Here is a 42,780-nt window from a genome sequence, read left to right as displayed (position 1 = left end):
ATAAAGTAGTGATAAAAGCATTGAACATACCCGGCACAAAGTGCAGGCAGCTCACCTGATGACGCGCAATCAACGCACGTAAACGTTCCGGTGCACCGATATCATCTTTATGGCACAACACCATACGTACACCCCAGCATAGCGGCAGGAATAATTCCCATACCGATACATCAAAGGTGAAGGTGGTCTTCTGCAGGATGATGTCTGCTGCACTGAATTGATAGTGCTGCCACATCCACTCCAATCTGTTTACCACGCCACGATGCTCCAGCATACAGCCTTTCGGCCGGCCAGTGGAGCCAGAAGTATAGATCACATAAGCCAGATCACGGGGTTGGCTGATGATAACAGGGGCTGTTATATCATAAGATGATTGTACTGATGCAAAGCGTAACAGTTCCGCTTCATCGATCAGTACTTTGCAGGCACTATCGGCTACAATGTAATCGATACGGTCCTGTGGAAAATCAGGATCAATGGGAACATAAGCCCCACCTGATTTCAGCACCGCCAGTAACGCGATGATCATCCGTTCGCTTCTTTCCAGTTGTACGCCTATTACATCATCTGCTTTAATATCGTACTGACTGCGCAGGTAATGCGCCAGCTGGCTGGAATGTTCATCCAGCTGCTGATAGGTAAAAACATTTTCTTCAAAAAGCAGTGCTATGGCGTCAGGTGCTTTGGCCACCTGTTCTGCAAACAGATGCACCAGCGTTTTATCTTCCGGATAAGGAGCTGCTGTGTTATTGAAACCATGCAACAATTGTGTTTTTTCTGCTGCACTTAAATAATCCAGTTGGTTCAGTGATCCATCGGGGCTTTCAACGATCGCATGCAGCAACTGTTCGAAGTGTTGCAGCAAGGCGTTAGCAGTTACAGCGGTGTAGATATCACTGTTGTAAATAATACTAAGCTGTAACTGCGTACCCGCTGTTACAAACTCAAAAGAGAGGTCAAACTTGCTGACAGGATCAATAGCTTCCTCATAAGGCTTTATTTGCAGCGTTCCGCTGCTTTGTGCGATGAGCGCATTAATATCTGTTTCCTGCAATACTACCATCACATCAAACAGCGGGCTGCGGCTCATGTCGCGTTTGAGCGGCAAGGCATCTACCAGCTCATCAAAAGGATAAGATTGATGTTCGTAGGCAGACATCGTTACCTGTCGTACCTGTTCCAGCAGTTGCAGATAACTATTGCTACCACTGAAGCGCGTTCTCAGCGCCAGTGTGTTTACATAGAATCCTATTTGTCCTTCCAGGTCGGCATGTTCCCTGCCGGCTACCGGGCTGCCGAGGATGATATCTTCCTGGCCACTGTAGCGGTAAAGCAAGGCATTCACGGCTGCCACTAATCCCATAAACAGTGTGCTGCCTGTGGACTGTAACAGTGACTGAAGACCAGTGAGTGCTAGCTGCTTTTGCACCAGGCCGCCGTGGTAAGTCTTTACCGCCGGACGGGGCTTATCTGCCGGCAGTTCCAGCACCGGTAGCTCGCCGCTGAACTGTTCCAGCCAGTAGGCCTGGGACAGGACGTCTGAGCCGGATTGCTGCCATACAGCGTAATCCTTGTACTGCAGCGGTAATACAGGTAGCGGACTGTTATCATGGTAGATATGCAACAGTTCTTTGATCAACACGCCCATCGACCAGCCATCACTGATGATGTGGTGCATCACATACACAAACACCCACTCTCCTGCTGAGACCTCCCCAACAGCGGCACGCAGCAAGGGCCCCGCACTCAGGTCAAAAGGTGTGTAACAAAATGTAGATATATCTGTGAGTGCTGCTATCTTAAAATCAATCGAAGTAAGGATATATTGCCGGACACCGGATTCCTCTTCCTTAAAGACGGTCCGTAGTATTTCATGTCTTGCGATCAGTGTATTAAAGGCCGCTTCCAGTCTGGCGATGTCCAAGGCGCCGGTCAAAGTATAGACTCCTGGCATATTGTAGGCCACACTTCCTTCTTCAAACTGGCTCAACACCCATAGACGGCGCTGGGAAGACGACAACGGATATGATGCCAGCTGCGGCGCCGCTGCGATCTGCGAAAAGATCGTCTTCCGCGACGCAGCGATCAATAACCCCTGTTGTTCCAGGATGCTGTTGGAGAATAGTTCCTTTAGCGGCAGCTTCACATCGAAAGTCTTATGGATCAGACTTCCCAGCCGGGTAGCTTTCAGGCTGTGGCCTCCCAGGTCAAAGAAATTATCTTTGACACCGATCGGCGTCCTGCCTAATACCTGTTCCCAGATCGCTATTAACTGCGCTTCTATGTTATTACGGGCAGGTATATACGTAGTTCCGCTATTTAATCCAAAGTCTTCCGGAGCGGGTAGCTGCCGGCGATCAATCTTACCGCTGGCATTCAACGGGAAGCTATCCAGCTGCACGAAGTAAGCCGGGATCATATAAGCAGGCAGGCTGCTTCCCAGCCACTGCCGCAGTTCTGCAAGTGCGATAGGTTTCTTACCAATAAAATACCCCACCAGGTTCAGCGTGCCTGTATGATCAGCTTTCGCTATCACCACCGCGGCATCAATATCAGGATGGCTATGCAGCACTGTTGCTATCTCGCCGAGTTCTATGCGATAGCCACGGATCTTCACCTGGTCATCTATACGACCGAGGTATTCAATATTACCATCCGGCAACCAGCGACCGATATCACCGGTACGATAGATACGCCGACCTTCTTCAAAAGGGTGCGCAACAAACTTCTCCGCAGTCAGTGCCGGTTTGTTCAGGTAGCCACGGGCAAGCCCGTCGCCGCCGATGCAGATCTCACCGGTTACGCCGATCGGCTGTACGGTGTTATCTGCGCCGAGTATATACAGTTGTGTATTCCAGATAGGGCGGCCAATCGGGATGCGCTGATCCCCCGGCCGGGTTGCATAGTATGTCACATCCACTGAGGCCTCCGTAGGGCCGTACAGGTTATGAACAGGTGTGGTCATGCGCTCATACCAGCTGCGCACCGTTTCTGCTGATAGTGCTTCACCGCTGGTAACTACCAATCGCAGACTACCCAGTGCAGTGGTGATATGTTCTTCTTCAAATAAAGTAGTGATAAAAGCATTGAACATACCCGGCACAAAGTGCAGGCAGCTCACCTGATGACGCTCAATCAACGCACGTAAACGTTCCGGTGCACCGATATCATCTTTATGGCACAACACCATACGCGCGCCCCAGCACAGCGGCAGGAACAATTCCCATACCGATACATCAAAGGTGAAGGTGGTCTTCTGTAAGATGATGTCTGCTGCACTAAACTGATAGTGCTGCCACATCCACTCCAATCTGTTTACCACGCCACGATGCTCCAGCATACAGCCTTTCGGCCGGCCAGTAGAACCAGAAGTATAGATCACATAAGCCAGATCACGGGGTTGGCTGATGATAACAGGGGCTGTTATCTCATAAGATGATTGTACTGATGTAAAACGTAACAGTTCCGCTTCATCGATCAGTACTTTGCAGGCACTATCGGCTACAATGTAATCGATACGGTCCTGTGGAAAATCAGGATCAATGGGAACATAAGCCCCGCCTGATTTCAGCACCGCCAGCAACGCGATGATCATCCGTTCGCTTCTTTCCAGTTGTACACCTATTACATCATCTGCTTTAATATCGTACTGACTGCGCAGGTAATGCGCCAGCTGGCTGGAATGCTCATCCAGCTGCTGATAGGTAAAAACATTTTCTTCAAAAAGCAGTGCTATGGCGTCAGGTGCTTTGGCCACCTGTTCTGCAAACAGATGCACCAGCGTTTTATCTTCCGGATATGCAGCCACTGTATGATTGAAATCATACAATACCTGTTGTCTCTCCCTCTCAGCAGCCACTTCTATTGCCGACAAACTCATATCCGCCGCCTCCATTACCTGTGTCACCACATACTTCCATGCCTGATAAAAACCGGCAATACGTGCCTGCGAAAAAAGTGACGAAGCATATTCTATCTCCAGGTAAAAACGATTACCCGGATCATTACCAAACGTGAAAGCCAGGTCAGTCTTGGCAAAAACATCCTCCCGCGCAATCATTCCTCCTGTTTGCAGATAGCTATCGAGCATCTCCAACTGAAAATCCGGGAAATGGCTATCGCCAGTACTAGTGTCCAACAAAGTCACCATCACATCAAACAGCGGGTTCCTTCCACTTTCACGTGGCACCTGTAAGTCGTCTATAATGCGGTCCAACGGGTAATCCTGGTGTGCCATGATCTGAAACCACTGCGCCGTTAACTGCTTTAAAAATTCCCGGAACGACTGCTTCCGGTCAAAATGCATTCGGAATGGAAGCGTATTCACATACAGGCCCACCTGTTGCTCCAGCCCCGGATGATGGCGCCCCGCCACCGGAACACCGATCGTAATATCATGCTGACCAGAAAATTTATGTAAGAGAATTCCAATAGTGGCATTAAAAAAGTTAAATGGCGTTACCTGCAACTGCTGACAAAATCGCTGCACGCTGGCATAAAAATCATTATCCAGGTAATATTTGCAAACCGCCCCTTCAAAAGATTGCACTTCCGGCCGGGGAAGTTCATAAGGCAACTCCAGCGGATCAGCGAAACCGGATAATTGCTGCTTCCAGAAATCCGCCGCAACCGCGCCTTTGTGGCCATTCACCTGCGCATCCTGCCATTGCACAAATTCCTTGTATTGTAACACCAATGGCATCACTTCCGGCTGCTTGCCCTGTGTAAGTGCCACGTAATCTGTAATCACTTCTTTCATCAGCAACGCTACCGACCATCCATCACTCACGATATGATGAATAGTAACTATCAGTGCGTATTCCTCCATCGCCACCAGGTATAACTTTACGCTTAACAACGGCCCCTGCTCCAGATCGAACTGTTGCCGGCAACGCGCCGCTGCCGCCGCTTTCAACACCGTCACAGGATCGGCCACCGAGGAAATATCCTCCTGCTCCAGCACGAAGCAGATATCTTCCAATATCCGCTGTTCTGGCACACCATCAGTATTTGTGAATACCGTTCGCAAACTTTCATGCCTGCGGATACACCGGCGGAAAGCCTCTTCCAGCAAACCAGGCACCATCGCCCCTTTCAGGTAAAACCGCGCCGTAATATTATATGCTTCCAGGCCGCCCTCAAACTGGCTAAGCACCCACAACCTGCGCTGGGCATGGGATACAGGATAACGATCCTGTGCCGGCACCGGCGCTAAAAAGGGAGCAGCATCCTGCACCTGCCTGAGCAGGGCCACCAGTGCTGGTTTCGCCATCCTCACCTGTTCCAGCAGTGCTCCGGGCAATGTATCTGTTTCTCCCACCAGTTTAAGCTGATCTCCATCCAGCCTTGGAACAACATTATGTTGTTTCAGTGCGGCAATGATTGCTGATGTATTCATATTGTGATTTCCTTCCCGGAAGTTTTTTCATTTTTTAACCAAAGCAAGTTTTCTATCGCGCCCACCAGCTGCTGCAAGCTGTTCTCCTGGAGCACCAGCGCAACATCCAGCTGGATGTGCAGCTCACGGCACAACACATTCATCATCTCCATCGCTCTTAAAGAATCAAGTCCCACGCTGGTCAGCTCCACCATTTCATCAGTTGCAGCCACGTGCTGACCCAACCTGTTGGCTACCAGGTCCAGTACATACCGCTTAATATTGTCCTTGTCGGGGTGCTGGAATACTGCTTCCAGCAGCAGCGGATCCCTTTCAATGGCAACAACCACTGGTGTTTCCCGGACCGATGCCAGCACATTGAAAAGTTGTTGCTGATAATACTCCCTGCATTTAAGACGTTGCAGCTTACCACTGGTAGTGCGTGGAATACCCAATGGGGTTGTGAGGACAATATCGTACAAAGTCAAACCCGTCATACCTGTAATAGTATTACGGATAGAAGCCAGCACCAGCGGCACATCCAGCGCACGGGCACTGCTTCTTTTTATTTCAGCCACTACGATCATCTCCTCTGATCCTTCTTCCCTACTGAAAAGTGCTACACCATTATTTTCTATAGCAACGGTATTCTCAGCGATGGCCTTTTCCAAATCATAAGGATAGATGTTACGTCCACGCACAATGAGCATTTCTTTAGCCCTTCCGCTGATATACAAGGTATCTTCGAAGAGGAAGCCCAGGTCACCTGTTCTCAGGTAAGACACACCATCTACCTGGTAAAAAATATCTGAGTTATCCTGGTTCCAGTATCCAGCTGTAACGCTTTTTCCGTGAATGCATATTTCTCCCTCCTGTAGCGTAGAGCAAGGCTGTCCACCCTCATCCATAATCTGCACATGCATGCCTTCAGGTATTCTGCCGGCGCCCACTACCGGACTGGCTGCTGTGTCCTGCTGTTCTGCCAGATGGATCCTGTCCTGTTCTTTTTTGATGAAGATGACCTGCCTCTCCGGTGCAGGTGGTACGCCAGCCACGAGTAACGTGGCTTCGGCAAGGCCATAACAAGGGTGAAAGGCTTCTGCGCGGAAATTCGCCGCGCTGAAATAGGTGGTGAAACGTTGCATGGTATCAAATCTTACTGGTTCCGAACCGTTAAAGGCGGATTTCCAGCAGGAAAGATCCAGCTGCTGCATTCTTTCCGGGGCTACCTTGCTCACGCATAGGTCAAAGGCAAAATTAGGGCCGCCGCTATGTGTGGCCTTATGCCTGGAAACCCCTTCTATCCAGCGTTCCGGCGATTGCATAAAATCAAAAGGCGACATCAGCACTGCGGTACACCCAGTATAGATCGTATGCAGAATATTGCCGATCAGTCCCATATCATGATGAAAAGGAAGCCATGAAAAAATAATAGAGGTAGTATCACAGCCAAAAGCCGCAGTGATCAGCTGTTGGTTATGCAGCAGGTTTTCATGAGAAACAATCACCCCCTTCGGTTGTCCTGTAGAACCGGAAGTATATTGTATGAAGGCAACCGGATGAATGACCTGCGCTGCAGGATTCCCCGGCGTACCTACTGGTGGCTCATATTCAGTGACGACCACATTAATTTGACTCGCAGCAAGAAAGCTTCCCATCTCTTTTTCCAGGTGACTGGAAATAGCCATGGTACAAAGCACCACCGCCGCATCCGCATCGGCCGCAATGGACTTCAGCCGGCTATACTGTCTGGATCCCTTACCATAAGACACCGGCACCGGGATCACACCCGCATACTGGCAGGCAAGGAAGGAAACAATAAAAGAAGCAATATCCTGGAATACAAGCAAAGCCCGCTTGCCATACAGCTGCCGTTCGGAAAGCTGCCTGGCAAGCGTTTCCACACTTGCATAAAGATCACAATAAGAAATTTGCCGGGTAATATCCAGCCCGTTGCGGGTAAATGAAAAGACAGTTTTGTCTGGACATGAACGGGCATGAAAGATCAAATGATCAATAATACTTTTCTTTGAAATATGCATAAGAAATGCGGATTTGCATTAGAAGGCCGGAATAAAAAGAATAGGAATACCAGATCGCCACCCGATATTCTTCAGGCAGCGAAAGCAGGATTCATCGTTTCAACAACTGAATGTGGACCAAAAGTTTTTGTTTGTCTTCCAGCTCTACCAACTCTCCCAAAACCATGACAACGCGCCTTACCGGATCACGGGGCGCCTTACTGGTTGAAAATAAAGAAGTAGGAAAGAAATACGCGTGTGTATACCAGCTACCATCCAGCTTTGAAATTCTTCATGGGCTTCCATGTCAGGAATTAAAGTGTGGCTAGGCTTGTGCTTTACTTAACACCAGTCGTTGTTTAGCTGAAAATTTTTCTGGATCGTTTCGGTGGTTAGTACATTAATTTGAGTTCGTCGTAGTGATGATTTGTTTTGATGAGTACATGAGTATTATTTTGAACAGACTTTAAATATTTTACTCACGACAAGGCATAGCTATCGCTACTGCAAATCACACACAATAATTTAAAAAGAGAAAAATGTTCAGGTTTACTGTTGGCAGCAATATGAAATTTAATATTGCTTATTGGTTAACTAATGATAATTGCCCACAAAGAAAATACACGCTTGGCTGATCGGATAACCAAATAACAATGGCTTGGACTAACTATCTCGCTAAAGGTAAATTAAAAAAATAAAATTGACAATAGTACAACTACGCAACTTTATTTCAGGTTTTAAAAAAACAGGTAAAACATGAAATCTCTATTGACAAAGACCCATGTGTTATCAAATTATAAACAACACAATACTTACCTGGTACTCCCCCACCTCAGTCATCTTTTTCCTGTATCATCTTCAATGATGTCAATCAAAACTGGACGGCTACAATAACCGCTATGGCAAAGGAAAGTAATGACTGTCGCAGCCTGCCGATTTTCATCTGTTGCTGCCGTTAAAACCCTATAAAATAATCACCAGGTATTTCATTAAACTACAAGGTAAAGTTCTTATTCTTTTACACAAATTCAGAAAATATTCAGATTCTAAAGAATACATTTCCTTAACACGAATTCAGAAAATCTACAGATTTCACAGACTACATTTCATCAACACAAATTCAGAAAATATTCAGATTCTAAAGACAACATTCCCTTAACACGAATTCAGAAAATCTACAGATTTCACAGGCTACATTTTTTTAACACAAATTCAGATTTTGTATTAATAGAATTATGGCCGCAGCAATATTTCTTAATTTGCTCAGGTTAGTAATCAATATAGTCCCCAAATAGCTGTAGCAATTCCATTAACACTGTAGGTTTATGCAGGGATAGCCAGTTTCCGTATGCGATTTTCAATATCTCTAACGGTCATCCCATGCGTGTACAGAGATAATACATTGTCTTCAATTTCTGCCATCACACGACTTCGCTTAGGCTTTGTGCAAACATTAGCATTCAATTTTTAGCTTAAGGTCATAACTCACACGACATATTTCAAATGGGCATTTGTACCGGACAGAACGTTCAATAAATTTCTGCCTTCGCAAATACCCGAATGTTGTGCGAAACCCATTGGCGACACCAAGATAATTCACTTTTGCAAAATGAATTCACAATTCAATTTCAAACAATAAAATCAAAAAAATATGCTAACAAATTCAACTTCAGAGCCAATTGTCAGAACGATGGACGATGGAAACGTGGCTTCAATTGTAAATTACAATGTTCCAGAACCAACTACTTATTTTGGCAACAAATACTTTGAGTTGAATCTCAAAGATAAAATGCAAAATGATGAAAGGTTCAAAGGGAAAGATTGGAGAGAAATTTTTACCGACTTCACTCAACTTCCATTTAAAGGGAAAAGTGAAGCAGTGGCTTTATTGAGTCAAATGAATTTTGACGATTTAGTCGGTGATGTGACACAAATACTCAATTATGGCTATAATCATTCTTCCAAACCAATTATTCCATCATCTGGTTCAATTTCGAACAGTAAAACAAGAGCGCGTGCTACAGTTGCCTTAGATCCTCGAATGCTCCCTTCATACAGTATTAATGAGCGCAGATATTTAATATCAAAACTCATTTATCTCCCAACAAATTTTGAAGGTCTTATTAAGATTAGAAACAATGCCGGAAATGAGTTATCACCTGGTTTTTCAAACAAGACTGAGTTTTCAAAAGTCCTTTCAAATCAAATTGTAAATCGCCTTATTGACTTTAAAAATGGTTTCATTCTTAAGCAGTACGAAAGACTATTTTCCATTGACAATTTCTCTCATATAGCACAGAGAATTCTAGAGGGTAATTTTTTATGCCTCTACCAAAAGTTCGCAGGTCATTTTGATTATAAATTTATCCCAATCCCTGAAGAGATCACACCGAAAATTGCTATAGTTGAGAAATATAAGCTTTCTAATTTTTTAGGCAATTACGGAGCAGGCAGGACAATAAAAACTTTTACCTTATTGCCGGGTGAGAAGACTAAGATCACTGTCAAAACGTATAAGAAAACCGAAATAGACAGTAAGCAATCAAGCAGCATTCTTGATTCATTTTCTTCTGAAAGTGCTAATGATTTTGAGAATACACTGAATAATGAAAGAAGTGATAAACATGCACATCAGGACAAACTGGATTGGCATGTAAATCTTAATGAAGACTTAGATTTTGGTTTTTCAGATACAAAACTGGATGCAGGTTTAAGCGGGGAAAGTTCGAACCAAAGAGAAAATATGACTAAACAAGTAAGTAATAGTGTTACAAAACACTCCGAAAAAGCTTCCTCAAAAAGAGATGTCAACATTGATACCAGCTATGAAAATAAAACAGAAACTGGCGAAGAAACTTCGATCGAGAGAGAAATTGAGAATATTAATGTAAGCAGGACACTGAATTTTGTATTTAGGCAAATGAATCAGGAGTTCTTAACGCTGTTTCATTTAATTGACGCAAAAATTTCGTACTCATCAGGGTTGCCCGGCGGATATGAGGAAATTGCTATTTCAAGTTTAGGGACGCCTGAAAATATTGGAGAATTTTTAAAAAGCAAACTTACCAATTCTAGTTTCGCCAGGGATATTTTGTCAGCTATAGTTAATCATTTATGCTTTGTTTCAGATTACAATGGAAACTTCCAATCATTTCTGACACGAGTTACCAAGACAATTGATAACCCGGTGATTCCTTCAGATAAACTCAAATTAGATTATATCGGAGCTGATAAAAAACTGTTCATTTCGCCAGATGAAATTGATTTAAATAATCCTCCACCTAATGTTTATGTAAGTCCCGATAAAAAACTTGTAAAAGTGGTCACAGGAATAATTGTTTCAGCACAAACAACTGTAATGCGAACAGAAGGAATTATGGTTGAAGCATTGTTGGGGCAAGGCGATGCACTCGATACTTACTCTCATGGATTACAAGATGAAAAAGTAAGAGAAAAGAAACTCAATAATGATAAAATTGAATTAGCAAACAATTTGATTAGTAATAATGAAACTGACAAAGGAAAGTTATTTGAGCAAGTTTATCCTTGTTGCCCAGATCTTGTTTGCGGATGTAATAATTCTAAAACAGAAACAAAATAATTTATTATGGACTTATTATCAGATGCAGCAGTGCTGAATGCTGAAAAAATAACTTCCGATGCCTCAACTGGTCAGGTAATCACTTTACCTGAAATTACTGTTGTTGCTGATGTGCCATTAAAAACGAAATATCCATCATTAGATGATGCTGCTTTTGGTGCATTGGCTCACATCATTGATAAATCCATTAAGGAAATGGTTGAATATGCCGGCTGGGTTTATAAAAATCCCAATGATTCCAATTTTTATTTTACTCCACCCAGGAAAGGAAAAGCCGATTATTCGTTTGCACCAAAATCCGATATACCTGTTACTGCCAATCTTTTAGCAATTGGCAGCTACGGTTGTTATCATACGCACGGAGGGAGACCAAAGGGAGTAGTAGTTCAAACTGATGAAGAATTTTCAATCGGAAATATATTTACTGGTGAAGGTGGTGACAAGGCGAAAGCGACTTATGGAAAATATTTCTGCTATTTAGGAACTCCTCAGGGACAAATAAAAAAATATACTCCTATTGACTTATTACCTGCTACACAACAAAGTCAAAATCCAACTGGCCTGGTTGAGACAATTGGTAATTTCTAAAAGAAATTTTGGGTGATTCGCACAACATTGCATTGGCGAATATAGCATGTAATGTGACTTTGAGAGGGATTGACTTCCTGCAAAAACAAAAAAGGCTCACTTTCGTGAGCCTTTTCAACAAGCGACTGGTAGTCTTGGTGCCCAGAACAGGAATCGAACCTGCACTCCGTTGCCGAAACAAGATTTTGAGTCTAGCGCGTCTACCAATTCCGCCATCTGGGCAATTGTTTTTCGCTTGTTTTGTAAGAACCTTTCCGCCGAAGCGGGATGCAAAAGTAGGTAAATAAATTTAATAAACAACAAATATTTAAAAAATATTTCTGTAAAGCGTTTTTTATCTCCTGTTATGCTTCAGAAAATTTCCGTAATTTAAAGAATGGAAACGACTGTAAACATAGGACTGATAAGGGAAGAGAAGCAACCGCACGACAACCGCGCCGCCTTCACCCCAAAGCAATGCCAGTGGATCATGCACCACTTTCCACAGGTAAAAATATTCGCGCAGCCAGCCACATACCGCTGCTTTAAAGACGCAGAATATCATAAAGCCGGCGTAACTATCACCGAAGATCTCACCCACTGCCAGTTCCTGCTGGGCATCAAAGAAGTACCCCCCGCCTTCCTCATCCCCAATAAAACCTACCTGTTCTTCAGCCATACCAAAAAGAAACAACCACATAACCAACACATGCTCCAGGCCATCCTGGAAAAAAATATTACACTCATCGACTACGAATGCCTCGTCCATCCCGACGGACAACGTATCCTAGGCTTCGGATTCTTCGCCGGCGTGGTAGGCGCACACAACGGACTCATGGCATACGGACATAAAACAAAATCGTTTCAGCTGAAACCCGTCCACGAATGCCACGATTTCCAGGAACTCATCTCCCACTACTTCGGCGTTAAACTACCTCCCCTCAAAATCGTTATCACCGGCTCCGGACGCGTAGCCGCAGGCACACTCGAAATCATGGGCCTCCTCGGTATCAAATACCTCCCGCCGGAAGAATACCTCATCAATACCTATAACTATCCCGTATATACGCAACTGAAAGCAGGGGAGCTATACCTCCGCAAAGATGACAGAACCTACAGCCGCGCCGACTTCCACGCACATCCCGATCAATACGACTGCCGGTTCCTGCCTTATGTAACTGTCAGCGATATTCTCATGAATGGTATCTACTGGGACCACAACATCCCACCACTATTCCAGCTGAAAGACATTCAGAAAGAAAATTTCCGCATACAGGTCATCGCTGATATCACCGACGATACACACGGCTCCGTCCCCATCAATCTTGGCGACAGCACCATCGATGATCCCGTGTATGGCGTTGATAAACAAACTTTTCAGCAAACCGCCCCCTATCTGCCCGACACCATCGACATGATGTGCGTCAGCAACCTGCCCAACGAACTACCCCGCGACGCCTCACAATACTTCGGCGACCAACTCATGAAATATGTTTTTGAAGAAATGCTGAAAGAAGAAAGTACCATGATAGAAAACGCAACCATTACCGCCAATGGCCGGCTCACACCACATTTCAGCTACCTGCAGGATTATGCAGACGGAAAAGAATAAACTATAACTTGAAATAATAATCTTTTAAAAGATCAATAAACGGTAACGTATATACGTTCTGCTCATCATAAATTACCAGGTCTTCCGGCAACACCGCTCCGGGTGTCCATTCAAAGATACCTACCGCCCTGAACCAGGCCGTATGCCTGGCACTCTGCCGTACACGCAACACACGACGCAGATGAAAACCCGCACGCTCTGCCAGCAGCTTAAACTGCTCAAACTCTACATATGGCAGCAATACAGAAAATGCACCCGCCCTGCTTAAATGCGCCGCTATCACCTCCAGCAATGCCGCATAACTCAGGTTGGTGGCATGCATCGCCTGATCCTTTTTGGCATCGCCACTCTTCAAGGCCGACTCATAAAACGGCGGATTCGTAATGATAAAATCAAACTGGTCCTCCGCCGGCAACGTACGGATATCCGCCTCCTTCAAATGCAAACGCTCCGCCCAGGGAGAGGATGCAAAATTCTCCCGCGACTGCAAAGCCGCACCAGGATCAAGTTCTACAGCCGTAATATCCGCAGCATGCTGCTGCGCTACCATCAGACTCAATAACCCCGTCCCCGCGCCAATGTCCAATACTCGTTTCACGGCATGACCATGCAAAGCCAGGTGCTGCGCCGTGAAAGCTCCCTGTATACAGGCGTCTGTACAGACTTTCATGGCGCAGTGCTCCTGGTGTATAATAAATTGCTTAAACTTAAAATATGTATTAGACATGCCCTATTTTGCCCGCAAAGATACGGAGAGATTAGGCATACGCATATTCCTGTGTGGAGAAACTGCCTTCGCATCACGGATAGTCAGGTGCTGTACCGCCGCACTGCCTTCCACCGGAATATCCAGCTCCTGTTCATACATCACCTGTGGCACGTCTGTATTGATCGCCCATTGCAACTGCTTCGCAAAACGGGTATATAAGCGCACTACAATCTGGTTCACGCCCTGCTTCAATGGCAGCAATAATACTTCCGACTCCGTAGCGCCCCTTTCCGGATTGTTATGAATGAGCTGCTGCGCTCCATTGACAAAAACCTGGATACCATCGCCGCTGCTAAAACCTACGAGATAATTACCGGCCTTCTTAGCGGTCACCTCCTGCAATACATAATATACGGTACTGCGGCCACCATCAAATGTTTGCACCCGGTCATCCTGCCATTCCGGATGTAAAACCCAGGAGCTGTCTGCCGCCCAATGTTTTGAAACATCCACCTGGTGCAGGTCTGCATGCACACCACCTATACCACCCCAATAAGGACCTACACTGTAGATTTTACCCCAGCTCAGATCCGCTGCACTCACTGGCAGCTTCACTTCCTTTCCCTGCAACGGCACATTGGTGACCACGCCATTCAGGTTAAGCGCCAGCTCCCTGCCCTGCTCTGCTGCACTATAGCGTAAGGTCATCCTTTGCGGTTTCGCTGTAGTGAAAGCCCAGGTTTTGCCTACTTCACTACGGTAATAGCTCTCATAGTCGACACCTGAAAAACTATACAGATAAGCGCCATTATTACGGTCCAGCATCTTCGGTTGTTTCAGCAAATGTAAAGGCAGGATGTCTGCATCACCCGCATACTCCACCACAATCACTGGTATTTCCCTGGAAGATACCAGCCCTGTAGGTACTGTCAGGACAACGTTTCCGCCTTTATTCATGGCGGCTTCATTTAAGGTTTTGTGATCGCCCAGTGTATACACACCCGTTATTTTATTTTTTAGTCCGGGTAAGATGATCGTGCTCTGGTCTGGCATCTGCAGTACATGGAGATATAGTTTGCCTGGTCTGGCAGTCACTTCTCCCCACGCAAAAGTAGTATCGAAGGGATTCGGAGCAGCACCGTAAATAGCCTCCCCATTGCGTTTCAGCCATTCGCCGTTACGTAGTAACACCTCTTTTTCAAAATCCACGACAGAACCATCACCGCGCGGGCCAATATTTAACAGGTAGTTACCACCTCTGCTCACTACTTTGATCAGTCCGCGTAATTTTTCATCTGCTTTGGCAGCGGCTTCGCCATGTTGCTGCCAGGAACGGTAGCCCCAGGTTTCATCATATACTGATGCCGGTGTTTGCCATGGGGATGCAATCTGATAATCAGGATAGGCATTATCTCCCATCACACAAAAATCTCCGGCATCATTACCCAAACGTCCACTCACCATACATCCCGGTTGCAGCTGATGTACCAGGTCTGCCAGTTCCCTGCTCTGTTGCGCTGTCAGTGATCCCATATCGAACCATATCTCTGACACCGGCCCGTAATTGGTCATCAGCTCCCTTACCTGGCGCAGGTTGAACTGATGATGCTCCGGCGTAATAGGATCACTGTTGCTACTGGATATCGGATAGGCTTGCGGATAATGCCAGTCTATCAGCGAAAAGTACATACCAAATTTCAACCCGTGACGCTTACAGGCATCTGCCAGTTCTTTCAGTACGTCGCGCTTAAATGGCGTAGCATCTACCACATTATAATCGGTATAGGCTGAATGGAACATACAAAATCCGTCGTGGTGCTTACTCGTCATCACTACGGATTTCATACCGGCGGCTTTTGCCAGCAGTACAACGGAGTCGGCGTTCCAGTAAGCCGGATTAAACCGTTTTGCTACATCACCATAAACATCGCTGTAGATGCCTGCGTGGGATTGTATCTGCTCACTATAGCCTCTGGTAACGGGTTTTCCCTCCCATACACCACCTAACGTACTGTAGATAGCTCCCCAGTGAATAAACATGGAATACTTCTGATCTTTCCACTCGGATAGAGCTGTTTGCTGCGCCTTTGCACCAGCCGAAGCCAGTAACATCATGGCCAGAAAAAGTTTTTTCATATGTTCCTTTTGTTGGCTTAATGCAAACAATATAATGCTAAATCGTTAAACTAAAGGCATTTACTGGATCAGTGGCAGAATGAAGGACGACATGTAAGCGAAGCGCTTGCAGCAGCACCAAAGGCTGGAATAAACGGCGGGATTTAACAGGCGATAGCGCAGCGCGCCTCTACTAAGCAGAGGGAACTACCCAGCCGATACCTTCGGTATCGGCTGCAAATCCAACAGAGACAAGGGAATTGTTGATGACAATCCCATATAGGCAAAAAAAGAAGTGCCCGTGGCACTTCTTTATAAAAAACATAAAAAAATATCAGTTAAAACGCTGCCCTCGCAGTAGGCACCGCATCCAGCCCTACAAAATCACCTTCCAGGTACTTGTAATAGGCAGTGATGGCAATCATCCCGGCATTATCCGTACAATATTCGAACTTAGGAATAAATGTACGCCAGCCATGTTTTTTACCATATTGTTCCAACGCAGCTCTGAGTCCGCTGTTGGCACTAACACCACCGGCAATGGCAATATCTTTCACGCCGGTTTCTGCTGCGGCCTTCACCACTTTATTCAGCAATATACTGATGATACGCTGCTGGATGGAAGCACAGATATCAGGCAGGTTCTGCTCAATAAACTGCGGATCGCGCTGCTGGTTCTCCTGCAGAAAATATAATATCGCCGTTTTTAATCCGCTGAAGCTGAAATTCAGCTCAGGGATACGCGGCTCCGGAAATTTAAAACGGTCAGGGTTGCCCTCTTTGGCATATTTATCGATCAGCGGGCCACCAGGATAAGGCAGACCAAGCAATTTGGCGCTTTTATCAAAAGCCTCTCCGGCTGCATCATCCAGCGTTTCACCGATCACACGCATCCTCAGCGGACTTTCACACAACACGATCTGTGTATGTCCACCGGATACTGTTAAGCAAAGAAATGGGAAATCAGGTTTGGGATCATCAATGAAATTGGCCAGTACATGCGCCTGCATATGGTGCACGCCTATCAGCGGTATATTCAGGGCCATCGCCATGGATTTGGCAAAACAACTGCCCACCAGCAGGGAACCTATCAGTCCGGGCGACTGTGTAAACGCAATCGCGCTCAGCTCTTCCTTCTTTACGCCGGCTTTCTGAAGGGCGATATCCACCACAGGAACAATGTTTTCCTGGTGTGCACGGGATGCCAGTTCCGGCACCACTCCACCATATTCTTCATGTACCCGCTGGCCTGCTATCTGGTTGGATAAGATCTTTCCATCTACCAATACTGCTGCTCCTGTATCATCGCAAGATGATTCTATCGCTAATATTTTCACTGACATAAGGCGCAAATTTACGAATTAATTGCTTCTTATCGCTACCACCGGGTCCAGCTTGCTGGCAAAATACGCCGGAATGAAGCCCGCAATCACACCAACACCGATAGATACACTTAATCCGAAAATGATATTACCCATCGACATATATAAATGGAATGTAGAAGCGGCCGAAATAAGCACGGCTATCAGAAATACCAGTAAAAGCCCCAACAGTCCACCTATCAGGCACAATACGATAGATTCTATCAGGAATTCCATCATGATGGTGCTTCTGCGCGCACCAATAGCCTTTTTCAAACCAATAATACCGGTGCGTTCCTTCACTGTCACAAACATGATATTTGCGATACCAAAACCACCTACCAATAAGGCAAATCCGGCAATCAACAACCCGCAGGCATTGATCATGGTAAACATCGAATTCAGACTTTCATTGGCAGAGCTGATCTCGTTCATGGCAAAATCATCTTCCACAGTAGGTTTTAGCCGGTGAGATGCCCGCATTACGCCCCTGATCTCATCTTTCAGCTGATCAAGAGAGATGCCTGACTTCGCTTTAACAAGAATATAGGGATCACCATTGCGGCGCTCATCTACCAACGTTCTGCCAAATTTATAAGGTACAATGATGGCATTATCAAAACTAGGCCCGCCGATCATACTCTCCCCTTTCCGCTTCAATACCCCGATCACCTTCACATCCCGGCCCATAATCTTCACCGTTTTGCCCAGCGTAGCAGCTGCACTGCCAAATAACCCATTCCAGAGCGTATACCCCAGGATGGCCACATTTGTACCGCTGTTACTCTCCGCATTGGCAAAATAACGGCCGTCTATAATATTCAACGCCTGGATCTGGTTATAATCATTGCTGACCGCCATCATAGTAGCGCCGTCCATATAATCATCCCCAAACTCCACCCGCTTGCTGCCAACATCAAAGTTGAATGAAACGAAACTCGCCCCATGTACCTTATCCTGCAACAGTTTCAGCTCCTTGTACTCCGGCACCGGACGGTTCATGTATTTCCACCAGGGATATTCCCCGTTTCCACCCCATGGCCATTTCTGTACATATATAACATCTTCGCCCAAATCGGCAAGGTCCGCACGGACATTGCGCTCCAGACTACTGGTAAGCGTAAATACAGATATAATACAAAAAATACCTATCGTAATGCCCAACAGCGAAAGAAACGTACGCAACTTATTGACACGCAGTTCCAGCAACGCCATTTTTAAACTATTCCATAATATTTTCAGGGTCGCGATCATATTTCAAATTTAATGGATTTATTTACAGTATGAACTCCGGTAAACACGGAATTTAGCCACATAAAAAAATTAGTTACCTTTGCAGCCATTTTTCGGACAAATTATATGAAGTACGCTAACGAGATCAATAAAAGAAAATCCTTTGCTATCATCGCTCACCCGGATGCCGGTAAAACGACCCTGACAGAGAAATTCCTCCTCTTCGGTGGTGCTATCCAGACAGCGGGAGCGGTAAAATCGAATAAAATCAAGAAACATACTACCTCCGACTTTATGGAGATAGAAAGGCAAAGAGGTATCTCCGTGGCCACTTCCGTGATGACATTCGAATACCACGATATACTCGTCAACCTCCTGGATACCCCTGGTCACAAGGACTTTGCGGAAGATACCTACCGTACCCTCACCGCAGTAGACAGCGTTGTGCTGGTAATCGACTGCGTAAAAGGGGTAGAAACCCAGACAGAAGCCCTGATGGAAGTTTGTCGCATGCGCGATACTCCCGTGATCATCTTCGTCAACAAAATGGACCGCGATGGTAAAAACCCCTTCGACCTCCTCGATGAACTCGAAGAAAAACTGAATATCAGAGTACGCCCGCTCAGCTGGCCGATCAATATGGGTAAAGATTTTAAAGGCGTTTACAATCTCTATGATAAAAGCCTGGTAAACTTCCTCCCGAATAAAAAAGCTACCGACGAAGACGTTGTTCCTCTCGCCGACCTGAGCTCCAGCTACATAGACGAGCATTTCAACGCCAAAGACGCCGCACAGCTCCGCAACGACGTAGAACTGATCGAAGGCGTTTATGATACCTTCGATACGGAAGCCTACCTCCAGGGTAAACTGGCACCGGTATTCTTCGGTAGTGCCGTAAACAACTTCGGCGTGAAAGACCTCCTGGATACCTTCGTAGAAATCGCACCTACTCCCCGCAACCGCCAGAGCAGCACCCGCGAAATCGATGTACACGAAGATAAATTCAGTGGCTTCATCTTTAAGATCCACGCCAACCTGGACCCACGCCACCGCGATCGTATCGCCTTCCTGCGCGTGTGTTCCGGCAAATTCGAAAGAAATAAATTCTATAAACACGTGCGCCTCGACAAAGACGTACGCTTCAGCAACCCCTACTCCTTCCTCGCCCGCGAAAAAAATATCGTAGACGATGCCTACCCTGGCGACGTAGTAGGTTTGTTCGATACCGGTAACTTCAAAATCGGTGATACCCTCACCGAAGGCGAAAAATTCTATATGACCGGTATCCCTAGCTTCTCTCCTGAACTGTTTAAGGAACTGGTGAATAAAGACCCAATGAAAACCAAACAGCTGGAAAAAGGTATCCGCCAGCTGACAGATGAAGGGGTGGCACAGCTCTTCACCCAACACGGCGGTAACCGCAAAATCATCGGTTGCGTGGGCGACCTCCAGTTCGAAGTTATCCAGTACCGCCTCCTCCAGGAATATGGCGCTGCATGTCAGTTCAATACACTGCCTTTCTATAAAGCCTGCTGGATCACCGGTCCTAAAGATAAAATCGAAGATTTCATCCGCTTCAAATCTTCCAATATCGTGGAAGATAAAGATGGACACCTGGTTTACCTGGCACAATCCGAATGGTACCTCAACACCGAAAGAACCAATAACCCGGATATCCAGTTCAACTTCACTTCAGAAATACACAAGTAATTATTTCATACCAACAAAAAAGCCCTTCGCTAAGCGAAGGGCTTTTTTGTTGGTATAATTCAACTTATTCTTTGTAAGTCCCTGATCTGATTTACCAATGTCTGATCTGCAACATTGGGATATTAAATAAAATGGTACAGGAATACAACACTACCGGTATATGCCGGTTTCGTTTCACCTTTGATCATCAATGTGGCTTCGATTATAACTTTGGTAACTCCTCTTAAGTTGGTGATGGTATTGAGTTTAGCTTTCAGCTGTACTTCACTGTCTACCAAAACCGGCTGACCAAATTTAAAACTCTCTATACCGTAGTTGATCTCCATTTTAATATTGCGTACATCTACAATCTGTTTCCACAGATATGGGATCAATGCTAATGTCAGATAACCGTGCGCGATGGTTGCTTTGAATGGACCTTCACTTTTGGCTCTTTCTACGTCGGTATGGATCCATTGGTGATCCAGTGTTGCGTCCGCAAACTTATTAATCTGTTCCTGGTCAATTGTATGCCAATCGGAAACACCTAATTCTTTCCCCAGATACGTGCTATATTCTTCGAAAGAATTAATTATCACCATTTGTCGATTTGCGATTGTGTCCATGTTGGCAATTTTTTTTGTTGTAAAAGTTAAAATATTGTAGGTTCTGTGTCTAATATTGAACAGGCGTGAAAGTATTCAAAAAATACTTAAAATAAGCGTTTTACCAAATTTAAAACTATTGTGCCATTGCTCCGGCTATCGCCCCTCAGGGGAGACGAAAAAACGGAAAGCTCAAAGTTTCCATGACGCTTCTATAGTACAAATCATTTACTATACTTAAAAATATATTCCTCCACAGTCCCGTCTCTCGTTCCCTGCACCCTTGCTTCCAGCATCTTCTCCGAAGAAAACCGGTAAGTAACTTTCTGTGGAAAATCATTCTTCAGGTCTTCCGCCACAAAACCAATAGCCTTGAGCACGCGCACACGTAATCTTATAGGTGCAAACGTTTCATGACCGGTATACGAAGGAATGAAATAGACGTCGGCGCCACGTCGTACCAGCTCTACGGATTGCTGCAAGGCGGTGTCGCCCGCCGCTACCCGCCAGGTTTTTCCTGTCCAGGTAGAATCGTTGCGCTTCACCCATGCTTCCATGACGGCGCCGTGTTTGGTGCGCATGGTCCAGGTACCTTCCAGTTTGTTCAGGTAACCGAAATCGCCGGCATTTGCCTGGGCCGATGCCTGAAGGCAGCAGCCCAGTATAATCAGGAGCAGACTACTGCTCCACAACAGCTTCTTCACCATATATCTGATGTTTGTATTTCAGTGAAGGTGACGCAAGGAACGGCCCCAGGTTGAGTTCATTCCATTTCGCATCTACTTTTTGAATGGTAGCATCATCTGCCACAATGATATTGGGCCAGTCGCGCTCAAAACCATCCAGCACCTTGTTTTTCAGGGTACCGTCCATTCCTATGCCGCCAATATATTTGCCTGGCTGCGCAGCTGGCTTGTTGATGATGAAGCTGTCGCGCTTAGGGTCCAGGTTATTGCAGAAACGCCATAATGCAGAAGGCAGGTCCATTACATCCACGGTATGTTCTACAAACAATACCATTTTGATACCTGCAAACGCAGGCAGGGTATATAATTGCTCGGTAAGCTCACGCACATGGAAAGGACGTGTTTTCTCAATACCTACGACAATGCAGGAAATATCCAGTGCCAGCAGTTTGGTATTGATCGCTTTTATTTCCGGGAACTGGTGCATGATGGCCGTAGTATCCAGGGATGCAGGCGCCGGTACCTGCAGGTAGGTATCGTCTGTTTCTTCTTCATATTTACGGGTACCATCGATACACATCTTACCACCGAAGCCCATTTTGGAGCAGGAGTGGTCCAGCACGTCCATCGGGCCCTGGCTCAGGTAAATATCGGTAGCCGGGTTCAGGTTACGGAAGATATACTGGGTGAGTTTCAGGTAGTCAGTGATTTTTTCGCCTTCATCTGCCACCACCAGGATCTTGTTAAACATCATCTGACCTGCGCCCCACATGGCATTCATCACCTTTTGTGCCTGTCCTGCGTAATCTTTTTTGATTTGTGAGATGACCAGGTTATGGAAAACACCTTCTACCGGCATTTCCATGTCGATGATCTCCGGCACCAGGGTCATTTTGATCGGCGCCAGGAAGATACGTTCCGTAGCCTTGCCTATCCAGGCATCTTCCTGAGGTGGAATACCTACGATGGTAGAAGGATACACGGCATCTTTACGATGAGTAATGGCGGTGACATGGAATTTCGGGTACCAGTCGGCCAGGGAATAGTAGCCGGTATGGTCACCGAAAGGCCCTTCCCAGATGAGATCTTCATTCGGGTCTACATATCCTTCGATCACAAAATCTGCATCGGCAGGTACTTCTATTTCAGGTTGAGAAATACATTTTACCAGTTCCACCTTCTTTTTACGAAGGAATCCTGCCAGCATGTATTCGTCCACATTTTCCGGGAGCGGAGCGGTGGCGGAATAGGTGTAGGCCGGGTCGCCGCCAAGGATAACGGCAACGGGCATACGTTTATTCAGTTTTTTATATTCCATGAAATGTTTGGCAGAAACTTTATGTTTATGCCAGTGCATTCCGGTCATATCTTTTTCGAAGATCTGCATACGGTACATGCCTACGTTGCGGCTACCGGTCAGCGGGTCTTTGGTGTGAATAACGGGCAGCGTAATGAAAGGGCCACCATCTTTAGGCCAGCATTTCAGTACGGGGAGCTTGCCCAGGTCAGGGTTGGTCATCACCACTTCCTGGCAGGCGCCCTTGCCACTCACTACTTTAGGCATCCAGGAGGCAAACTGCCCCAGCTTAGGTAATAAAGAGAGTTTATCAAGAATACTTTCCTTGGGTTTGGAAAGCATTTTAAACAGTGCTTCAATTTCATTGGCTACATCGTCCAGCTCCTGCACGCCCAGTGCCATGCACATGCGCTTATAGCTACCCATGGAGTTGATCAGTACCGGAAAGTCATAGCCGGTATTCTCAAATAACAGGGCTTTGCCTCCATCGGGAGATTTACTGATCCTGTCCGTAATTTCTGCTATTTCCAGCTCCGGGTTGACATAAGTCTTAATTCTTACTAATTCTCCTGCCTGTTCCAGCGTATCTATAAAATGTCTTAGATTTTTATAAGCCATAGTCCGATTAAATAGTATTCAGGCTGCTGAATAGCAGCAACCAGTGTACAAAAGTAACTATTGCCGGCAGGAATAAAAAATGCCTTCCGGTAATTATCGGAAGGCATTTCATTTCTTTTACAGTAATCAGTTTGAGATGGTTACTCCAGCGTGGAATACAGCTCTCGGACGTCCCGGAGGCACCGGTACCGGCACTGGCACTACAGGTACGTAAGCAGGACGGTAGTAGACTGGTCTTTCTTCGTATACCACTACTCTTCTGGGTCTGTGGCAATCATCCCAGCGGCGGTCATCGCAGCGTCTGCGCTCCCAGCGGTCATCGTCGCAGTGTTTGTAGTGTCCCCATCCATGGCCGCGGCCACGGTCATAGCCACGATCGTAGCCTCTCTGTGCGAAGGAACTTAAAACGGTACCGCCCATTAGTAGCGTCAGCAACATTAACTTTTTCATGTGATTCTCTGGTTTTTTAATTCAAGACAGGTTGGTATTCTTATTATTTGTGTGGAATGCTGGCATATGTCGGCGCTTCCTTTTTCCGATGCAGCGCTGGCCCTGCTAATGGACAATGCTACCGGCGGTAATAATGATGATTATAGTGATGATGATATGGATGATGATAATATCTCGGATGATGGTAATGATAATGCCTTGGATATGTCCTTACGAAATGCGGCGGCAACGGAGGGCGTGGCGGACGCGGAGGTAATGGAGGCCTTGGCGGTAATGGCGGTGCCGGAAGATGTCTTGGAACCGGTGGATGTGGCGGCATTGGTGGTGGTGGAAGCTGTGCATTGCTCTCCAGGATACCAACCGTCAGTAACACAGCAGCTAAAGTTATTATCTTTTTCATGGCACTTATCTTTGGTTATGAATACAGGTTGTTGCACACCAACTTAATAATAGTTCTGATGCTTAAACTCCTCTCCGCGATTCGTCTCACTTCCCACCTATTATAAGCTGGTGGCTGCATCATTACCTGTTTAAACAAACAATTCCAACATCTGTGCCAAAAAATAAATCTTGCTATCCCGCTACAGCATTCAGCTTCATAGGATTTAAAATTTAATCTTGTTCTAATTTTCCAGCGCATAAAAAAAGCTGTCTCAAATAATGAGACAGCTTTCCCTTTATGAATGTACTTTGTTGAGTACTTGAATATCAGCAAGTTATACTAAACATTGTGCCATTATAATATATATTTTTTTACCAGCGCGGACAACGGGTTGCTTTAACTTTACCCCATGGGTTACCATTGTTGCCCAGGCGATAGGTAATTGTAAAGCCGGAGAATCCGTACCAGTCTTTATATTTATCGGAACCTCTTTTGGTGCCATCCATAGGATAAGTACCCGGTGTTACATTTTTTCCGGTTACTTCATCCCCTCTGTAGGCCATATCCACAGAAGCCTGTCCACGATAGGCCAGCAAGGTATTCTGGTCTACATAGGTTTTGCTCACATCATCCAGGTAGTCGGTCGCTGTAGGGCGGAAACCAACTTCCAGGCCTAAAGTCCATCTGTCGCTCAGCAATACTTTAAAGCCGGCACCGAAAGGAAATGACCAGGTAAAGAGGTCATAAGGTAAGCGGTTCGGATATTGTGGAAGGCCCTGTCCTTCTGTACCCAGGCGGCGTAAACGCACCCAGTTGCCTGACTTGTCTTTGGCCATCGGATCAAATCCAAAACCAGCTACACCGGCAAATACATATGGGGTCCAGCCTTTTTCATCTATATCCAGGAAGTTCAGTTCACCAATCAATGCAAATTCAATAATACGGCTGCGGAAGCTCAGGTTACGCGCCTGCAAAGCTTTGCTGGCGTTGGTACTATCGGCGCCGGTTGCGGTACCATAGGTAATGGCGCCACGCAGAGAAAAATATCGGTTAAAGTCTTTTCTTAACAGAATCCCCAGCGCGGGTCGGGTGTATCTCATGTCTACCTTCTGCTGTACGAGATCTCCGCTATAATTGCTGATTCCCAGAAAAGCGCCCACATGCCAGTCCTGCGCTAAGCTGATAAAAGGAATTGCCAGAAATAACAATAGTATTCCGGTAGATTTTCTGATTTTCAAGGTGTCTGTTTTTAAGAGGTTAGTCCGGTATAACATCGAATTCATCTATTAACGTAATTCCGCTTGTTTTATTTGGTATAAAGCAGGCCAACGTGTATGTATGCACGTTATACCGTACAAATATTAATAATTAAAATGTAAAAATAAACTAATAAAACAATTCATCCATAAAGAATTACATTAACATTTAATGTATGCCCATCCTTCCAGTTGCCTTTCTATAAGATGAGCTACTGCCGAAGGAATAATGGTAGCATATTCCGGCAGATCGGTTTCCTTTAAATGGTGACTTTTCATGGTATTGTGGCAGATCAACCAACGCACAGACCGCGCGGCAAGGGTATTCACTGGCTCCAGTAACGGGTTTTCCTGCTGTAATAATAATCCATAGGCTTTTCCATGCACGGCTACTTCCACGACTACACGTTTATCGTTGGTATGACAATAATCCAGCAGATTATTGATCTGGCCTAGCATAGCTTTTTTAGCAGATAATTCCTCTGATGTAATCTGAAAAACGACTTGCATATTGTAAATATAACAATATCAGTCAAATATGAAAGTAAATTTCAGGCCTTTCCTCTGGCCATGCGTAACTCGTACTGGGTCTGGTGAAGCTCCTGCTCCAGTTTACGATACCGCTCCGTTGCTTCGTGTATACGTTGCATTAAGCTCATCTCCTTCATCTCTGATTGCAGCAAATGAACATTCGCTACCTGTAATTCGCGCCCTATCTTTCCCACTATCAGCCAGCCCATATAAATAACCAGCACCAAAGCCACAATAACTGCTCCCAGTACTATCATCCAGGGTACTGCAGTTATCGGACCTCCGGACGAAGATACCGTGGCTGCCATGGCATTGCGGCCGGTACAACCCCAATACAGGGCCGATAGGACCATTGTTTTGATGGAGATTCGAACTAACAAGGGATTAATAATTATACACGATGATAAAATGATGAATATTTCCGTCGGGAATAATTCCACATGACGAACGACAATCTATAACAGGTTAAAATCCGTTTTTCAACGCCCGCCGTAGGACCAATTACACGCAGGGTGGCTGTTGATTAAAATTATCACATCATTCTCATTCTGATTTGTCCATTTTAGCTTTTTTTGATTTTCCCGCCATTTTTATCTCCCGAAAATCAAATTCTATCTCCCCAGATTATTATAATATATTGGTTATCAAATCGATCGTAAGAATATTAAAATTATAATTATTGAAAAAAATATTTTATTTATATTGTAAGAATGTAAGCCGTAGGACCAAAATTGAGCTTCACTAAATCCCATGAAACAACCTAAATAGGTTATTATGTCTAAATCCTCCAGTCTCAACAGAGAACAGCTGGAAAACCTGGCATTACAGGGTATGTGCTTTGCCGACGACAACGTGGGTGAACCATTCGGCATCAAAGATGTATCCGAACGCCTGGGTATTTCCTATTCGTATTTCTATCACAATTTCGTAGCCGTCATGGGCGAACCCTTCTGGCACTACGTAAAAAGACATCGCCTCGAACTGGCAGCAGGATTGCTAAGACACAGCGGCTACAACATCAGCGAAATCGCAGAAATGTGCGGTTACGCCACCATCGCCGCCCTCAGCAAAGCCTTCAAACAACACTTTTCAGTTTCCCCCATGCAATTCAAAAAAATTGCCGTTCTCCCCAACGAAAAGAGAACCCTGGACATTACTGAAACAATTACCCACGTCACCGGCAACACGCCCCTCTCCAACTTCTTCACCTACGACAGATGTGAGAAAATCGTACTGCCGGAAACAATTCTCTACTATTCCCTGATTTCACGGGGCTCAGATCCCATCGGGGCCATGGTGGCCAGAATGACCCACTTTGTAAGTATCTTTCAAAAAACACGTACCCTCTACGACCTCCAGGACAGCCGCATCATCACAGGCACCCTGGATTCCATTCCGGTCACTGACTACGAAAAACTATCCATGTATGCCGGCCTGGCCATCCCTGCAAGCGCATTAAAGGCACATACACAGCTAAACACCACCTTCCCCGGTTTCCTTTACAAACGTATCCCCGGTGGTGCTTACCTGAAACTGCCGGTACCCATGGATTTCGCCACTGCAGGATTACCGATGTATGAATTTATTACCAGGTGTTGCATGGAAGGGATATTCAAAATGAGTGGCAATCACTTCTTTATATCCCTCTCCACGACAAACTATTGTGAGATCTACATCCCACTGCTACGAAAACATTACTGATCATTTAGGAAATACTGCCCGGAAACAATTCGACGCGGTATTATTGGTCGGCGGCTTCGTAGCGGCGGCACCGTTATTGTCTTTCCTGGCAATTCCGTAAAATTCGTCCAGGAAAGATCCCGCATCCGACCAAACCGTTTGCATCATCCCCTCAAAACGAGGCTTCATCTCTTTAGTAGCACTCTTACGGAAATCATACATATCCTGCAATTGAATTAATGCATTGTCCGGCATACGCCACGGACACGTAATTACATGTATTCCCTTCATCGCAAAATATACCGGCGTTTTATCCGGGCGCTCATAATGCCAGTCACAAACCATAATATCTTTTGGTACCAGGTCCACCGCCCTGGATGTATTATTCATACTGGCCTCCCAGGCACCAAGACCGGTTTCCTTACCATCAATTAACCTGTCGCCCCAGATCCATAACTGACGCCCCTTAGCAGCAAGATGGTTGCGAAGGGTCCATACTTCACCGGCGTATAATTCCGCCTTATCACGGCCTCCACAACGCGGACATTGCGCTTCTCCTATATAAAATACCTCATCCATCCCCGCATGAAAGGCATCGGTTTCAAAGGCGTCACAGATCTCATCTACCAGGTCAAAAACTATTTTATGTACCCCCGGATGCAATGGACAATAACTCTTGCAATAAAGTCCATCAGGATTTGGCCACTTGTAATCTGCCGGCATCTTTACCCACGGTGTTTCATCAAATTCCGGGTAAACACGGAGCAGGTTACCGATATGGCCAGCCCACGACTGATGCCCCAGCAGATTGATCTGCGGAATCAGCCGGATCTGGTGCTTTTTGCAAATAGCTACCAGCTGCTTTACCTGCGCCTGCGAAAGTGCATTGTTATCTGCCAGCTCCGGATGTGACTTAAACTGGTAATTATAGTCTATACGCAATATCAGGGTATTGATATTGCGTGGCGCCAGCTCTTCGCCGATAAATTTTATGAAGGCATCCAGCCGGTCCGTAGCAGGAGCGCCAATACAAAAGCCTCTTACAGGTAAGGTATCTGTCGGGGATTTTTTAACTTGTGCCATGCCTGCCAGACAAGCAAACAAGAGCAACAGGGTCATTAACTTTTTCATTTCTAAAGGGTTTTATTCAGATAGGTACAAAATATAAAACAAGGGGAAGGATCTGTTACCGTTCGCGGAATTACATAAATCTTAATGCAAAAGAAATTGATTTTTAATAAATTTGAATAAATACTATTCTGCATGAATGAATTAAAATTACCCTTTTATGCCAAACTGGCTTTAACGTTACTATCATTTTTCCTGATCGTAACCATTGCCAGAGGTGGAAGTGAAATCATTATCCCATTATTGTTTGCCTTTCTGATTTCCATTATGCTGCTACCGGTAGCAGTATTCCTGGAACGCCTGCGCTTCCCCAGAGGCCTGGCCGCACTTATCTCCCTGTTATTGTTCATCATCATACTGGCATCTATAATAACGTTACTGACAAGACAAATGCAGTCTTTCATAACTGATCTTCCTACACTGGAATCCAAACTGATGACCACCATCGACTCTCTGCAAAAGTGGATTAATAATGAATTCCATATCAACAGCACCACGCAGATGTCGTACCTGGAAAAGCTGGCAGTAAGCACGCTGGGTACCGCTACCAGTTTTATCAGCACTACCCTGCTGTCGGTATCTTCCCTATTCATATTCATTGTCTTCGTGATGCTATATACCTTCTTCATGTTGGTATATCGCCGGCTGCTGGTAAGGTTCCTCGTTTCACTGTTTGAGGAAAAACACAAGGAAACCCTGATGGACGTCGTAAACCGTACCCGACTGATCATCAAAAGCTATGTAGGTGGCCTGATGATTGAAATGGTGGTAGTAGCCATCGTCAATTGCAGCATGTTTGCCATCCTGGGTGTAAAGTATGCGTTACTGTTAGGTATGATGGCGGCCATTTTCAACCTGATCCCCTATTTCGGGATATTTATGGCCCTGCTGCTCTGTACCGTCGTTACACTGGCTACCTCCACGCCTATATCTGCCCTGCAGGTAGCTATCGGTTTATTCCTTGTACACCTGGTAGACAGTAACATCCTCTTCCCGAGCATCGTAGGTTCTAAAGTAAAAATCAATGCACTCGTAACGATTATGGGCGTGTTGCTGGGAAATATGTTATGGGGCGTACCCGGAATGTTCCTTGCCATTCCGGTAATCGCTATGATTAAAATTATCTGTGAGAGTATTGACGCGCTTCATCCATGGGCCATTTTACTGGGTACTGATGAGAAGAAAGTGAAAGTAGTAAAAGCTGCCCCCGACCAGCCAACAGAAAAATAATTTTATTTTTTCAGGTAGATACAAATAAGACAACAGCCCCTTCTCTTAAAAGGAGAAGGGGCTGTCTGGTTTTACCAGGCAACCCCTTCTATCTATTTAACACTAACAATTATGCTTTCTTTGTAACCATTCTTCTATATGACCAATAGAAAATGATCGGGAAGATGAACAGGTTGAAGAAGGTATCTGTGATCAGACCACCGATTACCACGCGGGCCAGCGGCCTCGCGGTTTCACTTCCTATTCCCATGCTGGTAGCTGCCGGCAGCAAGCCAATTGCCGCCATCATGGCTGTCATGACCACCGGACGGATACGGGCTTCCACCCCTTCATGTATCGCCAGTGCCAGGCCCTGATCTGTAGGGTCGGATAAAGTCCGGATATTGGTCTTGAATTTAGACAGCAATATCACCCCGTTCTGCACACATATACCAAATAAGGCAATGAAGCCGATACCTGCGGAGATACTGAAGTTGGTACCTGTCATCCACAGCGAGAAGATACCACCGATGATCGCGAATGGTACGTTCCCCAATACCAGCAGCGAGTCTTTTACCTTTCCGAAAAGTATGAACAGGATCAGGAAGATCAGCAATAAGCTGATAGGCACCACCTGGCTTAACCGTTTGGTAGCACGTTCCTGGTTTTCGAAGTCGCCCGCCCATTCCAGCGTATAGCCTTTAGGCAGCGAGATCTGCGCAGCTACTTTCTGCTGTGCTTCTGCGATGGTACTTCCAAGGTCCCTGTCACGCACAGAGAACTTGATGGCGCCATAACGCATATGCTTATCCCTGTAAATCATGCTTGGTCCTACAATATGCTGGATGTCGGCAATTTCTTTCAGTGGTATTTTATTACCGCGCAGCGTAGGTACGGTGAGGTTACCGATTGCGGTTTCATCTTCACGGAAGCTTTCCGGATAACGGATACGCAGATCGAAATATTTTTCCCCTTCGTAGATGCGGGTAGCGGCTTTACCACCAATAGCCATTTCAATAACCGAGTTGGCATCTTCTGTGGTAACACCATACAGGGCCATCTTCTGCTGGTTCAGATTAATTCTCAGCTCCGGCTGACCAAGGTTCCGGAGGATACCCAGATCTTCAATACCATGTACCGTTTTGAGGATTCTTTCAATCTGTTCTTCTTTATCTTCTACTATTTTAAAATCATCTCCAAACAACTTCACTACCAGCGAGCCTTTTACACCGGACACCGCTTCTTCCACGTTATCCATGATCGGCTGGGAGAAGTTGAGCGTGATACCCGGGAAGATGCCCAACCGCTGCTGCATCTTCTCGATGAGCTGTTCCTTGCTGAGATGGCTGGCCCACTCTTTCTGCGGGTAGATGTCTACGTGGAATTCTATATTATAGAAGCCGGTAGCATCGGTACCATCATTCGGACGGCCGGTTTGCGACATCACCTGTTTTACTTCAGGGAACTGCAGGATTTTACGGCGCATTTCATTGGCCAGTTTCACAGATTCATCCAGCGAAGTACTGAGCGGACCGGTAGCGCGGATATAAATGGCGCCTTCATTGAGCTGCGGCAGGAACTCTGTTCCCAGGAAACGGAAACAATAGAGCCCGGATATCAATATCACCAATGCAGCCGGAAATACCACGTGTCTGCGTTTGAAGAAGGTATTGAATAAGCCAATGGTATTACGGTGTACAAACGACAGGAAGAAATTATTTTTCTCTTTTACGTTTTTACGCAGCAGCACACTTGCCAGTGCAGGCACCAGCGTGAACGTGAGTATCAGCGCACCTAAGAGGGCAAAGCCTAAGGTCCATGCCAGCGGAGAGAACATCTTACCTTCTACTTTCTCAAAAGTGAAGATCGGGAGCAAACCGGTAATGATGATCAGTTTTGCAAACAGGATACCTTTACCGTTTTCCATACAAGCCTTACGGATCATACCCATTTTACTGAGTTTATTGAACCGTTCCATGCCTACCTTATGGGCCCTGTGGTCGAGCATAACAAATATACCTTCCATCATCACCACGGCGCCGTCAATGATAATACCAAAGTCTATCGCCCCCATCGAGAGTAAGTTGGCGCTCATGCCTTTCATACGCAGACAGATAAACGCAAACAGCAATGCCAGCGGAATCACCACAGATACGATTACCGTCGTACGCCAGTCAGCCATGAACAGAAATACAATCACCGTTACGAAGATGATGCCCTCCAACATGTTGTGTAACACCGTATGGGTGGAGAATTCGATCAAATCTTCCCTGTTATAGAAGGTTTTGATTTTTACATCTTCCGGCAGGATCTTGGTATTCAGTTCATCGATCTTTACTTTCAGCTCTTTGATAACGTTGGCAGGATTTTCTCCCTTACGCATTACCACAATGCCTTCTACCACATCATGATCCCTGTCGCGGCCTACCTGGCCCAGACGTGGCAGCGCAGCGATGCTTACATCTGCCACATCCTTTACCAGAATGGGAGTTCCATTGATATGGTCGACGATTATATTCCTGATTTCATCTTCATTATTGAGAATACCGATACCACGCACCACATATGCCTGTGCATTTTTCACGATCACATCGCCACCTACGTTGATATTACTTTTCTGTAATGCGGCAAACATTTCCTGTGCGGTAATATCATACTGCACGGCTTTATCAGGATTGATAGTTACCTGGTAAATTTTCACTTCACCACCGAAGCTAACGATATCTGCCACGCCGGAAACAGAGAGGAGATTACGTTCTACGGTCCAGTCCTGCAGGGTTTTCAGTTCAGAGACAGGCCGTTTGCTGCTTTCCAGCGTATAACGGAAGATCTCCCCTGTAGGCCCGTATGGCGGCTCGATTTCAGGATCGGCACCTTCGGGCAGGTTAGCGGAAGTGATGTTGTTATTGATCTGCTGACGGGCGAAAGTATCGTCTACATCATCATCAAAGATAATTTTTACAACAGAGAGCCCGAACAGAGAAGAAGAGCGGATATGCGTCTTTTTCTGTGCGCGGTTCATGGCAATTTCGATAGGCCGGGTAACGAATTTCTCTACTTCTTCCGCGCTACGCCCCTGCCATTGGGTAATGATGGTTACCGAGGTATTGGTAACATCCGGGAATGCATCTACTCCTATCTTCTGAAAGCTGAGGTATCCTGCGATGGCCATGACGCCCGCCGCAAAGAATATAAAGTATTTATTGACAAGAGAGAAAGCGAGTACTTTCTTCAGAAACTTATTCATGTACAATTTTTTTGAGCGGTTGACATATTACTGCTGGTCCTGCAGTGTTTCATAGATGAATACCTGGCGGGAGGCAATCACCTTATCGCCAGGATTCAGCCCGGAAGCAATGAAGGCCCTGCCTTCAACGGTACGGCTTACCTTTACTTCCCTGATGGCTACACCAGGTTTTTTGTCGGTCAATACCAGCACAAAATATTTGTCTTTATCAAAAATGATCCCGCGGGAAGGAATGCTGACCAGGTTGGTGTCGGAATGGCGCTGGGCTTTAATTCTGACAAACATCTCCGGTTTGAGGATATAGCCAGGGTTGTTGATGACTACCCTTGCTTTCATTACCTTATTATCTGGATCGAGTACATTGTAGATCTTATCGATTTTTCCTGTAAAAACTTTGTCGGGATAAGAGAGGGTGGTCATCTCCACCTTATCACCCACATGAATACTGGCGATATCGGATTCGAATACGTTGATCATGGCCCATACATCGTTGAGGTCGGCCACTACGAAGATAGGATCGTTGTTATCCTGGCGCCACTGCATGTTTTCTGCTCCTTTCTTGCTGATAATAAAGCCTGGCACCGGTGCTTTCACGGCATAGCTGCTCTGATGGGCGCCGCCGTTGATATCTGCGATGGCTTTGGATTTATTATAGGAAGCTACTGCCTTGTTATATTCGCTTTTTGCTTCTTCGTATTCTTTCTGGGAGTTCAGGCCGCTTTTATAGAAGGACTCTGCTACGTCCATATTGCGTTTAGCCGTTTGCATATCGCTCTGGCTGATGGTCTGATCGGCGGTGAAACCTGCCATTTCAGGGCTCTTGATGATGGCCAGCGTCTGACCGGCTTTTACATAGTCGCCCGCCTGTACACGTACATCTTTCACGATACCGCTCACCATGGGGAAGATCCGTGCCATCTTATCTTCGTTGGCACTGATCTTCCCAGTCAGTGAGATTTGATTTTCCACCGATTCTGTGGCGGCCGTATCGATTACCAGGGTGTGGATCATGGAATCGTTTAGCGCCCAGACAGGCTGCTGTTCCGGTGCAGGCTTGCTTCCGCAGCTGCTTAAAAAACCAGAAATAGCTATAATAGAAACAGTTGCAGGTAAAAAGTTTTTAAAAGAATATTGCATGGTCTGTTGGGAAGTTTAAGGATGGAAAATGAGCGAACCGGTGGTGAAATTGAGCTTTTCGAGGGCACTGAGCCGGTCGTACTTCAGCTCATTCATTTTCAGGACGTTATTACGATATGCATCATAGAGATCTATAAACTCCAGCAAACCGATGTTATGTAGTTTGTAGTTCTTCTCTATCTCCGCCATCATGGCTGTATAGTCGTTTTCGAAGCCAGGATCAAATTCCTGCAGCAGCTTTTCTGTTGCCAGTGCTTCTTTCATGCTGTTCATGACTTCATGTTCCAGCTGGTCCTGCTGTCCGTCGAGTTGCAGTTTGCTGCTTTCGAGGGTCGCTTTGGCCACTTTGATATTTCCCTGGTTACGATTGAAGAAAGGCAGCGGCATGCTGATGTTCAGCCCATTGTAGTTTCTTTCGAAGTTGCCTTGCTTATCATAGGAAAAGCCCAGTTGCATGTCTGGCACTGCCATAGATTTCTGTAAGCGCAGGTTCAGGTTATTATAGTTGACATTTTCCTGGGCGATTTTGAGATCGTACCTGTTATGCATGGCGGTATCCAGCAGTGCGCCGTAGCTGAAGCCGGATGCTGCCGGCAGATGGTCGGTAGCAGGCAGTTCAGGAATGATAACAGCGGTAGCCGGAATACGAATAAGCAGGGCGAGGTCGGACTGGGTTTGCTGTACATCCTGCCTTAATTGCAGCTCATCATGTTGCAGGTCATATAATAATGACTTGAGGCGGATGATTTCCTTAGGCGCAATATTGCCCATGGCTTTTTGCGCTTCGAATACTTTTACTACCTGCTGTAAAAAGGAAATCTGGCTGCCGTAGGTAGCCAGCGACTTTTGTTTATAATACAAGTCGTAGAAGTTGTCACAGAGACTGAACCGCAGTGTACGGAGCAGGTCAAAAAACTGGTATTCGCTCATTTTTACACCGCTTTGCGCCAGCTTCACTGCCTTGTTTCTTTGTCCGGCCAGTTTAAAAAGCTGTGTTACCTGTAGGGTGTTTTCTCCTTCATAGCCGAAATCAAACCATTTTTGTTCAGTATGGCTGTACAGTACATTTTCAAAGGTAACCTGTGGATTGTCGTATAGCCTTGCCGTGATCACCCCTGCTTTGGCAGAGTCGATATTATAGCGTTGGGCCAGGAGAGGGATATTTTTCTGAAGCAGCATCTTTTCTGCATCAGATAGGGAAAGCCGGAGCGTGTCTGCTGTCTGGGCCTTTATTCTGCTACAGCAAAAGACGCCTAGCAACATTAGGAAAGCATGTAAAGCTAGTCTATTCGTCATGGATCTTTATTTACAACAACAAAGATGGCGACAGGCTATTAGCTACAAGTTAGAATGAAGTTAAAACAAAATTAGAATTCATAAACGGTGAACAATGAAATATACATCTTTGTATACTCCAACAACAGGTATACAAAAACATAAATGCAGTACCAGTAAGGCTTCCAGACTACAATAGCAGCTCATACTTCCTAACAAACCCGGTGAGCATCTCCCCGGTAACATTAAAATAATATGGGAACGGCTTTAATTCGGTGCTTCCGGATTAGAAACGGGTTAATAACAGATTAGCCGTTCTGGTTAGTGGTAAAGAAGATATGGAAGGTGGTTCCTTCCCCTACTACGCTGCTGACGGTAACGGTAGCCTGGTGTAGTTGCAATATCTTCTGGGTCATGGCCAGGCCGATACCATAGCCACCGAAACTCAGTGCATTACCGGCCCGGTATAATGGCAGGAAGATTTTCTCCATTTCTTCCCGGGCGATGCCTATACCCGTATCGCTGACAGACAGCACCAGGTTGGTATCGGTTACCTGGAGGCGTGCGTCTACCGGTGCATTGTGGGAAAACTTGAAGGCATTCCTGATAATATTATTAATAGCCAGCGTCAGTAGCTGCCGGTTGCCGGGAATAGCCATGGCCGCAGGATCTTCCGGCAGGCCTTTGAGGTTTACCTTTAACTCCAGTGGTGGCTGCTGTTGTTGCCAGAAAGACTGCATCTCCCATAGCAGTTCATCCAGGCGGATGGTTTCCGCCTGTGCCGGGTTGAGTACGGCATCTACCCTTGTCAGCTGCAGGAGGCCGTCGGTAATAATTTTCAGTTTTTCAGATTCGTCCAGGAGGGTAACCAGTGTTTCCTGGTATTCGGCCGCTGTGCGCTCTTTTTGCATGGTCACCTCTATTTCCCCGATGATGGTGGTCAGCGGTGTACGGAGTTCGTGACTGGCATTGGAAACAAAGGAGCGTTGCATTTCAAAGGCGCTTTCAATGCGTTCCAGCAGTTCGTTGAAATTGAGTGCCAGGTCATCGATCTCATCTTTGTTTTTGCCGCGTTTCACCCGGAGGTGCAGGTTGCTGGCCCTGATTTTCTTCACCTGGCGGTTGATCCGCTGTATAGGCTGTAATGCCCTGCTGGCGTACCACTGGCTCATCAGGTAGATAACCAGCAAAGCCAGTACGCCCATGCATACGAGGCTCCAGAGCAGGTACTGCAAGGTCTGTTCGCCCTGGGCATTCCGGGCCGTCACGATTACCACGAAATTACCCTGGTTATCGGGGTAATACATACCCAGGCCGTATTTGTCGCGGAAGCTGAAGCGATAGATTTCATTGCGTCTGACAGCATTCAGTAAGGATACCGGCCAATTATACTTGACCGTTTCGATGAAAACAGGTTTATCGTTTTCATCATATATATTACTGGCTTCGTCGGGGATACTTTGCCGGTAACTCTTCTCAATTTCTAAGAATTTCTTTTTGGTCAGCTCATCTTTTTCCAGGTAAACCTGGGCCGTTACAAGGGCGCGTACCTGCAATAATTTATAGAAGTTGTTGCGCACATAGCGGGCAGACAACAGGTAAATCATCACAAATACTACCGTTAAAATGATACCGGATATCAGGGTAAACTGCAGGGAAAGCCGATGGCGGATCTTCATATTAACTCTTTAATTTCATCACATAACCCATCCCTACAACCGTATGGATCAGTTTATCACCAGTAAATCCTTTCTCAATTTTATTACGGAGATAGTTCACGTAAACGTCTATGGTATTGGTACCGGTATCAAATTCCAGGCCCCATACTGATTCTGCGATGAGGGCGCGGGAGAGTACTTTTCCGGTATTTTTCAGAAAGAGTTCCAGCAAGGCATACTCTTTGGCGGTCAGGATGATCTCTTTTCCTTCTCTGTGGGCTGTTTTGGTGTTGGTATCCAGCTTGAGGTCGGCCAGTTCCAGCGACATAGACTCAGGTTTAAAGAGACTTTTCCTTCTGCTGAGCGCATTGATGCGGGCCAGCAATTCTGAAAAATGGAATGGTTTGGCGAGATAATCATCAGCGCCTGAGTTCAGTCCATCCACGATATCGTGGGTAGCATTGAGGGCGGTCAACATTAAAATGGGGGTTTGTACGGCGGCTCCACGGAGGTTTTTGCAGATGCTGATACCATTGATACCAGGGAGCATGACGTCCAGGATGATCAGGTCGTAGTCTTCCTGCAAGGCAACCATTTGTCCGTTGTTGCCATCCATGATGACGTCTACCTGGTGCTGATGTTCTTCCAGTCCACGTTTAATGAAGGCGCCGACTTTAGTTTCATCTTCTATTACCAATATCTTCATATAAAATTTATTGTCCTACAGTTATACGAAATTAGGTAATGTTGCAGAGATGGTTATTAAAGCGGAATTAAATTTCTTAGCTTTACACGTCATCCAAAAACAGGTAACCATACCATGCACTTACCCAAGATCCCTGCCGGCGAGCTATTGCTACGGCCTGTTAAAGAGAAAGATACTGCAGCATTATTCAGGTTGTTTTCCAACGATCAGGTAACCCGGTATATGGATATCGGTTCCTTTACCAATATAAGTGAAGCTACCCAGATCATTTCTTTTTTTCAGGAACAGCAGCAGAAGGAAGAAGGTTTCAGGATGGCCATTACGGTTGTCGGGCATGATGAACTGATAGGCACCTGCGGGTTTCACAACTGGAAGAAAATCCATTACAAGGCTGAAATAGGTTACGATCTGTTGCCGGAATTATGGGGCAAGGGAATTATGACCACTGCTGTAGCGGCTTTGATAAAATTCGGGTTTTCAGATATGGACCTCAACAGAATAGAAGCCTTTGTGGACCCGGTGAATAGTCCCAGTGAGCGGTTACTGGAGCGATTGGGTTTCAGCAGGGAAGGATTAATACGCGATGCATTTTTTGAAAAGGGCAGCTTTGTAGATGCCAATATATTTAGCTTATTGAGAGCAGATCATGCCAGAGAGCAGATCTGGTAATTAATTACTTATACAGTTTATGAGATTAACTTACAGACACGCAAAGATCGACGACCTGCACAGAATTGTGGAGATTTACAACACTGTTATTCCCGGCAGAATGGTAACCGCAGATACAGATCCTGTAACAGTAGAGAGCAGGCATGCCTGGTACTATGCACATGACGACCATCGCCGTCCGTTATGGATGATCGATGATGCGGAAGGAAACAATATCGGCTGGATGAGTTTTCAGTCATTCTATGGCCGCCCGGCCTATAACGGCACTGTTGAGTTAAGTATTTACCTGGATGAATCCGCGCGTGGCAAAGGTTATGGTAAGGAAATATTACGTTATGCCATTGCCGTTAGTCCGGACTACCAGGTTGATACATTATTGGGGTTTATCTTTGCGCATAACGTTCCAAGTCTGAAGTTATTTGAAAACATCGGCTTTAAGGAATGGGCGCACCTGCCAGACATTGCCGTGCTGGATGGAGAGCGCCGGAGTCTTAAAATTCTTGGTTATAAGATCTAAAAATCTGTTGTTATGTGGTGGATATATGCACTGTTATCAGCTTTCTTTGCGGCGCTGACGGCCATTTTTGCCAAAATCGGCGTGGCCGACATCTCATCCAATCTGGCTACGGCCATACGTACTATTGTTATACTGGTGGTAGCCTGGGGGATTGTACTGGCGCGGGGAGAGTATAAGGGAACGGGGAGTATATCCAGGCATAGCCTGATTTTTCTGTTATTATCCGGGGTAGCTACCGGTTTATCCTGGATCTTTTATTTCCGGGCTATTCAGATCGGAAAGGTATCACAGGTAGCCCCGGTAGATAAACTGAGTGTAGCGTTGACAATAATTCTTTCTGCCGTGTTCCTGCATGAGAGCATTACCTGGAAAACCGCTATTGGTGCAGGATTGATTATTACAGGAACGCTGGTACTGATATTGAAATAACAGCTTTACAGGAGATAAAAAAGGATGCCGGGCTGGCATCCTTTTTTGTTATTTTTAGTGATTCCAGTCGAGTTTACCGACCTCAAACTCCATTACCTTTTTGCCGCTGTTATAAAATTCAGCTTCTACCAGTACGCGTTTAGCCGGTGCCAGCGGATATGCTGCGGGAAAACATATCAATAATATTTTATACGAATCTTTTCAAGACAGATGATCTGATCGGGAGAAAAATAATTTTAAAAAAGCAGATGGCTGTTATGCTCTACAAGGGAACCCAATATGGGCGTAACTTTTGTTGCCGCGTCAGACCCGAGGAAAGATACTCACCGTATCACTAATAGAATATTACTATCACCTGGTACAAAATGAACAGAAAGGATTTTGGTCTGATAAGGGTTCTTTAGTATTTTGCTAAGAAATATAGCAAACCAACCATATCATGTACAAGGTAGAAACCATCGCCAATTATTTTATTGAGAAGGGGATCGCAGTAGAAGATCCACTGGACCAGCTCAGGTTACAGAAACTTCTCTATTATGCCTATGGCTGGGGACTTGTAATGTCAGACAGAGAGAAATTGTTTGATGCCCCAATTCAAACCTGGCAATGTGGCCCGATTATTTTTAAGTTATTCCATATGCTAAAACGATATGGAATGGCTGAACTGGATGAGCCTATTTACAGGTTCGAAAATTCTTCTTTCAACTGGCTGTTAATTAATTTTACGCCTCGACGATTAAATCCCAGAAAAGAACGCGACAAGCGCATCATGGGATTTTTAGACTCTATTTGGCAGGCGTATTCAGGAATGGAGCCCAGTAAGCTGGCTAAAACCCTGGTTGACAAAGGCACTCCCTGGGATAAACTACGAAAAAAATATGGCCGGGTGCCTAATGGGACGCTCATCGATGATCAGATGCTAATAGACTATTTTCTCCCATTAAAAGAAAAGCAGCAACATCAACAGTAATAAAAATACGCAGCCATGAATAACGTTAACCCAGATAATTTGTCTGCTACGGTGGATGAAACTTTCATTAATACAGAGGCTCCATTCGATTATGTTGTTGAAATGCAAAAACTCGATATTGCCATCAAAAAATCATTTTTGCAACATAGGGAATTATTAGGGGAAAGAGTATTTCGCTTAGTGTGTATATGGCTAATAGCCATATTGATAATACTAATTTTTAAAGGGTTACATATTATTCCATTGACTGGTTTAGTCTTTGATATTTCAGATGCTACCACAATTACGCTGATAAGCACAACTACTATTAACGTAATCGCATTCTTAACGATTATCGTTAAAGATCATTTCCCCAACCATAAATCGGTGAATATAACATTGCCGGAGTCTTCGGATAACAAAGCACCTGTGCAGGAGTAATATGATATAGTAAGATGATTAAGCGGGATCAGGCGTTATCGGGAATAATTTTATATACGCAGCGTCTGGCGCCGTTAATGATGTGTTCCATGCGGGAAACGGACACGTCAGTGCCTACTATGCTGACGAAAGTATTCATTTCTGAGGTACAGATGTTGTCGCACTCAGTAGCGGCACAGCATATAGGACAGTGATTTTCAATGAAATAATATACCCCATCTTCTTTTTTCCATTCAGCAAGGTACCCTTCTCCGCTACGGATATTGGCAAATGCGTCGAGGCGGTTTTCGAGGCCTGATACGCCGTCGAGGGCGGTATGATATTTTTCTTTCTGTTTGATTTCCCTGGCAGCGACTACATTATCCAATGCCTCTTTACCGAGCACTGTTTTGATGGTTTGTATGAGCTGGAGGGAGAGTTCGGTATGTGTATCCGGGAAGCGGGTATTGCCGAGGGCAGTCAGGCTCCACATTAAGGTAGGGCGGCCCGGGCCTTTTGAAATACTTTCGGAGGCAACCAGTCCTTCTTCCTGGAGCTTAACAAGGTGGAGCCTGGCTCCTTCATTGGTAATACCCAGCTCAGCCGCCAGCAATGAAGCTGGCTGCGGACCTTTGGTCTTGAGCATTGTCAATAACCTGTCGGCGGCGTTGCTGATTCGTGTTGGATATTTTTCCAAGTTTTTGCTTGTTTTATTCTCAAATGTCCTACTTTTGTATCAGTAAAACAAAACTTTTTTGGTAGTAAATGGCCTGCAAGGGGCAGAAACACCATAAAGACTAGTACTTTAACCGGAAAGGTTGTAATTTTGCGAACCTTACGGATTTAGGCCAAATCACCGCCGCTGATGCTTAGAGAAACCAGACAGCAGTCGTAATAAAAATAATTTCCAGCGCGCGGGGTTGAGAATGTACAATATTTGGCCGGGCAACCGGCTTCAGTTATTTAAAACAGTTCTGATTATGATAACCGTTTCAGAAAAGGCAGGAGTATATATTAAGGCACTGATGGAAAGTGAACATCATGCGCCGGGAACCTTTGTTCGTGTAGGCGTAAAAGGTGGCGGATGTTCCGGACTGGAATATGTGCTGAAATTCGAAACAACAGAAGAAGAAGGCGACCAGGTATTTGAAGATAAGGGTGTTAAAGTTGTAGTTCAGATGAAAAGCTTACTGTACTTATATGGTACTGAGCTGGACTATTCAGATGGTCTGAATGGAAAAGGGCTGTACTTCAATAACCCGAATGCTACGAGAACCTGCAGCTGCGGCGAGAGCTTTGCTGTATAGGCTATTTTGAAAGGAATACAACAGCAGCATCCGAACAACACAAAATCACAAAATTGTATGATGAATAGTAACGAAATAATAGATGATATAGCCAATAAGGAGTATGAGTTTGGCTTTACCACCGATATTGAAATGGATATAGCACCTCCTGGGCTGAATGAAGATATCATCCGTTTTATTTCGGCAAAAAAGAATGAACCAGAATGGCTGCTCGAATGGCGTCTGAAGGGTTTCCAGGCTTTCAAAAAGCTGAAATTCCCTACCTGGCAGCATTTCGAAATGCCTGAACTGGATTTACAGTCCCTCTCCTATTATGCTGCTCCAAAGAAAAAGAAACAG

General features: G+C 45.6%; 35 protein-coding genes and 1 tRNA gene (1 of these 36 cut by a window edge). 14 read left to right on the top strand and 22 right to left on the bottom strand.

The window, feature by feature from the left end:
• On the bottom strand, positions 1-5,398 hold a 5,398-nt coding region (locus tag F3J22_RS14275), incomplete at its 3' end, for a non-ribosomal peptide synthetase (protein WP_167018247.1).
• The gene (locus F3J22_RS14270; protein WP_167018245.1) at positions 5,395-7,419 is read right to left on the bottom strand and encodes an AMP-binding protein; all 2,025 of its coding nucleotides are present in this window, start codon (positions 7,417-7,419) and stop codon (positions 5,395-5,397) included. The genes F3J22_RS14275 and F3J22_RS14270, both read right to left, overlap by 4 nt.
• 1,630 nt (positions 7,420-9,049) lie before the next feature.
• On the opposite strand from F3J22_RS14270, the gene F3J22_RS14265 reads away from it, so the two are divergent.
• Together F3J22_RS14265 and F3J22_RS14260 are read left to right on the top strand one after the other, a co-directional pair.
• On the top strand, positions 9,050-10,999 hold the full coding sequence (locus tag F3J22_RS14265) for a hypothetical protein (protein ID WP_167018243.1): 1,950 nt from the start codon (positions 9,050-9,052) through the stop codon (positions 10,997-10,999).
• A gap of 6 nt (positions 11,000-11,005) precedes the next feature.
• On the top strand, positions 11,006-11,587 hold the full coding sequence (locus F3J22_RS14260) for a DUF4329 domain-containing protein (RefSeq protein ID WP_167018241.1): 582 nt from the start codon (positions 11,006-11,008) through the stop codon (positions 11,585-11,587).
• Between the two features lie 135 nt (positions 11,588-11,722).
• Here the strand turns inward: F3J22_RS14260 and F3J22_RS14255 are convergent.
• Positions 11,723-11,809, bottom strand: a tRNA-Leu gene (locus F3J22_RS14255).
• Between the two features lie 154 nt (positions 11,810-11,963).
• Here F3J22_RS14255 and F3J22_RS14250 point away from each other — a divergent pair.
• Positions 11,964-13,178 (top strand): NAD(P)-dependent oxidoreductase, encoded by a 1,215-nt coding sequence (locus F3J22_RS14250; RefSeq protein ID WP_167018239.1) that lies wholly within the window; start codon positions 11,964-11,966, stop codon positions 13,176-13,178.
• A 1-nt stretch (position 13,179) separates the two neighbouring features.
• Here the strand turns inward: F3J22_RS14250 and F3J22_RS14245 are convergent, their stop codons facing one another.
• The 4 genes from F3J22_RS14245 to F3J22_RS14230 all read right to left on the bottom strand — a co-directional run bounded on the left by F3J22_RS14245 (position 13,180) and on the right by F3J22_RS14230 (position 18,617).
• Positions 13,180-13,905: a tRNA1(Val) (adenine(37)-N6)-methyltransferase gene (locus tag F3J22_RS14245; RefSeq protein WP_255492062.1), complete on the bottom strand. Its 726-nt coding sequence runs from the start codon at positions 13,903-13,905 to the stop codon at positions 13,180-13,182.
• A gap of 3 nt (positions 13,906-13,908) precedes the next feature.
• Positions 13,909-16,023: an alpha-L-fucosidase gene (locus F3J22_RS14240; RefSeq protein ID WP_167018235.1), complete on the bottom strand. Its 2,115-nt coding sequence runs from the start codon at positions 16,021-16,023 to the stop codon at positions 13,909-13,911.
• A 317-nt stretch (positions 16,024-16,340) separates the two neighbouring features.
• Positions 16,341-17,345, bottom strand: coding sequence for a tRNA (adenosine(37)-N6)-threonylcarbamoyltransferase complex transferase subunit TsaD (gene tsaD, locus F3J22_RS14235; RefSeq protein WP_205195208.1), 1,005 nt, complete (start codon positions 17,343-17,345; stop codon positions 16,341-16,343).
• An 18-nt stretch (positions 17,346-17,363) separates the two neighbouring features.
• Positions 17,364-18,617, bottom strand: a complete 1,254-nt coding sequence (locus F3J22_RS14230) for an ABC transporter permease (protein ID WP_167018233.1) — start codon at positions 18,615-18,617, stop codon at positions 17,364-17,366.
• A gap of 105 nt (positions 18,618-18,722) precedes the next feature.
• On the opposite strand from F3J22_RS14230, the gene F3J22_RS14225 reads away from it, so the two are divergent.
• Positions 18,723-20,306 carry a peptide chain release factor 3 gene (locus F3J22_RS14225; protein ID WP_167018231.1) on the top strand — a complete coding sequence of 528 codons (1,584 nt, stop codon included), beginning with the start codon at positions 18,723-18,725 and terminating at the stop codon, positions 20,304-20,306.
• A gap of 122 nt (positions 20,307-20,428) precedes the next feature.
• On the opposite strand, the gene F3J22_RS14220 is transcribed toward F3J22_RS14225, so the two are convergent.
• The 4 genes from F3J22_RS14220 to F3J22_RS14205 form a co-directional block, all read right to left on the bottom strand.
• Positions 20,429-20,911, bottom strand: a complete 483-nt coding sequence (locus F3J22_RS14220; RefSeq protein ID WP_240155056.1) for a MaoC family dehydratase — start codon at positions 20,909-20,911, stop codon at positions 20,429-20,431.
• 203 nt (positions 20,912-21,114) lie between these two features.
• Positions 21,115-21,597 carry a DUF6265 family protein gene (locus tag F3J22_RS14215; RefSeq protein WP_167018229.1) on the bottom strand — a complete coding sequence of 161 codons (483 nt, stop codon included), beginning with the start codon at positions 21,595-21,597 and terminating at the stop codon, positions 21,115-21,117.
• On the bottom strand, positions 21,569-23,491 hold the full coding sequence (locus F3J22_RS14210) for a menaquinone biosynthesis decarboxylase (protein WP_167018227.1): 1,923 nt from the start codon (positions 23,489-23,491) through the stop codon (positions 21,569-21,571). The genes F3J22_RS14215 and F3J22_RS14210 overlap by 29 nt, the downstream gene beginning before the upstream one ends.
• 126 nt (positions 23,492-23,617) lie before the next feature.
• Positions 23,618-23,941, bottom strand: coding sequence for a hypothetical protein (locus F3J22_RS14205; RefSeq protein ID WP_167018225.1), 324 nt, complete (start codon positions 23,939-23,941; stop codon positions 23,618-23,620).
• On the opposite strand from F3J22_RS14205, the gene F3J22_RS14200 reads away from it, so the two are divergent.
• Positions 23,942-24,388, top strand: coding sequence for a hypothetical protein (locus F3J22_RS14200; RefSeq protein WP_167018224.1), 447 nt, complete (start codon positions 23,942-23,944; stop codon positions 24,386-24,388). It begins immediately after the preceding gene.
• Positions 24,389-24,694: 306 nt separating this feature from the next.
• On the opposite strand, the gene F3J22_RS14195 is transcribed toward F3J22_RS14200, so the two are convergent.
• The 3 genes from F3J22_RS14195 to F3J22_RS14185 form a co-directional block, all read right to left on the bottom strand.
• Complete coding sequence (locus F3J22_RS14195) at positions 24,695-25,561, bottom strand: DUF6089 family protein (protein WP_167018222.1); 867 nt, start codon at positions 25,559-25,561, stop codon at positions 24,695-24,697.
• 180 nt (positions 25,562-25,741) lie between these two features.
• Positions 25,742-26,089 carry a DsrE family protein gene (locus F3J22_RS14190; protein ID WP_167018220.1) on the bottom strand — a complete coding sequence of 116 codons (348 nt, stop codon included), beginning with the start codon at positions 26,087-26,089 and terminating at the stop codon, positions 25,742-25,744.
• Between the two features lie 41 nt (positions 26,090-26,130).
• Positions 26,131-26,490, bottom strand: a complete 360-nt coding sequence (locus tag F3J22_RS14185) for a hypothetical protein (protein ID WP_167018218.1) — start codon at positions 26,488-26,490, stop codon at positions 26,131-26,133.
• 394 nt (positions 26,491-26,884) lie between these two features.
• On the opposite strand from F3J22_RS14185, the gene F3J22_RS14180 reads away from it, so the two are divergent.
• Positions 26,885-27,811, top strand: a complete 927-nt coding sequence (locus F3J22_RS14180) for an AraC family transcriptional regulator (RefSeq protein WP_167018216.1) — start codon at positions 26,885-26,887, stop codon at positions 27,809-27,811.
• Here the strand turns inward: F3J22_RS14180 and F3J22_RS14175 are convergent, their stop codons facing one another.
• Positions 27,812-28,921 carry a family 20 glycosylhydrolase gene (locus F3J22_RS14175; protein WP_167018214.1) on the bottom strand — a complete coding sequence of 370 codons (1,110 nt, stop codon included), beginning with the start codon at positions 28,919-28,921 and terminating at the stop codon, positions 27,812-27,814.
• 132 nt (positions 28,922-29,053) lie between these two features.
• On the opposite strand from F3J22_RS14175, the gene F3J22_RS14170 reads away from it, so the two are divergent.
• The gene (locus tag F3J22_RS14170) at positions 29,054-30,148 is read left to right on the top strand and encodes an AI-2E family transporter (protein ID WP_167018212.1); all 1,095 of its coding nucleotides are present in this window, start codon (positions 29,054-29,056) and stop codon (positions 30,146-30,148) included.
• Positions 30,149-30,257: 109 nt separating this feature from the next.
• Here F3J22_RS14170 and F3J22_RS14165 read toward each other — a convergent pair whose 3' ends face one another.
• From F3J22_RS14165 to F3J22_RS14145, 5 genes are all read right to left on the bottom strand, one after another.
• A complete protein-coding gene (locus tag F3J22_RS14165; protein ID WP_167018210.1) occupies positions 30,258-33,374 on the bottom strand; it encodes an efflux RND transporter permease subunit in 3,117 nt (1,038 codons plus the stop codon).
• A gap of 27 nt (positions 33,375-33,401) precedes the next feature.
• Positions 33,402-34,511, bottom strand: a complete 1,110-nt coding sequence (locus F3J22_RS14160) for an efflux RND transporter periplasmic adaptor subunit (protein ID WP_167018208.1) — start codon at positions 34,509-34,511, stop codon at positions 33,402-33,404.
• Positions 34,512-34,526: 15 nt separating this feature from the next.
• Entirely contained in the window at positions 34,527-35,807 is a 1,281-nt protein-coding gene (locus F3J22_RS14155) for a TolC family protein (RefSeq protein WP_167018206.1), read from the bottom strand.
• A 287-nt stretch (positions 35,808-36,094) separates the two neighbouring features.
• Entirely contained in the window at positions 36,095-37,465 is a 1,371-nt protein-coding gene (locus F3J22_RS14150; RefSeq protein WP_167018204.1) for a HAMP domain-containing sensor histidine kinase, read from the bottom strand.
• Between the two features lies 1 nt (position 37,466).
• Entirely contained in the window at positions 37,467-38,150 is a 684-nt protein-coding gene (locus tag F3J22_RS14145; protein WP_167018202.1) for a response regulator transcription factor, read from the bottom strand.
• 114 nt (positions 38,151-38,264) lie between these two features.
• Here F3J22_RS14145 and F3J22_RS14140 point away from each other — a divergent pair, with 114 nt between their 5' ends.
• From F3J22_RS14140 to F3J22_RS14130, 3 genes are read left to right on the top strand one after another with little or no spacing between them, the layout of a single operon-like run.
• On the top strand, positions 38,265-38,819 hold the full coding sequence (locus F3J22_RS14140; protein ID WP_167018200.1) for a GNAT family N-acetyltransferase: 555 nt from the start codon (positions 38,265-38,267) through the stop codon (positions 38,817-38,819).
• 19 nt (positions 38,820-38,838) lie between these two features.
• Positions 38,839-39,336, top strand: a complete 498-nt coding sequence (locus F3J22_RS14135; RefSeq protein ID WP_167018198.1) for a GNAT family N-acetyltransferase — start codon at positions 38,839-38,841, stop codon at positions 39,334-39,336.
• A 12-nt stretch (positions 39,337-39,348) separates the two neighbouring features.
• Positions 39,349-39,765, top strand: a complete 417-nt coding sequence (locus F3J22_RS14130; protein WP_167018196.1) for an EamA family transporter — start codon at positions 39,349-39,351, stop codon at positions 39,763-39,765.
• 54 nt (positions 39,766-39,819) lie between these two features.
• Here F3J22_RS14130 and F3J22_RS30680 read toward each other — a convergent pair whose 3' ends face one another.
• Positions 39,820-39,945 (bottom strand): hypothetical protein, encoded by a 126-nt coding sequence (locus tag F3J22_RS30680; protein ID WP_255492061.1) that lies wholly within the window; start codon positions 39,943-39,945, stop codon positions 39,820-39,822.
• Between the two features lie 259 nt (positions 39,946-40,204).
• Between F3J22_RS30680 and F3J22_RS14125 the strand changes: the two genes are divergently transcribed.
• Entirely contained in the window at positions 40,205-40,735 is a 531-nt protein-coding gene (locus tag F3J22_RS14125; RefSeq protein ID WP_167018194.1) for a Panacea domain-containing protein, read from the top strand.
• A 15-nt stretch (positions 40,736-40,750) separates the two neighbouring features.
• Positions 40,751-41,155: a hypothetical protein gene (locus F3J22_RS14120; protein WP_167018191.1), complete on the top strand. Its 405-nt coding sequence runs from the start codon at positions 40,751-40,753 to the stop codon at positions 41,153-41,155.
• A gap of 28 nt (positions 41,156-41,183) precedes the next feature.
• On the opposite strand, the gene F3J22_RS14115 is transcribed toward F3J22_RS14120, so the two are convergent.
• The gene (locus tag F3J22_RS14115; RefSeq protein WP_240155055.1) at positions 41,184-41,831 is read right to left on the bottom strand and encodes a metalloregulator ArsR/SmtB family transcription factor; all 648 of its coding nucleotides are present in this window, start codon (positions 41,829-41,831) and stop codon (positions 41,184-41,186) included.
• 283 nt (positions 41,832-42,114) lie between these two features.
• Between F3J22_RS14115 and F3J22_RS14110 the strand changes: the two genes are divergently transcribed.
• Positions 42,115-42,441 carry an iron-sulfur cluster assembly accessory protein gene (locus F3J22_RS14110; protein WP_167018189.1) on the top strand — a complete coding sequence of 109 codons (327 nt, stop codon included), beginning with the start codon at positions 42,115-42,117 and terminating at the stop codon, positions 42,439-42,441.
• Positions 42,442-42,498: 57 nt separating this feature from the next.
• A protein-coding gene (gene sufB, locus F3J22_RS14105) for a Fe-S cluster assembly protein SufB (RefSeq protein WP_167018187.1) crosses the window boundary here: on the top strand, positions 42,499-42,780 show its beginning. It continues 1,164 nt past the right edge of the window; only the first 282 of its 1,446 coding nucleotides appear in the window; the start codon lies at positions 42,499-42,501; its stop codon lies beyond the right edge, outside the window.

This window comes from Chitinophaga sp. Cy-1792, assembly GCF_011752935.1.
In the GTDB taxonomy this organism is placed as follows: Bacteria; Bacteroidota; Bacteroidia; order Chitinophagales; family Chitinophagaceae; genus Chitinophaga.
This window is presented reverse-complemented; position numbering and strand designations above follow the sequence as displayed.

Bases quoted from the DNA above. Each gene is read 5' to 3' on its own strand.
- F3J22_RS14270 (WP_167018245.1), bottom strand. From the start codon at position 7,419: ATGCATATTTCAAAGAAAAGTATTATTGATCATTTGATCTTTCATGCC.
- F3J22_RS14265 (WP_167018243.1), top strand. From the start codon at position 9,050: ATGCTAACAAATTCAACTTCAGAGCCAATTGTCAGAACGATGGACGAT.
- F3J22_RS14260 (WP_167018241.1), top strand. From the start codon at position 11,006: ATGGACTTATTATCAGATGCAGCAGTGCTGAATGCTGAAAAAATAACT.
- F3J22_RS14250 (WP_167018239.1), top strand. From the start codon at position 11,964: ATGGAAACGACTGTAAACATAGGACTGATAAGGGAAGAGAAGCAACCG.
- F3J22_RS14245 (WP_255492062.1), bottom strand. From the start codon at position 13,905: ATGTCTAATACATATTTTAAGTTTAAGCAATTTATTATACACCAGGAG.
- F3J22_RS14240 (WP_167018235.1), bottom strand. From the start codon at position 16,023: ATGAAAAAACTTTTTCTGGCCATGATGTTACTGGCTTCGGCTGGTGCA.
- tsaD (WP_205195208.1), bottom strand. From the start codon at position 17,345: ATGTCAGTGAAAATATTAGCGATAGAATCATCTTGCGATGATACAGGA.
- F3J22_RS14230 (WP_167018233.1), bottom strand. From the start codon at position 18,617: ATGATCGCGACCCTGAAAATATTATGGAATAGTTTAAAAATGGCGTTG.
- F3J22_RS14225 (WP_167018231.1), top strand. From the start codon at position 18,723: ATGAAGTACGCTAACGAGATCAATAAAAGAAAATCCTTTGCTATCATC.
- F3J22_RS14220 (WP_240155056.1), bottom strand. From the start codon at position 20,911: ATGGACACAATCGCAAATCGACAAATGGTGATAATTAATTCTTTCGAA.
- F3J22_RS14215 (WP_167018229.1), bottom strand. From the start codon at position 21,597: ATGGTGAAGAAGCTGTTGTGGAGCAGTAGTCTGCTCCTGATTATACTG.
- F3J22_RS14210 (WP_167018227.1), bottom strand. From the start codon at position 23,491: ATGGCTTATAAAAATCTAAGACATTTTATAGATACGCTGGAACAGGCA.
- F3J22_RS14205 (WP_167018225.1), bottom strand. From the start codon at position 23,941: ATGAAAAAGTTAATGTTGCTGACGCTACTAATGGGCGGTACCGTTTTA.
- F3J22_RS14190 (WP_167018220.1), bottom strand. From the start codon at position 26,089: ATGCAAGTCGTTTTTCAGATTACATCAGAGGAATTATCTGCTAAAAAA.
- F3J22_RS14180 (WP_167018216.1), top strand. From the start codon at position 26,885: ATGTCTAAATCCTCCAGTCTCAACAGAGAACAGCTGGAAAACCTGGCA.
- F3J22_RS14175 (WP_167018214.1), bottom strand. From the start codon at position 28,921: ATGAAAAAGTTAATGACCCTGTTGCTCTTGTTTGCTTGTCTGGCAGGC.
- F3J22_RS14170 (WP_167018212.1), top strand. From the start codon at position 29,054: ATGAATGAATTAAAATTACCCTTTTATGCCAAACTGGCTTTAACGTTA.
- F3J22_RS14165 (WP_167018210.1), bottom strand. From the start codon at position 33,374: ATGAATAAGTTTCTGAAGAAAGTACTCGCTTTCTCTCTTGTCAATAAA.
- F3J22_RS14160 (WP_167018208.1), bottom strand. From the start codon at position 34,511: ATGCAATATTCTTTTAAAAACTTTTTACCTGCAACTGTTTCTATTATA.
- F3J22_RS14155 (WP_167018206.1), bottom strand. From the start codon at position 35,807: ATGACGAATAGACTAGCTTTACATGCTTTCCTAATGTTGCTAGGCGTC.
- F3J22_RS14150 (WP_167018204.1), bottom strand. From the start codon at position 37,465: ATGAAGATCCGCCATCGGCTTTCCCTGCAGTTTACCCTGATATCCGGT.
- F3J22_RS14145 (WP_167018202.1), bottom strand. From the start codon at position 38,150: ATGAAGATATTGGTAATAGAAGATGAAACTAAAGTCGGCGCCTTCATT.
- F3J22_RS14140 (WP_167018200.1), top strand. From the start codon at position 38,265: ATGCACTTACCCAAGATCCCTGCCGGCGAGCTATTGCTACGGCCTGTT.
- F3J22_RS14135 (WP_167018198.1), top strand. From the start codon at position 38,839: ATGAGATTAACTTACAGACACGCAAAGATCGACGACCTGCACAGAATT.
- F3J22_RS14130 (WP_167018196.1), top strand. From the start codon at position 39,349: ATGTGGTGGATATATGCACTGTTATCAGCTTTCTTTGCGGCGCTGACG.
- F3J22_RS14125 (WP_167018194.1), top strand. From the start codon at position 40,205: ATGTACAAGGTAGAAACCATCGCCAATTATTTTATTGAGAAGGGGATC.
- F3J22_RS14120 (WP_167018191.1), top strand. From the start codon at position 40,751: ATGAATAACGTTAACCCAGATAATTTGTCTGCTACGGTGGATGAAACT.
- F3J22_RS14110 (WP_167018189.1), top strand. From the start codon at position 42,115: ATGATAACCGTTTCAGAAAAGGCAGGAGTATATATTAAGGCACTGATG.